This window comes from Streptomyces sp. KM273126, from assembly GCF_004337435.2.
GTDB lineage: Bacteria > Actinomycetota > Actinomycetes > Streptomycetales > Streptomycetaceae > Streptomyces > Streptomyces acidicola.
In genome coordinates this window covers 629,879-687,150 of the sequence record NZ_SJXB02000002.1, presented here as the reverse complement: position 1 = coordinate 687,150, position 57,272 = coordinate 629,879, and the positions used below count along the sequence as shown (strand labels likewise).

Annotated in this window: 51 protein-coding genes and 2 pseudogenes (2 of these 53 running past the window's edge); 14 read left to right on the top strand and 39 right to left on the bottom strand. The window is 70.3% G+C overall.

Translation table 11 applies throughout. The annotated features are described in order from the left end of the window. Positions 1–794, top strand: partial view of an IS200/IS605 family accessory protein TnpB-related protein gene (locus E0500_RS33655; RefSeq protein WP_181587319.1) — the 3' portion only. The gene continues 835 nt to the left of window position 1, outside the view; the window shows 794 of its 1,629 coding nt (coding positions 836–1,629); its start codon lies beyond the left edge, outside the window; its stop codon occupies positions 792–794. A 366-nt stretch (positions 795–1,160) separates the two neighbouring features. Here E0500_RS33655 and E0500_RS33650 read toward each other — a convergent pair whose 3' ends face one another. Together E0500_RS33650 and E0500_RS33645 are read right to left on the bottom strand one after the other, a co-directional pair. Further along, entirely contained in the window at positions 1,161–2,618 is a 1,458-nt protein-coding gene (locus tag E0500_RS33650; protein ID WP_131568529.1) for an alkaline phosphatase PhoX, read from the bottom strand. A 205-nt stretch (positions 2,619–2,823) separates the two neighbouring features. After that, positions 2,824–4,272, bottom strand: coding sequence for a hypothetical protein (locus tag E0500_RS33645; RefSeq protein WP_131568531.1), 1,449 nt, complete (start codon positions 4,270–4,272; stop codon positions 2,824–2,826). A gap of 451 nt (positions 4,273–4,723) precedes the next feature. On the opposite strand from E0500_RS33645, the gene E0500_RS33640 reads away from it, so the two are divergent. Beyond that, positions 4,724–6,550 (top strand): endonuclease/exonuclease/phosphatase family protein, encoded by a 1,827-nt coding sequence (locus E0500_RS33640; RefSeq protein WP_131568533.1) that lies wholly within the window; start codon positions 4,724–4,726, stop codon positions 6,548–6,550. Positions 6,551–6,619: 69 nt separating this feature from the next. On the opposite strand, the gene E0500_RS33635 is transcribed toward E0500_RS33640, so the two are convergent. The 3 genes from E0500_RS33635 to E0500_RS33625 form a co-directional block, all read right to left on the bottom strand. Continuing rightward, on the bottom strand, positions 6,620–7,357 hold the full coding sequence (locus tag E0500_RS33635) for an SRPBCC domain-containing protein (protein WP_131568535.1): 738 nt from the start codon (positions 7,355–7,357) through the stop codon (positions 6,620–6,622). 16 nt (positions 7,358–7,373) lie between these two features. Beyond that, positions 7,374–8,069, bottom strand: a complete 696-nt coding sequence (locus E0500_RS33630) for a winged helix-turn-helix domain-containing protein (protein ID WP_131568537.1) — start codon at positions 8,067–8,069, stop codon at positions 7,374–7,376. 141 nt (positions 8,070–8,210) lie between these two features. Then, complete coding sequence (locus tag E0500_RS33625; protein ID WP_131568539.1) at positions 8,211–9,095, bottom strand: DMT family transporter; 885 nt, start codon at positions 9,093–9,095, stop codon at positions 8,211–8,213. A gap of 326 nt (positions 9,096–9,421) precedes the next feature. On the opposite strand from E0500_RS33625, the gene E0500_RS33620 reads away from it, so the two are divergent. Further along, entirely contained in the window at positions 9,422–10,501 is a 1,080-nt protein-coding gene (locus tag E0500_RS33620; protein ID WP_309505269.1) for an MGDG synthase family glycosyltransferase, read from the top strand. Between the two features lie 153 nt (positions 10,502–10,654). On the opposite strand, the gene E0500_RS33615 is transcribed toward E0500_RS33620, so the two are convergent. Next, complete coding sequence (locus E0500_RS33615) at positions 10,655–11,446, bottom strand: polysaccharide deacetylase family protein (RefSeq protein WP_399120482.1); 792 nt, start codon at positions 11,444–11,446, stop codon at positions 10,655–10,657. A 93-nt stretch (positions 11,447–11,539) separates the two neighbouring features. Next, positions 11,540–12,274, bottom strand: a complete 735-nt coding sequence (locus E0500_RS33610; protein ID WP_181587318.1) for an SDR family NAD(P)-dependent oxidoreductase — start codon at positions 12,272–12,274, stop codon at positions 11,540–11,542. Positions 12,275–12,713: 439 nt separating this feature from the next. Here E0500_RS33610 and E0500_RS33605 point away from each other — a divergent pair. Next, positions 12,714–13,364 (top strand): annotated as a pseudogene (locus E0500_RS33605) (DMT family transporter); the annotation flags it as partial. Positions 13,365–13,439: 75 nt separating this feature from the next. Here the strand turns inward: E0500_RS33605 and E0500_RS33600 are convergent. The 5 genes and pseudogenes from E0500_RS33600 to E0500_RS33580 all read right to left on the bottom strand — a co-directional run. After that, positions 13,440–14,087 (bottom strand): annotated as a pseudogene (locus tag E0500_RS33600) (antibiotic biosynthesis monooxygenase); the annotation flags it as partial. A gap of 483 nt (positions 14,088–14,570) precedes the next feature. Further along, positions 14,571–14,906 (bottom strand): DUF3618 domain-containing protein, encoded by a 336-nt coding sequence (locus E0500_RS33595; RefSeq protein WP_399121031.1) that lies wholly within the window; start codon positions 14,904–14,906, stop codon positions 14,571–14,573. A gap of 98 nt (positions 14,907–15,004) precedes the next feature. Next, positions 15,005–15,433, bottom strand: a complete 429-nt coding sequence (locus tag E0500_RS33590) for a phage holin family protein (RefSeq protein WP_131568545.1) — start codon at positions 15,431–15,433, stop codon at positions 15,005–15,007. Positions 15,434–15,486: 53 nt separating this feature from the next. Further along, positions 15,487–16,239: a hypothetical protein gene (locus tag E0500_RS33585; protein ID WP_131568547.1), complete on the bottom strand. Its 753-nt coding sequence runs from the start codon at positions 16,237–16,239 to the stop codon at positions 15,487–15,489. Continuing rightward, the gene (locus E0500_RS33580) at positions 16,236–16,379 is read right to left on the bottom strand and encodes a hypothetical protein (protein ID WP_165935145.1); all 144 of its coding nucleotides are present in this window, start codon (positions 16,377–16,379) and stop codon (positions 16,236–16,238) included. The genes E0500_RS33585 and E0500_RS33580 overlap by 4 nt, the downstream gene beginning before the upstream one ends. 188 nt (positions 16,380–16,567) lie before the next feature. Between E0500_RS33580 and dapA the strand changes: the two genes are divergently transcribed. Next, on the top strand, positions 16,568–17,464 hold the full coding sequence (gene dapA, locus E0500_RS33575) for a 4-hydroxy-tetrahydrodipicolinate synthase (protein ID WP_131568549.1): 897 nt from the start codon (positions 16,568–16,570) through the stop codon (positions 17,462–17,464). 112 nt (positions 17,465–17,576) lie between these two features. Here dapA and dapD read toward each other — a convergent pair whose 3' ends face one another. The 3 genes from dapD to E0500_RS33560 form a co-directional block, all read right to left on the bottom strand. Then, positions 17,577–18,578: a 2,3,4,5-tetrahydropyridine-2,6-dicarboxylate N-succinyltransferase gene (gene dapD / locus E0500_RS33570; RefSeq protein ID WP_131568551.1), complete on the bottom strand. Its 1,002-nt coding sequence runs from the start codon at positions 18,576–18,578 to the stop codon at positions 17,577–17,579. Positions 18,579–19,328: 750 nt separating this feature from the next. After that, positions 19,329–19,865, bottom strand: a complete 537-nt coding sequence (locus E0500_RS33565; RefSeq protein WP_131569134.1) for a TetR/AcrR family transcriptional regulator — start codon at positions 19,863–19,865, stop codon at positions 19,329–19,331. After that, the gene (locus tag E0500_RS33560; protein WP_131569136.1) at positions 19,865–20,185 is read right to left on the bottom strand and encodes a multidrug efflux SMR transporter; all 321 of its coding nucleotides are present in this window, start codon (positions 20,183–20,185) and stop codon (positions 19,865–19,867) included. The genes E0500_RS33565 and E0500_RS33560 overlap by 1 nt, the downstream gene beginning before the upstream one ends. A gap of 614 nt (positions 20,186–20,799) precedes the next feature. On the opposite strand from E0500_RS33560, the gene E0500_RS33555 reads away from it, so the two are divergent. Then, the gene (locus tag E0500_RS33555) at positions 20,800–21,507 is read left to right on the top strand and encodes an AbfB domain-containing protein (RefSeq protein WP_309505268.1); all 708 of its coding nucleotides are present in this window, start codon (positions 20,800–20,802) and stop codon (positions 21,505–21,507) included. Between the two features lie 104 nt (positions 21,508–21,611). On the opposite strand, the gene E0500_RS33550 is transcribed toward E0500_RS33555, so the two are convergent. From E0500_RS33550 to E0500_RS33515, 8 genes are all read right to left on the bottom strand, one after another. Then, a complete protein-coding gene (locus E0500_RS33550; RefSeq protein ID WP_131569140.1) occupies positions 21,612–21,944 on the bottom strand; it encodes a metal-sulfur cluster assembly factor in 333 nt (110 codons plus the stop codon). Beyond that, positions 21,941–22,408 (bottom strand): Fe-S cluster assembly sulfur transfer protein SufU, encoded by a 468-nt coding sequence (gene sufU / locus E0500_RS33545; RefSeq protein WP_131569142.1) that lies wholly within the window; start codon positions 22,406–22,408, stop codon positions 21,941–21,943. Before sufU ends, E0500_RS33550 begins: the two co-directional genes overlap by 4 nt. Positions 22,409–22,424: 16 nt before the next feature. Further along, positions 22,425–23,681, bottom strand: a complete 1,257-nt coding sequence (locus E0500_RS33540) for a cysteine desulfurase (RefSeq protein WP_131569144.1) — start codon at positions 23,679–23,681, stop codon at positions 22,425–22,427. Beyond that, positions 23,678–24,442, bottom strand: a complete 765-nt coding sequence (gene sufC, locus E0500_RS33535; RefSeq protein ID WP_131569146.1) for a Fe-S cluster assembly ATPase SufC — start codon at positions 24,440–24,442, stop codon at positions 23,678–23,680. Before sufC ends, E0500_RS33540 begins: the two co-directional genes overlap by 4 nt. 7 nt (positions 24,443–24,449) lie before the next feature. Next, positions 24,450–24,779 (bottom strand): non-heme iron oxygenase ferredoxin subunit, encoded by a 330-nt coding sequence (locus tag E0500_RS33530; protein ID WP_131569148.1) that lies wholly within the window; start codon positions 24,777–24,779, stop codon positions 24,450–24,452. Further along, positions 24,776–25,960, bottom strand: coding sequence for a Fe-S cluster assembly protein SufD (gene sufD / locus E0500_RS33525; protein WP_131569150.1), 1,185 nt, complete (start codon positions 25,958–25,960; stop codon positions 24,776–24,778). The genes E0500_RS33530 and sufD overlap by 4 nt, the downstream gene beginning before the upstream one ends. 78 nt (positions 25,961–26,038) lie before the next feature. After that, positions 26,039–27,460: a Fe-S cluster assembly protein SufB gene (gene sufB / locus E0500_RS33520; protein ID WP_131569152.1), complete on the bottom strand. Its 1,422-nt coding sequence runs from the start codon at positions 27,458–27,460 to the stop codon at positions 26,039–26,041. Further along, positions 27,457–28,245, bottom strand: a complete 789-nt coding sequence (locus tag E0500_RS33515) for a winged helix-turn-helix transcriptional regulator (protein ID WP_131569154.1) — start codon at positions 28,243–28,245, stop codon at positions 27,457–27,459. Before E0500_RS33515 ends, sufB begins: the two co-directional genes overlap by 4 nt. A gap of 275 nt (positions 28,246–28,520) precedes the next feature. On the opposite strand from E0500_RS33515, the gene E0500_RS33510 reads away from it, so the two are divergent. Genes E0500_RS33510 through E0500_RS33500 form a run of 3 tightly spaced genes read left to right on the top strand, consistent with a single transcriptional unit; the run spans position 28,521 to position 31,300 of the window. After that, a complete protein-coding gene (locus tag E0500_RS33510) occupies positions 28,521–29,444 on the top strand; it encodes an ABC transporter ATP-binding protein (protein WP_131569156.1) in 924 nt (307 codons plus the stop codon). Beyond that, entirely contained in the window at positions 29,441–30,235 is a 795-nt protein-coding gene (locus tag E0500_RS33505) for an ABC transporter permease (RefSeq protein WP_131569157.1), read from the top strand. The genes E0500_RS33510 and E0500_RS33505 overlap by 4 nt, the downstream gene beginning before the upstream one ends. A gap of 57 nt (positions 30,236–30,292) precedes the next feature. Continuing rightward, complete coding sequence (locus E0500_RS33500; protein WP_131569159.1) at positions 30,293–31,300, top strand: heme A synthase; 1,008 nt, start codon at positions 30,293–30,295, stop codon at positions 31,298–31,300. Positions 31,301–31,349: 49 nt separating this feature from the next. On the opposite strand, the gene E0500_RS33495 is transcribed toward E0500_RS33500, so the two are convergent. From E0500_RS33495 to E0500_RS33480, 4 genes are all read right to left on the bottom strand, one after another. Next, positions 31,350–32,102, bottom strand: coding sequence for a nucleotidyltransferase domain-containing protein (locus E0500_RS33495; protein ID WP_131569161.1), 753 nt, complete (start codon positions 32,100–32,102; stop codon positions 31,350–31,352). 75 nt (positions 32,103–32,177) lie between these two features. Further along, positions 32,178–33,287: an amidohydrolase family protein gene (locus tag E0500_RS33490; RefSeq protein WP_131569163.1), complete on the bottom strand. Its 1,110-nt coding sequence runs from the start codon at positions 33,285–33,287 to the stop codon at positions 32,178–32,180. Positions 33,288–33,700: 413 nt separating this feature from the next. Further along, positions 33,701–34,057 (bottom strand): hypothetical protein, encoded by a 357-nt coding sequence (locus E0500_RS33485; RefSeq protein ID WP_131569165.1) that lies wholly within the window; start codon positions 34,055–34,057, stop codon positions 33,701–33,703. A gap of 92 nt (positions 34,058–34,149) precedes the next feature. Further along, positions 34,150–35,115 carry a heme o synthase gene (locus E0500_RS33480; protein ID WP_165935161.1) on the bottom strand — a complete coding sequence of 322 codons (966 nt, stop codon included), beginning with the start codon at positions 35,113–35,115 and terminating at the stop codon, positions 34,150–34,152. Positions 35,116–35,551: 436 nt separating this feature from the next. Between E0500_RS33480 and tkt the strand changes: the two genes are divergently transcribed. From tkt to pgl, 5 genes are read left to right on the top strand one after another with little or no spacing between them, the layout of a single operon-like run. Beyond that, positions 35,552–37,654, top strand: a complete 2,103-nt coding sequence (gene tkt / locus E0500_RS33475; RefSeq protein WP_181587317.1) for a transketolase — start codon at positions 35,552–35,554, stop codon at positions 37,652–37,654. Positions 37,655–37,688: 34 nt separating this feature from the next. Then, complete coding sequence (gene tal, locus E0500_RS33470; protein WP_131562322.1) at positions 37,689–38,807, top strand: transaldolase; 1,119 nt, start codon at positions 37,689–37,691, stop codon at positions 38,805–38,807. Between the two features lie 4 nt (positions 38,808–38,811). After that, on the top strand, positions 38,812–40,350 hold the full coding sequence (gene zwf / locus E0500_RS33465; RefSeq protein WP_131562320.1) for a glucose-6-phosphate dehydrogenase: 1,539 nt from the start codon (positions 38,812–38,814) through the stop codon (positions 40,348–40,350). Continuing rightward, complete coding sequence (opcA, locus tag E0500_RS33460) at positions 40,347–41,543, top strand: glucose-6-phosphate dehydrogenase assembly protein OpcA (RefSeq protein WP_131562317.1); 1,197 nt, start codon at positions 40,347–40,349, stop codon at positions 41,541–41,543. The genes zwf and opcA overlap by 4 nt, the downstream gene beginning before the upstream one ends. After that, on the top strand, positions 41,540–42,322 hold the full coding sequence (gene pgl / locus E0500_RS33455; protein ID WP_131562315.1) for a 6-phosphogluconolactonase: 783 nt from the start codon (positions 41,540–41,542) through the stop codon (positions 42,320–42,322). The genes opcA and pgl overlap by 4 nt, the downstream gene beginning before the upstream one ends. Before the next feature lie 222 nt (positions 42,323–42,544). Here the strand turns inward: pgl and pgi are convergent, their stop codons facing one another. The 12 genes from pgi to uvrC form a co-directional block, all read right to left on the bottom strand. Continuing rightward, positions 42,545–44,197, bottom strand: coding sequence for a glucose-6-phosphate isomerase (gene pgi, locus E0500_RS33450; protein ID WP_131562312.1), 1,653 nt, complete (start codon positions 44,195–44,197; stop codon positions 42,545–42,547). 53 nt (positions 44,198–44,250) lie between these two features. Beyond that, the gene (locus E0500_RS33445) at positions 44,251–45,513 is read right to left on the bottom strand and encodes an MFS transporter (RefSeq protein ID WP_131562310.1); all 1,263 of its coding nucleotides are present in this window, start codon (positions 45,511–45,513) and stop codon (positions 44,251–44,253) included. A gap of 163 nt (positions 45,514–45,676) precedes the next feature. After that, positions 45,677–46,012 carry an RNA polymerase-binding protein RbpA gene (locus tag E0500_RS33440; RefSeq protein ID WP_003957010.1) on the bottom strand — a complete coding sequence of 112 codons (336 nt, stop codon included), beginning with the start codon at positions 46,010–46,012 and terminating at the stop codon, positions 45,677–45,679. A gap of 227 nt (positions 46,013–46,239) precedes the next feature. Then, positions 46,240–46,470 (bottom strand): preprotein translocase subunit SecG, encoded by a 231-nt coding sequence (gene secG / locus E0500_RS33435; RefSeq protein ID WP_009300451.1) that lies wholly within the window; start codon positions 46,468–46,470, stop codon positions 46,240–46,242. Positions 46,471–46,584: 114 nt separating this feature from the next. Then, positions 46,585–47,340, bottom strand: coding sequence for a triose-phosphate isomerase (gene tpiA / locus E0500_RS33430; RefSeq protein WP_220141613.1), 756 nt, complete (start codon positions 47,338–47,340; stop codon positions 46,585–46,587). A gap of 38 nt (positions 47,341–47,378) precedes the next feature. After that, on the bottom strand, positions 47,379–48,590 hold the full coding sequence (locus tag E0500_RS33425; protein ID WP_131562306.1) for a phosphoglycerate kinase: 1,212 nt from the start codon (positions 48,588–48,590) through the stop codon (positions 47,379–47,381). A gap of 126 nt (positions 48,591–48,716) precedes the next feature. Next, positions 48,717–49,721 carry a type I glyceraldehyde-3-phosphate dehydrogenase gene (gene gap, locus E0500_RS33420; protein ID WP_131562304.1) on the bottom strand — a complete coding sequence of 335 codons (1,005 nt, stop codon included), beginning with the start codon at positions 49,719–49,721 and terminating at the stop codon, positions 48,717–48,719. 224 nt (positions 49,722–49,945) lie between these two features. Next, a complete protein-coding gene (locus E0500_RS33415) occupies positions 49,946–52,897 on the bottom strand; it encodes a M14 family metallopeptidase (RefSeq protein ID WP_131562302.1) in 2,952 nt (983 codons plus the stop codon). A 211-nt stretch (positions 52,898–53,108) separates the two neighbouring features. Beyond that, positions 53,109–54,098, bottom strand: a complete 990-nt coding sequence (gene whiA / locus E0500_RS33410) for a DNA-binding protein WhiA (protein WP_131562301.1) — start codon at positions 54,096–54,098, stop codon at positions 53,109–53,111. After that, positions 54,089–55,159: a uridine diphosphate-N-acetylglucosamine-binding protein YvcK gene (gene yvcK, locus E0500_RS33405; RefSeq protein ID WP_131562299.1), complete on the bottom strand. Its 1,071-nt coding sequence runs from the start codon at positions 55,157–55,159 to the stop codon at positions 54,089–54,091. The genes whiA and yvcK overlap by 10 nt, the downstream gene beginning before the upstream one ends. Continuing rightward, positions 55,156–56,178 (bottom strand): RNase adapter RapZ, encoded by a 1,023-nt coding sequence (gene rapZ, locus E0500_RS33400; RefSeq protein ID WP_131562297.1) that lies wholly within the window; start codon positions 56,176–56,178, stop codon positions 55,156–55,158. The genes yvcK and rapZ overlap by 4 nt, the downstream gene beginning before the upstream one ends. Continuing rightward, a protein-coding gene (gene uvrC, locus E0500_RS33395) for an excinuclease ABC subunit UvrC (protein WP_131562295.1) crosses the window boundary here: on the bottom strand, positions 56,175–57,272 show its 3' portion. The gene runs 972 nt beyond the window's last position; the window shows 1,098 of its 2,070 coding nt (coding positions 973–2,070); its start codon lies beyond the right edge, outside the window; it ends in the stop codon at positions 56,175–56,177. The genes rapZ and uvrC overlap by 4 nt, the downstream gene beginning before the upstream one ends.

The following is a 57,272-nucleotide window of genomic DNA, read 5'->3' as shown; positions in this document are numbered from 1 at the left end:
TGCGCGGGCGCTGGTACCTCACCGCGTCGTGGACGATCCCCCCGGTGAAGACCGTGCCCCTGGCGGCGGCCCGCACGGGCGGCCTGGTCGGTGTCGACACCAACGCCGACCACCTCGCCGCCTGGCGCCTCGACAAACATGGCAACCCGGTCGGCCAGCCCTTACGGTTCGGCTACGACCTCACGGGCACCGCCGCCCACCGCGACGCCCAGGTCCGCCACGCCTTGATCCGCCTGCTGCACTGGGCCAAACGCCACCACCTCGCGATCGCGATCGAAGACCTCGACTTCCAGGAGGAGAAGACCCGCGAGAAGCACGGCCGCCGCAAGCGGTTCCGCAAGCTGATCTCCGGCATGCCCGTCAGCAGGCTGCGGGCCCGGCTCGTCAGCATGGCGGCCGAACTCGGCATCACCATCGTCGCCGTCGATCCGGCCTACACCAGCAAATGGGGCGCCCAGCACTGGCAGAAACCCCTCACCAGCAAGAACCGCAAGACCACTCGCCACGATGCTGCCGCCGTGGCAATCGGCAGGCGTGCCCTGGGGCACCCGATCCGGCGACGGACGGCACCGCCCCCTGCTCACCGGAGTGATGAGCAGGGGCATCGGACCGTCCAGGCCCGACCGGACACCCCAGGGCGCGAGGGACCCCGCCCCCGCATCCCCGGACCACGGACACGATCCGTGCGCGCCGGACGCGGAGCGAACGCGGGGAACCAGGACGCCCAACACCGTTCGGGGCGCCCGGCTGAGCACGAGTCCTGGCAACAGGACTCACTCCCGCTCAGTCTCTAGGAACGGTCGGTGACCATGCCCTCGGTACGGGCCGCGAGGCGCATCGCGTCCGGTCTTCCAATTCCGCCGCATCGGCCCTGGGCCGATGATGGGATTCGAACCCGTACCATTTCTGATTCGGTCCTGAAGTATGCGCTGCCTGCGCACCGGGAGGTGCATGAAGTTGTGGTGCCCAGAGGCCGGCGGAACCGACGTTAATGCTCTCTAACCCTTGAGCCATACCGGCACGTTGTACCGGCGGCGGGACTAGAACCCGCGACCACCCCAGTATCAGTGGAAGCAGGTCCTGCCTTCGCACTTGGACGTGCACCACTACAGAAGGACGGTCGCGGGCACAGCGAACGAATTAATTGCCGCCCGGCAGCATTACCGCTTCTGCCGCTTCCACGGCCCCGTGATGGCGAGCATGATGCCGGGGGTCTGGATGTTGGCGTACAGGGTCTTTCCGTCGGGCGAGAAGGTGACGCCGGTGAACTCGCTGTATTCCGGCTCCTCTTCGGTGCCGATGTTCAGGTCGTTGCGGGCGATGGGGTACGTCCGGCCGCTGTCGGTGGCGCCGAAGAGGTGCTGGACGCCCTCGCCGTCCTCGGCGATGACCAGGCCGCCGTAGGGGGAGACGGTGATGTTGTCGGGGCCGTCGAAGGCGCCATCCGCCGACGGATCAGCGGGGTCGGGGTTGACGCCCAGCAGGACCTTCAGCGTGAGGGTGCGGCGCTTGGGGTCGTAGAACCAGACCTGGCCGTCGTGCTGGACGGGGCTCTCCTCACGGGCGTACGAGGACACGATGTACGCGCCGCCGTCGCCCCACCACATGCCCTCCAGCTTCCGGGCGCGGGTGACCTCACCGTCACCGAACTGCTTGCGCACATCGACGGTCTTCGCGTCGCGGTCGGGGACGTCGACCCAGTCGACGCCGTACACCGTGCCGATCTTCGTGGCGCGGGAGAGGTCGTCGACGTAACGGCCGCCGGAGTCGTAGCACGTGGGTGCCTGGAGGACGCCCGCGTCGTCGGCGAGCGTACGGAACCTGCCGGGGCCGTGGTCGAAGCCCTTCGGCGGGGTCCAGCGGTAGAGGAGGCCGTTGGGGCCGGAGGCGTCCTCGGTGAGGTAGGCGTGGCCGCGCTTGGGGTCGATGACGACGGCCTCGTGGTCGTAACGGCCGAAGAACTTCAGGGGCTTGGGGTCGCGGTTGGCGCGCCGGTCGCCGGGGTCGACCTCGAAGACGTAGCCGTGGTCCTTGGTCATGCCGTTGACGCCGGCCTTGTCGGAGTTCTCCTCGCAGGTGAGCCAGGTACCCCAGGGGGTGCTGCCGCCGGCGCAGTTGGTGGAGGTGCCGGCGATGCCGACCCACTCGGCGACCCGGCTGTCGGGGCGGACCTCGACGACCGTGCAGCCGCCGGACGCGGCCGGGTCGTACACGAGTCCCTCGGTGAGCGGCACGGGGTACGTCCACTTGCTGCGGGGACCCTTGAGCTCGTGGTTGTTGACGAGGAGGGTGGTGCCGCGGGGGCCGGGGAAGGTGGCGGTGCCGTCGTGGTTGGAGGGGGTGAACTCACCGGACTCCAGCTTGGTCTTACCGCTGTAGGTGATGATCTCGTACGTGAACCCGGCGGGGAGCGCGAGGATGCCCTTGGGGTCGGCGACCAGCGGCCCGTACCCGACTCCGCCGCCGTGCCGGTCCGCCGTGCTCTCCCTCGCGCTCTCGGTGTCGGTGGACGCGAGGGCGTTCGGAGCGGAGGCGAGGGAGCCGACGCTGCCGACGAGCGCGACGCCGGCGCCGGTGATCGCGGAGCGTGTGGCGAAGTCCCTGCGGGTGAGCGACATGGTGTCTCCTGTGACGGGGAGGATGCCGTGGAGGGTGGCGGACCCGGTTGTGGGCACACCGTCCCGCTTGCGCCTGAACGGCGGTTGAACGGTGGACGGCGCCGAGGCGTTGCCCTGACATATCTCACCCCCCGACGCCCCCGAGGGTGGGACGGGTAGAGGGGCGTGACGGCGGGGGCGGAAAACCCCTGCCCCCGGGCCCGGCTCACTCTCCGCGCTGCGACCTCGCCTTGAACGCCGCCTTACGGGCCTCCTTGGCGACCTTCTTGTCGGGGTGGAGGCGGCCCATGGCCTCCAGGACGTCCGCCGTCGCGGGGTGGTCGACGCGCCAGGCCGTGCTGAAGAAGCCGCTGTGCTGCCGGGCGAGGCCCTCGACGAGGGCCTGGAGTTCCGCCGAGTTCCCCTCGGCAGCCAGCTGCGCGGCCACCGTGTCGACGGTCAGCCAGAAGACCATGGACTCGGGCGGCGCGGGCACGTCCGCGGCACCGTGCTCGGTGAGCCAGACCCGGGCGAGCCCGCCCAGTTCCGCGTCGTCAAGGACCTCACGGAACGCGGCCTCGACCGAGGGACCCACGAGGGTCAGGGCCTGCTGACAGCGCAGGCGGCGGAGCGGGGCACCCGGGTCGGAGCCCCGCGCGGCCGCCAGCAACTCACGGGCCGCGGCGAGGGGTTCGCGGCGGGCGAGCCACTGCTCCGTCTCCGCCTGGGCGGCCGCCTGCGGGAAGGTGGCCGTACCGTCCAGCAGCGCGTCGGCGCCCTTGTCCGCCAGATCCCCGACCGCGGGCGCCGGAACACCGGCCTCCAGCAGCCTGGCCCGCAGTCCGTACAGCCCGAGCGGGGTGAGCCGCACCATCCCGTAGCGCGTGACGTCGGTGTCGTCGAGCGACGGGGAGGCCTCCCCCGCGGCACCTTGGGCGACGTCCTCCGCATCCGTCATGAGCGCCTCGTCGACGGGCTGGTACGCGACGAGTCCGACCGGCTCCAGCAGCCGGAACTGGTCGTCGAGCCGCATCATCGCGTCCGACACCTGCTCCAGCACGTCGTTGGTGGGCTCCCCCATGTCGTCGGGGACGATCACCGAGGCGGCCAGGGCGGGGAGCGGCACCGGACTGTCGCCGGGACCGTCCTCGCTCACGGTCAGCAGGTAGAGGTTGCCGAGCACCCCGTCGAGGAACTCCGCCTCCGCCTCGGGGTCCCAGTCCAGCTCGGAGAGGTTGACCGGGACGCCCTCGGCCATGGCGTCGACGAGGTCGTCGAGCTCGGGCACGGCCGCGTCGGCCAGTACGGTCTCCAGCGCCCCGAGCCAGATGCCCAGCACGTCCTGGGGCCCTCCGGAGGTGAGCATCCGCAGCTCCGCGCCCGCGGTGACGGTGCCCTCCTCCTCGTCGACGATCTCCACGAGGCCGGTGTCGACGGCCACCCGCCAGGCCTCGCTCGCGAAGGCGGCCGCGTCCTCGCCCGTGAGGCGCAGCTCGGCGGCCGCCTGTGGCAGTTGTTCGTCGATCAACTCGCCTCCGGCGCCCACACGCGTCTCGGGTCCGGCCCAGCGGGCCAGCCGTGCTGCGCGTGAGAGGAGTGGGGTGGCGAGCGCCTCCCGCGCCAGCTCCGCTTCGGAGTGCAGCCGCACCGGGGGCAGGGGGGAGCTGTCTGACATCGGCTGGTTTCTCCTCCGGACGAACATGACGGGCACCTCGACGCCTGGGCACCACGACACCGTGAACCAGGGCTCCACGGCACTACGAGCAGTCAAGCACGAACAAAAAGGGCTGGCAGTACGCGTACCGGGCACCGCGGCCGCCTCCGGACACACGAGAACCGGTGATCGCTCCGTGACACCCGGCAACAGCTCAGCCTAGACGGATTTCCACCCATGCCACCCGGTTCACGGTCCCGTCATGAGCCGTACATGGCTGAAACCTTGACACCCGGCCTGACCAGGCAGGAGATTGACGCGCGTAGAAAATCGTGGGCAGTAATTTCGTGGGCAGCTCCCACGCACCGCTGCCGACCCCGCTTCTACGCGCGTCGCCACCGCCCCACCGGTTGCGTTCGTCCTTCGATTCACCCTTGTTCCACACCCACGCCCGTCCCCGGAGGGATCTCCCTTGCCGAGCAGGAAAACCGTACGCATCACCGCGCTCACCGTCGTCGCTGCCTGTTCCGCGGCGTCCGCCCTGGTGGTCACCAGCACCGCCCAGGCGGAGACCGTGCGCATCCACGACATCCAGGGCACCACCCGAATATCTCCGCTGGCCGGCCAGCAGGTCACGGACGTGGCGGGCATCGTCACGGGCGTGCGGACCTACGGCTCGTCGCGGGGTTTCTGGATGCAGGACACCGAGCCGGACGACAACCCGGCCACGAGTGAGGGCATCTTCGTCTTCACCAGCTCCACGCCGAACGTCGCCGTCGGCGACTCGGTCACCGTCTCCGGCACGGTGGCCGAATACGTGCCGGGCGGCACGTCGTCCGGAAACCAGTCCCTGACGCAGATCTCCCGCCCGACGGTCACGGTGGTCTCCAGCGGCAACGCCGTTCCGGCCGCCACGGTCATCGACGCGAAGTCGGTGCCGGACGCGTACACGCCGACCGGTGACACGGCCGCGAGCGGCTCGATCAACGGGCTCACCCTGGAGCCCACGAAGTACGCCCTGGACTACTACGAGTCCCTGGAGGGCATGAACGTCCAGGTCGCCGACACCCGTGTGGTGACGGCCACCGACCCGTACGCCGAGCTGTGGGTGACGGTGAAGCCGGGCGAGAACGCCGCGCAGCGCGGTGGCTCCGTCTACGGCTCGTACACCTCGCAGAACACCGGCCGGCTGCAGATCCAGTCGCTGGGCGCGTCCGCCGACTTCCCGAAGGCGAACGTCGGCGACACCCTGAAGGGCACCACGGCCGGCCCGCTGGACTACAGCCAGTTCGGCGGCTACACGCTCGTCGCCGACAGGCTCGGCACCCTTGAGCAGGGCGGCCTGAAGCGCGAGACGACGCGCAAGCAGGGCCAGGGCGAGCTGGCGGTGGCGACGTACAACGTCGAGAACCTGGACCCGTCCGACGACACCTTCGCGGCGCACGCGCAGGCGATCGTGAGCAACCTCCAGTCGCCCGACATCGTGGCCCTGGAGGAGATCCAGGACAACAACGGCGCGACGAACGACGGTACGGTCGCCGCCGACCAGACGGTGAAGAAGCTGATCGAGGCGATCGCGGCGGCCGGCGGCCCGACGTACGACTGGCGGTCGGTCGACCCGGTCGACCTCGCGGACGGCGGCGAGCCGGGCGGCAACATCCGCCAGGTGTTCCTGTTCAACCCCAAGCGGGTCTCCTTCACCGACCGCGCGGGCGGCGACGCGACCACCGGGGTCGGCGTGACGAAGGCGCACGGCAAGGCGCAGCTGACGGCCTCCCCGGGGCGGATCGACCCCGCCAACGACGCCTGGAAGAACAGCCGCAAGCCGCTCGTCGGCGAGTTCACCTTCCGTGGCAGGACGGTGTTCCTGATCGCGAACCACTTCGCGTCGAAGGGCGGCGACCAGGCGCTGCACTCGCAGTACCAGCCGCCGAAGCGGAGCTCGGAGACCCAGCGCCACCTTCAGGCGACCGCGGTGAACACGTTCGTCAAGAAGATCCTGGCGGCCCAGAAGGACGCGGACGTGATCGCCCTCGGCGACATCAACGACTTCGAGTTCTCCGGCACCGTGCAGCTGCTGGAGAACGACGGCGCCCTGTGGTCGGCGATCAAGTCCCTGCCCAAGAGCGAGCGTTACACGTACGACTACCAGGGCAACAGCCAGGTTCTCGACCAGGTCCTGATCAGCCCGTCGATCCGGCGCTCCGAAGAGTTCACGTACGACAGCGTGCACATCAACTCGGAGTTCAACGACCAGATCAGCGACCACGACCCGCAGGTGCTGCGGTTCCGGCCGTAGGTCCTTCGGTACGCGACGGAGCCCGGCCCTCGTCAGGGGGCCGGGCTCCGTCGCGTACCGGCACGGGCGTCAGGCGCCGAACACCCCGTTCAGCCAGCTCTGCCAGGCGAGTTCGTTGCGCTTGGCGTCGGCGTCCGGGGCGAAGTCGTGGACGCTGATACCGACCGGGGCGCCCCAGTGGTTGCGGCCGAAGAAGCGGATGAGCGCGGTGTCGGTGCGCAGCCCGATGAAGTACGGGTTGTGGTAGTCGACCACGGCGTCGAGGGCCTGCCCCTCGGGTCCCCGCGCCTGGACACGCGTGCCCTCGGCGGTGTCGTCCGCGAGGCCGAGGGCGCGGCCGACGGCGACGAACGCGTCGGACGCCTTGGACGCCTCGGGCCCGTCGAAGGTGGCGAAGGCGAGCGTGCGGCCGTCGAAGTGCGTGAGGTACTGGCGCAGGGTGTGCAGGTAGAAGTCGGTGTGCTTGCCGGCGCCGTCGTACTGGTTGTCCCAGTCGTCGACGAAGATGCCGCTGTGCACGTACCGCACCCAGGCGCGCCGCCCCTCGTCGCGCGGCTCGATCGTGTAGTCGAGCTGGTTGAGGGTCTGCTCGGAGATGCCCTCCACGTCCTCGACGCGGTTGGTGTACCGGTGCGGCGGGTCCCAGGCGGTCACGGCGGATCCGAAGGGGCCCCGGCCGCCCTCGCGCGGCTCGGGCGCCTCCATCGGCCACAGCCAGCCGCCGGTACCGCTGGTGATGGCGCCCCACACCTGCTCGGGCGTGGCGTCGACCTCGAACTCGCGGGCGATCTCGAATTCCTTGGACATGGCTGGCTCCTGTGCGTCAACTGTTCGTGTCATCGGGGAAGTTCCGGTCATCAGGGGAGTTCCGGTCGCCTTGGGCGTTCCGGGTGAGTTCCGGGGACGCGGGCTCCGCGGCCGGGGGCTCACCGGTCCCCGGTTTGACCGTGGGGTGGACGGCGACGACGATCCGGTGGCCGCGACCACCCTCGGCATCGGGGGCGTCGTACTTGCGGATGAGGGCGCTCACGCCGACCGTCAGCTCCTCGATGAAGGCGGCCCGGTCGGCTGCCGAGGCGAAGGTCACCTCGCCGTCGAGTGCGTAGGTGGCGAGCCGCTTGCGGGCCGTCGCGGCGCCCCTGATCAGGGTGCCGACGTCCCGGACCAGCCGGGCGCCGAGCGCGAGCAGCCAGCGGGCGGAGAGCTGGTCCCGGAAGCGGTCCGGGTCGGGTTGCAGGGCGGCGAGCGCGAGGGGCGAGATGACGTACGACGCGGCGGTCGCGCGCATCAGCCGCTCGGTGACGTTGCCCTTGCGGCGCTCGCCGGCCAGCTCGACCAGGCCGTGCCGCTCCAGCGCCTTGAGGTGGTAGTTCACCTTCTGTCTGGGCAGCCCGACCTTGCCGGCCAGCATGGCGGCCGACGCGGGGCCGGCCGCCAGTTCGGCGAGCAGCCGGGCCCTTACGGGGTCCAGCGAGACGGCCGCCGCCGCCGGGTCCTCGATCACGGTCACGTCCAACATGGCTCCACCCTCACACCGAAAACTTTTTTTGTCCAGACGAGGTGAGTTTTCGGTGGGCTGTTGGGTGCGGCGGCCCAGAGGGACGGTTGCGTGCGCTCGCAGCACGTTGTGGACCGCGGACGCGTGGCTGACTCCCGTCCACTACGGTTCCGCCTCGTCCCAGCTCCGGCCGCCGGCCACCGCGGGCGACCGGGTCAGGCCGACGATGCCCAGCGCCATCAGGCCGACGCCCGCGCACTCGGGCAGCACGCGCCAGCCCAGCGCGATGCTCTCCCCGAACAGCAGACCGCCGAGGGTGACGCTGATCAGGGCGTCTCCCAGAGTCAGGGCCGGCTGGGAGGCGGCCAGGGTGCCGGCCCGCAGCGTCCACTGGAGCAGCAGCAGGCTCAGCAGGCCGGTAGCGGCACCGGCGTAGGTGTGCCAGGTGGTGAGGACCGCCGTGGGTCCCTCCGGGAATCGCCCGGTCACCTCCTTGATGAGCGCGGCGGTGACCGCGAAACAGGCTGCGGTCGCGGTGCCGAGCAGCGCGGCCCGCAGGGGGCCGTGCACACGCCGGGCGGCGGCCACCAGGACGGTGACGCAGCACGCCAGCCCGCCCCCGACGGCGAGCCAGCGCCAGTCGGAGGCCCGCTCACCGCCGGGTGACGGGGAGGCGCTGAGCAGGAAGACCGCCAGCCCGCCGGCGAGCATCACGAAGGACAGCCACGTCCCGGCGCCGGGACGGGAACGGAAAACGGCGGCGCCGATGAGCAGGGTGAACAGCAGTTCGCTGGCCAGCAGGGGCTGCACCACCGACAGTTGCCCGGCGTCCAGGGCGATGACCTGGAAGACAGCCGAAAGCACCAGGGCCGACGCTCCGGCCCACCAGTAAGGACGGCTCAGGAGCTCCGCCAGACGGGCCGCCGCCACTCTGACACCGCGGCCGGAGACCTCGTCGGGCTCGACGGCGGCCCGGCGTTGCAGGACGGACGCCGCCGCGTTGGACAGCGCGGAGAGCAGGGCCATGACGACGGTGAGCGCGTTCATGCGAGTACCTGTCGTTCACGGGAACGGGAAGACCCGCCGGGCGGCCGCCGTACAGCCGGCGGGCGGACAGAGGTGACCAGAGTGAACAAAGACGCAGCCGCCGCACACGGTGATAAATCCTGCCATAACGGCTACGTACGACGGGAGGGTCCTGGTCGGCGTCTGTTGGGCTGCCGGGGCCGCGGACAACTGTTGCTCGCTGCTCGATACGAGGTGACCATGCCGCAGACGCGCTTGTGCCGGTGCCCGTACCTCCCGGCGCCCTGCCTGTCCCCGCACGTTCTCGTGTCCGGGCGGGGCGTCACCGTACCCGTGCGACGCCTGCCGTGAGCCGCCTTCTCGTGGTCAGCGCGAGCATGGGATCGGGACACGACGCGGTTGCCGCCGAGCTGGCCCGGCGCCTGGGCGTGGCCGGGCACGAGGCGGTGCACACAGACGTACTGGAGCTGCTCCCCGCCCGCATCGGGGCCGGGCTGCGCGGTTTCTACCACGCGACGATCCGGCACGCCCCCCTGCTGTACGCGGGCATCTACGCCGCCTTCTTCCGCGGCGGCGCCGGGCCTGAGCCGGGCAGTGCGCCGCTCGTGGCGCTCGCCGAGGACCGGTTGCGTCAGCAGGTGGCAGACAGTCACGCCGACGCGGTCGTTCCGGTCTTCCACCTGGCCGCCCAGGTGACCGGGCGGATGCGGGCCCGCGGACGGCTCGCGGTACCCAGCGCGGTGGTCATCACCGACTTCGCCGTCCACCGCCAATGGCTGCACCGGGGCAACGATCTCAACCTGTGCCTCACCGCGCAGATCGCCCGGGACGTGCGGCACCGCCTGGGACGACCCGCCCTCGCCTGCGGTCCGCTGCTGCCGGACCGCTTCCGCCCGCAGCCGCCCGGCGAGACCTACTGGCGGCAGCGGCTCACGGCCGACGACGGGCGTCGGCCCGTGCTGATGTCCGCGGGCGCGTGGGGGGTGGGAAGCCGGCTCGACGCGACGGCCCGGCTCCTGGTCGGCGCCGGCTACCTGCCGGTCGTCCTGTGCGGGCGGAACGAGCGCATGCGCCGCCTCCTGTCGAAGGTGCCGGGAACGCTTGCCATGGGCTGGGTGGACGACATACCGGGCCTGATGGCGGCCTGCGTGGCACTCGTCGACAACGCCGCAGGGCAGACGGCACTGGAAGCACTGGCCGTCGGTGTCCCGGTCGTCGGGTACCGCCCGATCCCGGGCCACGGAGCGGAGGGAGCGCGCCGCATGGCGGCGCTGGGCCTGACCGAGTACGCCGCGGACTCATGGCAGCTGGTGCAGTGCCTGGACGGCCTCGCCTCGGGCGGCCCGGTACCCGGTCGCCGGGCCGTCGCCGACCGCTGCCTCTTCCAGGGTGACGCCGTGGGCCCGCTGGAACGGCTCTGTGCCTGAGGACAGCTCTGGCCGTTCAGAGGACAGATCGGACCGTTCGGAGGACGACTTCGTCCGTTCAGCAGCGGCGCCAGGCGGTAGGACGACCTGGCCACTACCCACCACCCCGGACCCGACCCACAACACATACGGATGGATCGACATGTGGATGGATCATCGGGCTCGCGCGTCGTCGGCAGATGCCGGGCTCTCGACGCCGTGCTCGCCGAGCGGCCCGACCGTCAGGCCGGCCGCCCGGCACGCGCCCACCAGCCCGGGCAACGCGGCCAGCGCCGCCCGCCAGCAGCCCGGTGCCGCATGGCGGTCGGTGTCGTGCAGCACCACCGTGCCGCCTCCCCGCAGGTCCGCCAGGACGGTCGTCGCCACGGACTCGGCGGTGGCCCGGGCCTTCCAGTCGCGGCCCCAGGCGGTCCACAGGACCGGGCGCAGCCCGGTGCGGCGCGCGGCCAGCAGCCGGTCGCCGGTCAGGATGCCGTACGGGGGCCGGTACCAGGTGGGAGGTGCACCGGACACCTCCGCCACCACGTGCGCGGCTCGCGCCAGTTGCCGGGCCTCTCCGGCCGGCGCCGGCCGCCATGGGCGGTTGTGCGTCCAGCCGTGGACGGCGATTTCGTGACCGCGCCGGACGATGTCGTGGCTCAGCCGCCGGTGCCACAGCACCTGTTCACCCACCACGAAGAACGTGGCACGGACCGACAACTCGTCCAGCGCGGCCAGGAAAGCAGTCGTGGAGCGGGGATCGGGACCGTCGTCGAAGGTGAGCGCGACGTGGTCGCTGCGGCCGACGCCCGCCAGGGCAGGCAGCCATGCGCGCCGGGGGCCGGAGAGCCAGGTCGCGGCGGGCACGATGTGGGCCGCGGCGACGAGTGCCGGGACGACGCCGACGGCCGCGCGCCACGACCGGCCCCGATGCACGCCGTCCCGCATGTCCTTCTCCTTTGGCATCCAGACCGCTCCGCTTGGCCTCCAGACCGCTCCGCCGCCCGTATCTTCTGTGCAGCGCGCTCTTCTTCTGTGCAGCGCGCTCTGTCGTCGCGTTCAGCCGAACCGAGCCGCCAGGCGCCGGTACGAGGAGGGCGCGAGGCAGCGAACCGCGACCGGCACACGGAGCCAGCCAGGCACGAACACTTCGTGGCGTTCCCTGCGCACGGCCGCGACGACTGCCGCGGCCACCCGTTCGGGCGGGATCGGACGCGGGCGGCTACGGCAGTAGGGCACCCCTCGCCGGGCGAAGAAGGGAGTGTCCACCACACCCGGCACGACGTGGGTCAGCCCCACTCCAGTGCCCTTCAGCTCGTACCGCAGCGCGTCGGCGAAGGCGCCGAGCCCCGCTTTCGCCGCGGAGTACACCGCTTCCTCCCGCACTCCGACGCACCCCGCGACGGAGCCGATCAGCACCAGCCGGCCTCGGCGCCGCTCCACCATGTGGGGCAGGACCTGCCGGACCAGATGCACCACCGAAGCCAGGTCCACTGTGAGCAGCCGGTCCACCTCGCTGCAGGGCATCGAGGTGAACGGCCCGGCCCAGCCCACACCGGCCGCGGCGACGAGCAGATCGAGGACGGGAACCTGCTGAAGGGCCCGGTCGGCCAACTGCCGGGCGCCGTCGGCGCTGGACAGGTCGCAGGGAATCGCGACACCGGACGTCTCGTGCGCCACCCTGTCCAGCCGGGCCCGGTCACGTCCGGAGACCAGCAGCGCCCACCGCTCTTTCGCCAGGGCCCGCGCGACAGCCGCCCCGATCCCGGAGGAGGCACCCGTCACGAGCGCCACGCCCGTCGTGGGCACGGTGCCGGGCAGGAGGGCGGACCTGGCCGGGTACGGATCCGCCGTGGAGCGTCCCAAGGTGACCTCCTTGACCGATGGGCTCCAGTACGGCGTCGGAGTCCGCCGACCGCCCGCGAGCGCACCTCTCCGCCCCGACCATTCCGCGCATCCGGCGATGACAACGACCATCGAGGGGTAGCCGGAGCTCACGGCTTTCAAACGTGCGGCGACACACGGACCAGCGGTGCGCGAGCCGAACCGGCGCGGCCGGCCCCGGCCCGCGCCGACCACCGAGGTGAGCGCCCGCTGAGCGATGTGCCGTCCCCGGGACCGGCACGCGACGGCCCGGCGATAAGCCGCGTGGGTGACTTTGCGGAACGGTCCTGGCCGGACTCCGGCCGTCCAGAACCTTCGCACGGCGGCCCCGGCAGGAGGATGACTGGCCGTGGTGTACCTCTACAGCCTTCCCGCCGCGTGTCTGCTGGGCTTCGGCTTCGTGCTCCAGCAGCACGCGGCCGAACGCGAACCGCTGTCCCTGATGCTGTCCTACCGACTGCTGCTGGACCTGATGCGGGTGCCACTGTGGCTGGCGGGCATCGGCTGCATGGTCATGGGCCAGATCCTCGGGGCACTCGCGCTGACCCACGGCAGCCTCGCCCAGGTCGAGCCGTTGCTCACCACGAACCTGCTCTTCGCGATGGCTCTCGCCCGGTGGATGGGCGACCAACCGCTGGGCTGGTCGGGCTGGCTGGGAGTACTGGCCCTCAGCGGCGGAGTGGCGGCCTTCATCCTGGCGGGGCACCCGCACAGCGGCCAAGGCCAGGTCAGCGTGGTGCGGCAGTGGCTGGTGATCGCGTGTGTCCTGGGGGTGGCCGGAATCCTCGTGGGCATCGCCCTGCACCTGCGACTGCTGTACCGCCCACCCCTCCTGGCCGCCGCGGCCGGCACCCTCTACGGCCTCCAGGACGCGCTCACCCGCGTCTCCGGCGGCATCGTTCGCGACAGGGGAGTCACCGGACTGCTCGTCTCGTGGCAGCCCTGGGGTGTCCTGGCGCTGGCGGTGGTGGGTCTGCTCCTGGTGCAGAGTGCCTTCGAGGCCGGGCCGTTGCGGCTGTCCCTGCCCGCGCTGACCGCTGCCGAACCGCTGAGCGGCATCGGCTGCGGCATCGGGTCCGGGCCACGTCTGCACCCGCTCCCACTGCTCGCGGGCCGCCGGCGTACCGATCCCGTCGCCGGGTGCGGCGAGGGCGTCGATGTGGGCCTGGGCGGTCTCCCACTCGGCGTAGTTGAGGACCCTGGTGCCGTCGGTGCCGAGGTGGAAGTGGGCGGAGATGCCGCCGGGGTGCGGGTTGGGCTCACTGTCGAGCGCCCCGAGGACGGCGTCGACCCAGGCGCGCTGCCGGTCGGGGTCGGGGCCCTCGAACTCCACGTCGACGATCACGATGCAGCCCGGCACCGGAGCCTCGTCCCGCGTCAGGCCGCGGTAGCGCCGGTACCGCCCGAGCCACTGGCGTTCGATACCTGGCACGGCGGTGTCGATCTCGTCGTTGCGCTCCTGCCGCCGAGTCTTGACGAAGGCCTCGTACGCCTGCTCGTCGGCCCACTGCGAGTAGTGGAGCAGGGTAGAGCCGTCCAGCCCGGTGTAGACGTAGTAGCCGAGCAGCCCCTCGGCGGGCCAGGGCCGCCGCTCCCAGGTGGCGGCGATGGCCTCCACGGTCTGCCGCTGCCGCAGAGGTGTCCCCACCTTCCAGGTACTGAAGAAGGGCGCCCCCGCCCGGGGATTGTCGAGTTCGGGGTGTACGTGGGTACGACGGGTCATGCCGGCCTCCGGCGATCGGTACGGGTGCGTGTACCGATCACCCTCCGACCTCAACCAAGATTCAGGTCAAGCCCGAATGCCTTCTGGGTGACCGGGGCGTCTCGTCTGCCGGGTTCTTGCCGATGGTCGGGCGCGGGTTCGTTGCGGCTTGTCGCGCCCACGCGGCGGAACCGCATATTCAACACAGCCCCGCACTCCTTGGAAGCATGGGCACACCGAAGGCTGACTGTGGCATGTGCGGACGCGTTCACCGGCCCGCGGTCGCCCGCGTACGCGAGGGGGTGTGCCGGGAGGTGTCCGCCCGCAGCGGCCGGCGTCCGCCGCCGAGTGCATACTCCCCCACAGACCCGCCGGACCGAGGACGGAGACCTCCCGGCGCGCACCCGACCCACGAAAACACGTACAGGCGACGCGAACCCCCACGACGGAAAGCCACCCCGCACCTCAGGCACCCACCCCGACCCAGCCGCCGGAGACACTCGCCTACATACGCCGCATCCGCTGGACGCGCCGCGCGACGTCACGACGGAGCGCCGAAACAGAACGGCGCCGCCCACACATCACAGCCCGCGACGCCTCGCGCTGCCGCCAGACCACCCCGCCGACGGCCGCCGCGGCGACGCCCGCACCCACACCGCCGATCACCACAACCCGCCGCACACGCGGCACCCGTTCCCGCACGGAGTGCGCCGCATGGGAGGCAGAGCCCCTCAGCTCCGCCACCTGGGCCCGAGCCCGCGCCTTCACATCGGTCTTGGCAACCAACTCCTCAACGGTGTCGCCGAGCTGATGACGCGTCATCGCGATCTGCTGCCGCAGCTCGTCGGGCCCTTTGGCCCCGGTCGAACGAGGAGGCTGTGGCGCGCCCCTCGAACCAGCCGAGCCCGTCGAACCAGCCGAACCGCCGGAGGTACTCGTCATCGGTGCGCCCTTCCCTTGATCTCCTCGACATCCGCCCTGAGGCTGCCGATGGCCTGCGCGGGCGTGGCCGGCTTGGCGCGGCGCAGCTGAGTGCGCCCGGTCGCCGCCAGCACGGCCGCGATCACGAAGAGCGCCCCCGCGACGATGAGCGCGGCGGCCCACACGGGCAGCACCAGCGCCAGCGCGGCCGCGGCGGCACCCGACAGAGCCATGAGGCCCACGTAGCCGATGGCGCCGGACGCACCCAGCAGTCCGCCACCACGCCCCGCGCGGCGTCCCTTCGCGGCCAGCTCCTCCTTGGCGAGAGCGAGTTCCTGCCGTACAAGCGTGGAGAGCTGTTCGGTGGCCTGCCCGACCAGTTCGCCGACGGAATGGTGCTCGGCCGCCGTGGGTCGTGCGGGCCTGGTGTCCAGGGTCCCTGTCACTGTGTCCCGCCTCCTCTCGTCCGGGGCGCTCCGAGTACCCGGCCCGGGCGGCGTTACCCCTGCGGAGGCGATCCCTGCGGCGGCGCCCCGGGTCCACGTTCGCCGAGCCTGGCCAGCTGGCCCTGGAACCAGTCGAGCCGCGCCTGGAGCAACGCCGCCTCTGCGACGAGTTCGGGGACGCCCAGATTGCCGGACAACCGGGCGGGACCAGACGAACCGCACGATTCATCCGCCACCGCGCCCGCAGCCGCAGCAGCAGCCGCAGCCGCACCCTCAGCAGCCCGAACCCGCAGCCCCTCCCCCGCCAGCCGGGCGAAGGAGGCAAGCGACACCGACGTACGCCCGCGGACGCAGCCCGCGCACGCGGCGGTCAGCGCGCGCCAGCCCGGCCGCCCCCAACCGGCGTCAGCCAGGGCCACGGCCGCCGCGCCGCACGCGCACGGCCCGACCGTCGCACACCTCACCCGCTGGCGCGCGTACCGGAAGCCGAGTTCGAAGCGGATGTACGAGCCGAGCACGGAGACCTCCAGCAGCACGGCCGAGCGGTGCTCGCCGGTGCACTGCAACGCCTCGGCAGCCGCGCGGTCGTGCACACAGTGGAAGCCGCAGTCGCACAGGCGCGCGGGGGCACGGTGCCTGAGTCCGTAGACACACCGGGCCTCGTCGAGGACCCCGTACGGCAGCGCACCACCCAGCGACACCCCGGTGAAACCGGCCCGTGTGCCGTCCTGGGACAGCATCGGGTGGGCGATCTTGTATCCGGTCGGCGGCTCCGCCGGACGTTCCTCGGGGAGCCGCAGCCTCATCGCGCGACCGGTACCTCTTCAGCCGCGGTCGCCTCCGACTCCTTGGCCCCCGCGGTCTCTTCGGGGAGTCGCAGTTCCTCCTCGTACGACTGGTCCTGCTCCTCCGCGACCCCGGTGGCGAGTGCCTTGCCGAGCCTCATGACGCCTCCCATGACCGTGACGTGACGTTGCTGACCGTCATGGCCATGGTGACCCAAAAGGGGCGGCTCCGCAGCAGGGCCTCTCACCTCGGGTCAACGACGCACGGCACGTCTCCGTAGCAGGTCTGACCGACATCTCGTAGAAGAATTAAGTAGATCTTCACCGTGACCGTGCCGACACTACCCCCATGACGACTCCACGCCCCGCCCCCTTCGGCCGTGCGCTCTGCGCGATGATCACACCCTTCACCGCGGAGGGCGCACTGGACCTCGACGGCGCGCAGCGGTTGGCCGACCGGCTGGTGGCCGGGGGCTGCGACGGTCTGGTCCTGTCCGGTACGACGGGTGAGTCGCCCACCACGTCGGACACGGAGAAGGCGGAGCTCGTGCGTGTGGTCCGGGAGGCGGTCGGGGACCGGGCCCATATCGTCGCGGGCGTCGGGACGGCCGACACGCGGCACACCGTGGAGTTGGCCCTGGCGGCCGAAAAGGCGGGGGCGGACGGCCTGTTGGCGGTCACGCCGTACTACAGCAGGCCCCCGCAGGACGCCGTCGAGGCCCACTTCCGCGAGCTCGCCGACGCCTGCGGGCTGCCGCTCGCCCTGTACGACATCCCCGGCCGCACCGGCACCCGCATCGAGCCGGAGACCATGATCCGGCTGGCCGAGCACCCGCGGATCGTGGCGGTGAAGGACTGCGCGTACGACCTGCTGGGCACCCAGAAGGTGCTGGCCCGGACAGGAATGGCGTACTACACGGGCTGCGACGAGTACGTACTGGCGCTGTACGCGATCGGCGGGACCGGGTACATCAGCACCGTTGCGAATGTGACACCCCGTCACTTCCGGGCGGTCATTGACGCGTTCGACGCGGGAGACACCGCCGAGGCCGCCCGTCGCCAGCGGCTCACCATCCCGCTGACCGAGCTGATGATGGGTTCCGGCCTGCCCGGCACCGTGACCGCGAAGGCGCTGCTCGGCCGGCTGAGGCTGCCCGCCGGCCCGGTCCGAGCGCCGCTGCGGCCCGCCGGCCGGGAGCCGTCGGACGGGCTCCTGGCGGCATACGAGGTGTTGGTCGCCGCCTGACCACAGCATCTCGAAGAAAGCCGGGCGCCCTCCCGCAAGCCGCAGGAGGGCGCCCATCGTCCACGGCCCCATGGACCGTGCGGACCATACGGTCCGCACGGTCCATGCGTTCTCAGTTGTGACTGTGGAGGATCTCGTTCAGACCGCCCCAGACCGCGTTGTTCGGGCGGGCTTCGACCTTGCCGGTGATGGAGTTGCGGCGGAACAGGATGTTCGAGGCACCGGACAGCTCACGGGCCTTGACGATCTGCCCGTCGGGCATGGTGACGCGGGTGCCGGCGGTGACGTACAGGCCGGCCTCGACGACGCACTCGTCGCCGAGCGCGATGCCGACGCCCGCCTCGGCACCGACGAGGCAACGCTCGCCGATGGCGATGATCACGTTGCCGCCACCGGACAACGTACCCATCGTGGAGGCGCCACCGCCGATGTCGGAACCGTCGCCGACGATGACACCGGCGGAGATGCGGCCCTCGACCATCGAGGTGCCCAGGGTGCCCGCGTTGAAGTTCACGAAGCCCTCGTGCATCACGGTGGTGCCCTCGGCGAGGTGCGCACCGAGTCGCACGCGGTCCGCGTCGGCGATACGGACGCCCTTCGGGACGACGTAGTCCGTCATGCGCGGGAACTTGTCGACGGACGTCACCTGGAGGTGCAGCCCCTCGGCGCGCGCGTTGAGCCGGACCTTCTCGATGTCGTCGACGGCGACCGGACCGAGCGAGGTCCAGGCGACGTTGGCGAGGAAGCCGAACATGCCGTCGAGGCTCAGGCCGTGCGGCTTGACGAGCCGGTGCGACAGCAGGTGGAGGCGCAGGTAGACGTCGTGCGCGTCGATCGGCTTCTCGTCGAGGGAGGCGATGACCGTACGGACCGCGACCACCTCGACGCCCCGGCGGGCGTCCGGGCCGATCGCCTTCGCGGCGCCCTCACCGAGCAGTTCCGCGGCCTTCTCGGCGGACAGCCGCTCACTGCCGGCCGGGCCGGGGCCCTCGGCGGTCGCAGTGGTCAGCTCGGGCGCGGGGAACCAGGTGTCGAGAACGGTGCCGTCGGCGGCGATCGTGGCGAGACCGGCGGCCACGGCGCCGGTGGTGCGAGGAGCAGTCGTGTCGGTCATGAGGGCAACCTAACCGGCCGGGGGTCGTGGAGGCGAACCGGTGGGAGGGGCGTCTCATGTGCCGGTCGCAGGTGCGGGTGGGGCGTGGCGCGCGCCCGGGTTTTCTCGCCCCCGCCGCCCCTACCCATTCCCGTCCCTTCTCTGGGGGCTGCCGCCCCCAGACCCCCGCTTGTCGGCCTGAACGGCCTCGTCCTCAAACGCCGGACGGGCTGGGTGGTGCCTGGCCTCGGCTGGAAATCCCCAGCCGGAGGGCCCCAGCCATCAGCCGGAGGGTCCCAGTCCCCGGCCGGAGGGTCCGGAGCCTCGGCCGGAGGGCCCCAGCCCCCGGCCGGAAGGTCCTGGCCCTGGCTGGCAAACCCCCGGCCCCGACCGGCAAAAACCCAGCCCCACCCTGTGCATTCCAGCCCGCCCGCATATTCCAGTCCCGCCCTGCGCATTCGAGCCCGCCCGCACATTCCAGCCGCCCGCACAATCCAGGGCCGCCCGCACACTCCAGCCCCTCCGGCGTTTGAGGAGCGGGGGTCCGGGGGCCGGCCCCCGAACGGGGTCCGGGGCAGAGCCCCGAAGAGGGGGCCGGGGGCGGAGCCCTGAGGCACTGGTCCGGGGCGCAGCCCCGAAACCGGGGGTCCAGGGGCGCAGCCCCCTCGGCCTGGGTCGAAGGGGCGGAGCCCCTGGGGATGGGACGGGTAGGGGCGGCGGGGGCGAGAAAACCCCCAGCGCCCCGCACGCACACCCGTACCGGCCACCACATCACCGCATCACACGCCCCAACATCTCCCGCGCGTACTCCTCGTCATACGGCACCCCCGTCAGCAACACCTGCAGACAGATCCCATCGATCAGGGCAACCAGGGCCCGGGCCGTGACCGGGTCCGTACGGCGGGCGATGAGCTCGGCGAAGCCCTGGGCCCACTCGGCCGCGACGGGCCGCAGAGCGGGACGGCGCAGGGCCGCGAGATAGAGCTCGTACTCCAGCTCCACGCCCGTACGGTCCCCCGCGAGCCACTCCCCGGTCAGCGCCGCGAGCTCACCGGCAAGATCGGTCCGAGGGTCCTCCAGCGCGCCGCGCGCGGCGACGACCTTGGCGAAATCCTCGTTGGCCTGACGCAACGCGGCGACCATCAGTTCGTCGAGGGTCTTGAAGTGATACGTCGTCGAGCCGAGCGGCACGTCCGCCTCCACGGCCACCGTACGGTGACTCAGTCCGGCGAGGCCGCGCGCACCCACGACCCGGATCGCGGCGTCGATGATCCGCTGGCGTCGCTCAGGGTCGTAGCGGCGGGGCATCAGTGCGCGCCTCCCAGGTTCAGCACGACCACTCCCCCGATGATCAGCGCGAGCCCGGCGACCTTGGCGATTCCCAGGCCTTCCCCGAAGAGCGCCAACCCGATCAGGGCGATGGTCGCGGTGCCGACTCCGGACCAGATCGCGTACGCCGTGCCGATGGACATGGTCTTCAGGGTCTGCGCGAGCAGCACGAAGGACACGGCGTACCCGAGGAGGGTGAGCAGCGAGGGCCACAGCCTGCTGAAACCGTCGCTGTACTTCATGGCGGTCGTGGCGGCCACCTCGGCAGCGATGGCTCCGGCGAGCAGTACGTATCCCATGAGGGCGAGTGTACGGATCGATGCGTACGACCGTACATATCGCGGGTGTACGCCGACCGAACATCTCGCGCCCACCACCGACATCGGCCCCGCGAGCGCAACACGCACACGTTCGTGGAACCGCGTCTCAAGTTGGTCACGTTGCCCGCTGACGTCATCACGTCAGGCGGTGAGCCGGAGCCAGGAGCGCCCCGGGAAAGGGATGTGAATGTGACGCAAAGCCTCAACTCGCATCAGGGAGCCCGGGATTCGCCGAGAAACCGCTCTCTGAAAGGGCTGCCTGCTACCCACGAGTTCCACTACTGTTTCACCGGTCACGCACCCGGTAGTCGCGGCCACAGCCGTTCCGCGTGTCGGTGACCCCCTTTCCTCCTGTGCCGATACCGGACGTCTGACGACTCCGGACGACGATTTCGCGTACGCCTGTGGCGACGCTGAGGGAACCGCGCATGCCAGATGAAAAACCCGGATTCACTCCGGAAAACCTCCCCGTGCTCTGGAACTCGCCCCCGAAGGTGTGGGAAACCGGTGAATCACCGGATCAGACCCGGGTTCCGGGCACACGTCGGCTCTGGGCGGCCGGCGCACTCGCCGTGGCGGTCCTGTTAGGCAGCGTGACCGCGTTGGCCCTGCAGGAACCGCCTACCGAGAACTCCGCTCGGGAGCGCACGGCCCGCACGACGGGGGCCGAGGAGGCGATCGTGCCCACCGTCGCCCCCGCCGCTCCGGTCGGCAAGAGTGGTCTGTCCTCCCCGCAGCCCACCGCGTCGAAGAGCGAGGCCTCGTCCGATTCCCAACAGGGCGGCGCGAAGCCCGAACCCGAGCCGGAGCCGGAGCCGTCGAAGTCGACGAGCCCCAGCAAGAAGCCGCCGTCCTCCTCCCAGCCCTCGACCTCGTCGTGGAAGTCCATACGGGCCGTCAACTACCCGGACCGCTACTGGCACCTGAGGAGCGGAGTGATCCAGCTGGACCGGGTGAGCTCCCGCAGCGGCGGCGAGGCCAGGGAGGACTCCACCTTCCAGGTCGTCTCCGGCCTCTCGGACTCCTCCTGCTACTCGTTCCGCATGGAGGACGGCCGCTACGCGCGCCACCAGAACTTCCGCCTCCGCGTCGACCGCAACGACGGCTCGAAGCTCTTCAAGCAGGACGCCACGTTCTGCCCCCGCCGCTCCTTCAACTCGGACGCGATCATGCTGGAGTCCGTCAACTACCCCGGCCGCTTCCTCCGCCACAGGGACTTCGTCCTCCGTCTCGACCCGATGGAGAACAGCCGGCTGTACTGGTCGGACACGGCGTTCCGACTGGTGGACGGGCTGGCCTGAGCCCCTCCCCCGTGAACAGCTGACGCCCCGTAGATGACGGTGACGACTGTGGCCCCCGGCAATACGCCGGGGGCCACAGTCACACATGTGATGAGCGGGTGCTCTCAGACGTTGAACCCGAGCGCGCGGAGCTGCTCCCGGCCGTCGTCCGTGATCTTGTCGGGGCCCCACGGGGGCATCCAGACCCAGTTGATGCGCAGTTCGCTGACGAGGCCGTCCGTGGCGGACTTGGCCTGGTCCTCGATGACGTCCGTCAGCGGGCAGGCCGCGGAGGTCAGGGTCATGTCGACGGTCGCGATGTTGGCGTCGTCGACGTGGATGCCGTAGATGAGGCCGAGGTTGACGACGTCGATGCCCAGTTCGGGGTCGACCACGTCCATCAGGGCCTCACGGAGCTCCTCCTCCGAGGCCGGCTTCATCTCCACGGTGTCACTCATGCCGTCTTCCTTTCGGCGTCGGCTCCGCCCAGGGCCTGGGCCGTCGCGTCCTTCCACGCCATCCAGCTGAGGAGGGCGCACTTGACTCGGGCCGGGTACTTGGAGACTCCGGCGAACGCGACCGCGTCCTCCAGGGTCTCCTCCATCTCGTCGTCGGGCTCGATACGGCCCTTGGACTGCATCAGCTCCAGGAAGGTCTCCTGGATCTTCTGTGCCTCGGCCAGCTCCTTGCCCACGAGAAGGTCGTTCAGCACGGAGGCCGAGGCCTGGCTGATGGAGCAGCCCTGGCCCTCGTACGAGACGTCCTTGATCGTCGTGCCGTCGTACCTCACACGAAGGGTGATCTCGTCGCCGCACGTCGGGTTCACGTGGTGCACCTCGGCGTCGCCATCCCGAAGACCACGCCCGTGAGGGTGCTTGTAGTGGTCCAGGATGACGTCCTGGTACATGGAGTCCAGCTTCACGGTTTCAGCACGCCCTTCAGCCGAAGAAGTTCCGTACGTGCTCCAGTCCGTCGACCAGAGCGTCGATCTCGGCCGGCGTGGAGTACAGATAGAACGACGCTCGCGTGGTCGCAGGAATTCCGTACCGCAGGCAGACGGGGCGGGCGCAGTGGTGGCCGACCCGGACCGCGATGCCCTGCTCGTCGAGGACCTGGCCCACGTCGTGCGGGTGGATGTCACCGAGCGTGAAGGAGATCGCCGCGCCCCGGTCCTCGGCCGTGGCCGGGCCGATGATGCGCAGGCCGGGGACCTCGCCCAGCTTCTTCACCGCGTACTCGGTGAGCGCGTGCTCGTGGGCGAGGATCTTGTCCATGCCGATCGACGACAGATAGTCGATCGCCGCGCCCAGGCCGACCGCCTGCGCGATCGGCGGGGTGCCCGCCTCGAACTTGTGCGGAGCCGGTGCGTACGTCGACGAGTGCATCGACACCGTCTCGATCATCTCGCCGCCGCCGAGGAACGGAGGGAGGTCCTCCAGCAGTTCCTGGCGGCCCCAGAGCACGCCGATGCCGGTCGGGCCGCACATCTTGTGGCCGGTGAAGGCCACGAAGTCGGCTTGGAGGGCCTGTACGTCCAGCGGCATGTGCGGTGCGGCCTGCGAGGCGTCGATCAGGACCAGGGCCCCGACCTCCTGCGCCCGGCGGACTATCGCCTCGACCGGGTTGACCGTCCCCAGGATGTTCGACACCAGCACGAAGGAGACGATCTTCGTCTTCTCCGTGATGATCTCGTCGATGTTCGACAGGTCGAGACGGCCCTCGTCCGTGAGGCCGAACCACTTCAGCTTCGCTCCCGTGCGCTGCGACAGCAGCTGCCACGGCACGATGTTGGAGTGGTGCTCCATCTCCGTGATGACGATCTCGGTCTCGGCGTCCACGCGGTAGGGCTCGTCGGCCCAGCCCAGCATGTTCGCCACGAGGTTCAGCGACTCGGAGGCGTTCTTGGTGAAGATCACCTCGTCGCGGCTGGGCGCGTTGATGAACGCGGCGACCTTGTCCCGCGCGCCTTCGTACAGCGCCGTGGCCTCCTCGGCGAGCACATGCACACCGCGGTGGACGTTGGCGTTGTAGCGCTCGTAGTACTCGCTCAGGGCGTCCAGTACCTGGCGCGGCTTCTGCGAGGTCGCCGCGTTGTCCAGGTACACGAGCTTCCTGCCGTCGTGGACCTGCCGGTCCAGGATGGGGAAGTCCTTGCGGATCGCCTCGGTGTCGAGGAGGCCCGGCAACTGTGTCACGCGGATGCGCCACCCTTCACGTATGCCTCGTAGCCCTCGTTCTCCAGCTTGTCCGCGAGCTCGGGGCCACCGGACTCGGCGATCCGGCCGGCGGCGAACACGTGGACCTGGTCGGGCTTGATGTAGCGCAGGATGCGCGTGTAGTGGGTGATCAGCAGGGTGCCGACCTCGCCGCTCTCGCGGACGCGGTTCACGCCCTCCGACACCACGCGCAGCGCGTCGACGTCCAGACCGGAGTCCGTCTCGTCGAGGATCGCGACCTTCGGCTTGAGCAGCTCCAGCTGGAGGATCTCGTGGCGCTTCTTCTCACCGCCGGAGAAGCCCTCGTTCACATTGCGCTCGGCGAAGGACGGGTCGATGCTGAGGCGCTCCATGGCCTCCTTGACCTCCTTCACCCAGGTGCGCAGCTTGGGGGCCTCGCCGCGGATGGCGGTGGCGGAGGTGCGCAGGAAGTTGGAGACCGAGACGCCGGGAACCTCGACCGGGTACTGCATCGCCAGGAACAGGCCCGCGCGGGCGCGCTCGTCGACGGACATCTCCAGGACGTCCTCGCCGTCGAGCAGCACGGTGCCGCTGGTGATCGTGTACTTGGGGTGACCCGCCAGCGAGTAGGCGAGGGTCGACTTGCCCGAGCCGTTGGGGCCCATGATGGCGTGCGTCTCGCCCTGCTTCACGGTGAGGTCGACGCCCTTGAGGATCTCCTTCGTGGCGTTGTCGGCCTCGACGGTGACGTGCAGGTCTCGGATTTCAAGCGTTGCCATGGGTGCCTCAGGACTCCTGGGTGAGGGAGACGAGCACGTCGTCCCCTTCGATCTTTACGGGGTATACGGGGACGGGGCGCGTCGCGGGAAGGCCGGACGGCTTGCCGGTGCGCAGGTCGAAGCTGGAGCCGTGCAGCCAGCACTCGATCTGGCAGTCCTCCACCTCGCCCTCGGAGAGCGAGACGTTGGCGTGCGAGCAGATGTCGTAGATCGCGAAGACCTCGCCCTCGGTCTGGACGACCGAGATGGGCGTGCCGTCGAGTTCCACCCGCTTCGGGGTGTCCTCCTCCAGCTCGCTCAGCCCGCAGGCGCGCAGGAACGTGGACGAGGCAGTCATGCGACCGACGCCTCCAGCTCCTCTTCGATCTTGGCGATGAGGCGCTCCTCGATGTCCTCGACGCCGATCTGCTGGACCAGCTCGGCGAAGAAGCCGCGGACGACGAGGCGGCGGGCCTCGTGCTCCGGGATACCGCGGGCCATCAGGTAGAAGAGCTGCTCGTCGTCGAAGCGGCCGGTCGCCGAGGCGTGGCCGGCGCCGACGATCTCGCCGGTCTCGATCTCCAGGTTCGGCACGGAGTCGACACGGGCGCCGTCGGTCAGCACCAGGTTGCGGTTCATCTCGTAGGTGTCCGTGCCCTCGGCCCTGGCCTCGATCAGCACGTCACCGATCCACACCGCGTGCGCGTTGTCGCCCTGGAGCGCGCCCTTGTAGGCGACGTTGGACTTGCAGTGCGGGGTGTTGTGGTCGACCAGGAGGCGGTGCTCCTGGTGCTGGCCGGCGTCGGTGAAGTACAGGCCGTAGAGCTCGGCCTCGCCTCCGGGGCCCGCGTACGACACGCGCGGGTGGAGGCGTACGACGTCGCCGCCGAAGGTGACGACCACGGACTTGAAGGACGCGTCCCGGCCGACGAGGGCGTTGTGCTGGCCGACGTGCACGGCCTTGTCGTCCCAGTCCTGGACCGAGACGACGGTCAGCTTGGCGCCGTCGCCCAGGAGGTAGTCGACGTTGGCGGCGAGCACGGCGTCGCCGCTGTGGTCGATGACGACGACGGCCTCGGCGAAGGCGCCCAGCTCGATGACCTGGTGGCCGTAGGCGACCCCGCCCTCGCCGTGCACGGCAATACGGATCGGCTCGGTGAGCACCGTCTCCTTGGGGACCGTGACCACGCCGGCCTTCTCGAACGCCGAGTACGCCTGGGCGGCGACGCGGTCCACCGGGGTGCCCGCCTTGCCGATCCGCGCGTCGTCGCGGCCGACGGTCTCGACGATGACGCCCTCGGGGGCCTGGACGTCCACCTTCACACCGGTACCGTCCACCACCGCGGTGCCGTCGTGCAGGCCGCGCAGGCGCTCCAGCGGGGTGAACCGCCACTCCTCCTCGCGGCCGTGCGGGACCGGGAAGTCCGCCACGTTGTAGGAGGGGGGCGCGCTCATGCGCGTGGCTACGGTCGACTCGGCCGCAACAGCGATCGAGCCGGCGGTGGTGGAGCCCACCGGGATGTTCTGGGCCTCAGCCATGGCTGTCGTTGTGCTCTCTTTCCTACGTATGGGGCTTGATGGGAAGGGCGGCCGGCGCTCGCCGACCGTGGCCGGTGACTAACCGACCGAGCCCTCCATCTGCAGCTCGATCAGCCGGTTGAGCTCCAGTGCGTACTCCATCGGCAGTTCCTTGGCGATCGGCTCGACGAAGCCGCGCACGATCATCGCCATCGCCTCGAACTCGCTGAGGCCTCGGCTCATCAGGTAGAAGAGCTGGTCCTCGGAGACCTTGGAGACGGTCGCCTCGTGGCCCATGGACACGTCGTCCTCGCGGACGTCCACGTACGGGTAGGTGTCCGAGCGGGAGATGGTGTCGACGAGCAGGGCGTCACAGAGCACGTTGGACTTCGCGCCCGGGGCGCCCTCGCCGATCTCGATCAGACCGCGGTACGACGTACGGCCACCGCCGCGCGCCACCGACTTCGAGACGATGTTGGACGACGTGTTCGGCGCCATGTGGACCATCTTGGCGCCCGCGTCCTGGTGCTGGCCCTCGCCCGCGAAGGCGATGGAGAGGGTCTCGCCCTTGGCGTGCTCGCCCATCAGGTAGACGGCAGGGTACTTCATCGTCACCTTGGAGCCGATGTTGCCGTCGATCCACTCCATGGTGGCGCCCTCGTAGGCGACGGCGCGCTTGGTGACCAGGTTGTAGACGTTGTTCGACCAGTTCTGGATGGTCGTGTAGCGGCAGCGGGCGTTCTTCTTGACGATGATCTCGACGACCGCGCTGTGCAGGGAGTCGCTCTTGTAGATCGGGGCGGTGCAGCCCTCGACGTAGTGCACGTAGGCACCCTCGTCGACGATGATCAGGGTCCGCTCGAACTGGCCCATGTTCTCCGTGTTGATGCGGAAGTAGGCCTGGAGCGGGATCTCCACGTGCACGCCCTTCGGCACGTAGATGAAGGAGCCGCCGGACCACACCGCGGTGTTCAGCGAGGCGAACTTGTTGTCGCCGACCGGGATGACGGTCCCGAAGTACTCCTTGAAGAGCTCCGGGTGCTCCTTCAGCGCGGTGTCGGTGTCGAGGAAGATGACGCCCTGCTCCTCCAGGTCCTCGCGGATCTGGTGGTAGACGACCTCCGACTCGTACTGGGCGGCGACACCGGCCACGAGGCGCTGCTTCTCCGCCTCGGGGATGCCGAGCTTGTCGTACGTGTTCTTGATGTCCTCGGGCAGGTCCTCCCAGGACTCCGCCTGCTTCTCCGTGGAGCGCACGAAGTACTTGATGTTGTCGAAGTCGATGCCCGACAGGTCCGAGCCCCAGTTCGGCATGGGCTTCTTCTCGAAGAGCTTCAGGCCCTTGAGGCGCAGCTTGGTCATCCACTCCGGCTCCGACTTCTTGCCGGAGATGTCACGGACGACCGCTTCGTTCAGGCCGCGCTTCGCTGCGGCACCGGCTTCGTCGGAGTCGGCCCAGCCGTATTCGTACTTGCCCAGGCCCTCGAGCTCAGGGTGGGCAGTCTCCGTGGGGAGAGTCATGCGGGGTTCCTCCCGGCCGTGCTTGCAGATGCGGTGTGGTCTTGCTGGTCGTTCTGGGAAATCTGCGACGCCTGTGCGGCGTGTGCAGCTTTGGGGATGAACGTCGTGCAGACGCCGTCGCCGTGCGCGATGGTCGCCAGCCGCTGGACATGTGTGCCGAGCAGCTGGGAGAAGACCTCGGTCTCCGCCTCGCAGAGCTGCGGGAACTGTTCGGCGACGTGGGCGACCGGGCAGTGGTGCTGGCAGAGCTGCTCTCCGACCGGTGCGCTGCGCGCAGTGGCAGCGTACCCGTCCACGCTCAAGGCCTTGGCCAGGGCTTCGGTGCGCTCCTCGGGGGCGACGGCCTCGATCGCCTCGCGGTACGCCCCGGCCTGTGCGGCGAGGCGGGCGCGGGCGAAGGCGGCGACCGCTTCCTGGCCGCCCTCGCGCTCGGCGATCCACCGGAGGGCGTCCGCGGCGAGCTTGTCGTAGGACTGGTCGAAGGCGTCCCGGCCGCAGTCGGTCAGGGCGAACACCTTGGCGGGCCGGCCGCGTGTCCGTGCGCCGTAGACCCGCTGCTCACGGGCTTCCACAACGTCGTCGGAGACCAGCGCGTCAAGGTGGCGCCGCACGGCCGCCTGCGTGAGTCCCAGCCTTTCGGCGAGCGCGGCGACGGTCGACGGGCCGTGGTCCAGGATGGACCGCGCGACCCGGTTGCGCGTGGAGCGGTCCGAGCGCAACCCAGCCGCGAGCTCTTCCTGAGGGGCACCCTTTGCGGTCCCCCGAGCCTCGCCGACGTTTTTCACAACGCCATTGTTGCGTAATTCCCGAGAGCGGGGCAAGCCACGTCCGGACCGCTCGACGGTGCCGTACATCACTTAGGCATACCTAAGCCACCACCCGAGCCGGCACCAGAGCTGACCTGCGCGAACGATCTCTGATCGATCAAGTCGGTGATGCAACCAGGGTTCTTGCGGGGGCCTGCCGGACCATGCAGGCACCGTCTCCCACCTCCCCGTGAGGGCGGCGTCTTCGCCCCCGCCCGCCAGGCGCCCCGATCGCGTCCCTAGACTTGGCGCCCATGCAGAGTGAGCCCGTGGTCCAGGTCCGTTCCCTGGTGAAGCGGTACGGCGGGAAGACCGCGGTGGACGGCCTCGACCTGGTGGCCAGAGCGGGCGTCACCGCCGTGCTCGGCCCCAACGGGGCAGGCAAGACGACCACGGTCGAGACCTGCGAGGGATACCGGAAACCGGACGCGGGGACGGTCCACGTGCTGGGCCTCGACCCCGTACGACAGGCCGGTGACCTGCGCCCGCGCATCGGTGTCATGCTCCAGTCCGGCGGCGTCTACTCGGGCGCGCGGGCCGACGAGATGCTGCGCCACGTGGCGAAGCTCCACGCCCACCCCCTGGACGTGGACGCGCTGATCGAACGGCTGGGCCTCGGCTCCTGTGGCCGCACCACGTACCGCCGTCTCTCCGGCGGCCAGCAGCAGCGTCTCGCCCTCGCCATGGCCGTGGTGGGCCGCCCCGAACTGGTCTTCCTCGACGAGCCGACCGCCGGTCTCGACCCGCAGGCCCGCCGGGCGACCTGGGACCTGGTGCGCGACCTGCGCGCGGACGGCGTCTCGGTCATCCTGACCACCCACTACATGGACGAGGCCGAGCAGCTCGCCGACGACGTCGCGATCATCGACGCCGGCCGCGTCATAGCCCAGGGCTCCCCCGAGGAGCTGTGCCGGGGCGGTGCCGAGAACACCCTGCGTTTCACGGGACGGCCCGGCCTCGACGTGGGCTCCCTGCTGAAGGCGCTCCCGGCGGACTGCACCGCGGCGGAGCTGACCCCGGGCGCGTACCGCGTCGTCGGCAAGGTCGATCCGCAACTGCTGGCGACGGTCACCTCGTGGTGCGCGCAGCACGGGGTGATGCCGGAAAAGATCTCGGTGGAGCGGCACACCCTCGAAGACGTCTTTTTGGAGCTCACTGGCAAGGAGTTGCGCGTATGAGCGTGAGTGAGAGCGCGCGTACGAGTACCGCGAAGACGTACGCGCCGAAGCCGGGCGCGGCCCCGCTGTCGCGGATGATCGGGGCGCAGGCGGCGCTGGAGACGAGGATGCTGCTCCGCAACGGAGAGCAGCTGCTCCTGACGGTCGTGATCCCGACGCTGCTGCTCGCTCTGTTCAGCACCGTGGACATCGTCGACACGGGCTCCGGTGAGGCCGTCGACTTCCTCGCGCCCGGAGTACTGGCGCTCGCCGTGATGTCGACGGCGTTTACCGGCCAGGCCATCGCCACCGGTTTCGAGCGCCGTTACGGCGTGCTGAAGCGGCTCGCCTCGTCACCGCTCCCCCGCTGGGGGCTGATGACCGCCAAGACGCTCTCGGTACTGGTCACGGAGATCCTCCAGGTCGTCCTCCTCACGGTGATCGCCTTCGCCCTGGGCTGGTCACCGCACGGCAACCCCCTCGCCGTTCTCCTGCTCCTGGTCCTCGGCACGGCCGCCTTCTCCGGGCTCGGACTGCTGATGGCGGGCACGCTCAAGGCGGAGGCCACGCTGGCGGCGGCGAACCTGGTCTTCCTGCTGCTGCTCGTGGGCGGCGGCGTGATCGTGCCGCTGGACAGGTTCCCGGAGGCGGCCGGGACCGTCCTCGGGCTGCTCCCCATCTCGGCGCTGTCGGACGGCCTGCGGAGCGTCCTCCAGCACGGCGCCGGCATGCCGTGGGGCGATCTCGGCATCCTGGCTGTGTGGGCGGTGCTCGGACTGGGCGCGGCGGCGCGCTTCTTCCGCTGGGAGTGAGCCCCCGGGCGGAAGAGGGCCACCCCTCGTGAAACCGTGCACAAGCGGCGGCCTACCATGGGGCGCGTGCCAAAAGTGACCCGCGCCGACGCCACAGCCTTCGTGCGCAACCCCCTCGCCTTCATCGCCGAACGCTGGACACCGGCCCCCGGTACGGTTCAGCGAGCGGCCCTCGCCGCGCTCGTCATGTCGGTGGTCATCGTGGTCACCGGCGGTGCCGTCCGCCTGACGGGCTCCGGTCTCGGCTGCCCGACCTGGCCCAAGTGCACCGAGGACTCGATCACCGCGACCAGCGCGATGGGCATGCACGGCGCCATCGAGTTCGGCAACCGCATGCTGACATACGTGCTGTGCGCCGCGGTCGGCTGGGCGATCATCGCCGCCCGCTCGCAGAAGCCGTGGCGGCGGAGCCTGACGCGCCTGGGCTGGGCCCAGTTCTGGGTCGTCATGGGCAACGCGGTCCTCGGCGGCATCGTCGTCCTGGTCGGCCTCAACCCGTACACGGTCGCCGCGCACTTCCTGCTCTCCACGGCCCTCATGACGGTCGCGACCGTCATGTGGCAGCGCACGCGCGAGAGCGACACGGCACCGCGCCCGCTGGTCGGCAAGGCCGTGCAGCAGCTCGTGTGGGTCATGGTCGTCGCGACGGTCCTGCTGATCGCCGTCGGCACCGTCGTGACCGGGGCGGGCCCGCACGCGGGCGACTCCAGCGATGTGGAGCGCATGCCGCTGGACTGGGAGAACGTCAGCAGGCTGCACGCCGTCCTGGCGTGGATCGTGGTCACCCTGACGTTCGCCCTGTGGTTCGTCCTCAAGGCGGTCGCCGCCCCCAAGGACCCGCTCGACCGCACCCGCGACCTGTTCCTGGTCCTGCTCGCGCAGGGCGTCATCGGCTACGTCCAGTACTTCACCGACCTGCCCGAGGTCCTGGTGGGCGCGCACATGCTGGGCTCCTGCCTGGTGTGGATCGCCACACTGCGGGTGCTGCTGTCGCTGCGGGAGCGGCCGGAGGTCATGGCGGACATGCCGGGGGCGTCGGCGGAAGCGGTCCCCACGCGCGCATGAGTGCGGAAGCGGTCCCCACGCGCGCGTGGGGACCGCGTAGTCCCGTGAGTCACGCGTAGTCCCGTACGAGAGCGTCGATCGCCGGGCCGAGGTACTCCCTGGTCAGCCTGGACCTGCGGGCCGTCCACTCCTCGCCCGGCGCGGCCACCCGGCTCTCGTACCGCCGTCGTCTGACGTCCTCGACCACCTCGACGGGAGCGCCCAGGCCGGGCAGCAGGTCGAGGGCCTCCTTCTTGGTGATCAGCCGCCCGTCCTTCAGGGTCACCGCGGCTCGGGCGTACGTGACGAGCCCGAGGTCGACCCAGACGTCCTGAGCCCAGGCGTCGGTCTTGTCCACAGCCTTGCGCCAGAACTCCCTCTGGTCCTGTACGACAAAGGCGGTCAGCTCACTGTCCGGCACGGCCGGGAGCAGGCCCTCGGGCGACTCGCCGTGCAAGACCAGCCCGAAGGTGTGCAGCTCGCGCCGGGTCACCGGGGTGACGGTCCGCTTGAACAGCTCCTCGTGCGCCCAGGTGAGGTGCCGGCGCTCCGCACCGGCCGCCCTCGCGGGGGTCAGATAGGTGCAGTGCAGCTTGTCGACGAGCGGCTCGTTGCGCAGGCGGGCGTGCAGTCGCGCCACCCGCCACACGGTTCTCGCCGTGATCGGGTCGTCCAGGACCGCGATCAGGTCCAGGTCGCTGCGGCCTTCCTGGTAGTCGCCCCCGCCGAGCGAACCGTGGGCCCATACGGCTACGGGGGCCAGGGCGCGCAGTTCGGTGAGGAAGCGGTCGAGGAGGCGGTCGGTCGCGTCTCTTCGGGTCATGAGAGCAGTGTGCAGTCCGGACGGCCACTCCCGCCCGTAACACCCCTTACCGTTCCGGTCACTTCACCGTTCCGGTCACTTCTCCAGTTCGTACACCCGCCGGGCGTTCCCCGCCGCGATCAGTCCCGCCACCCGCTGCGCGTCCGCTGACGACCACGAGCCCTCGGCCACCCATGTCCCCAGCACCCGCGCCAGCGACTCCCGGAACAGCAGGGCGCCCACCACATGGAGTTCGGGCAGGCCGCGGGCGCCGCTGGAGAAGAGGAGCTTGCCGAAGGGGGCCAGTTCCAGGACCTCGGCGAGGACGGCTGCCGCGCGCGCCCCCGTGCGGACGAGCTCGGCGCCCAGGTCGGCGTACACGTGGGGGAAGACCCCGGCGAGGTGGGCCGCGTGGCGGTGATAGGGGTAGCCGTGCAGCAGGACCAGATCGGTGCCCAGTCCGGCGGTGGCGCGGGCGAAGTCGGTGAGGAGGACGGGGTTCGCGCCGTCGATGCGCGGGCCCGCATCTCCGAGGCCGGCGTGGAGCTGGAGGGGCAGGCCGGAGGCGACCGCGACCCACAGCAGGTGACGGAGCAGAACCGGGTCGGTGAGCGCACCGCCGACCCGCCGGTCCGCGAGCCAGCGCCCGGCCGCGCCCCGCACCTCCCCGGGCCCCGGCGGCTCCGGCGCGAGCGCCAGACCGTGCCGTGCGCCTGCCAGGGAGGTGAAGGCGACCGCGTTCGCGGCGGCTCCGTGCACCGACTCCGCGAGATTGGTGAGAAAGGACTCGACCGTGCCGGAGGTGTCGGCGACCTGCTCGGCGAGGAGTTCGAGGCGGACGATCTCATGGGCCTCGGCCCCGCCCGCGGAGGCCATCTCGCCGGGCCCCGTGAGATCGCCGGGCAGGCCCGTGTCGACGAGGTACGTGGTGACGCCGCTGCCCCGCAGCAGCCGCCGCCCGGCCTCCAGCACGCCCAGTTCACGGCGTCGGGCGAGGTAGCGGGCGGGCGGGCAGTGCGGCTCCAGGCCGAGCAGGGGCGGGCACCAGCGGCGTACCGCGAAGCCGGTCTGCGTGTCGAAGAACGTCGTGCCGGGCGCGGGCAGGGCCTCACCGCGTGCGAGCTGCGCCTCGAACGTGCCGAGACCCAGCTCCGTCCGCAGGGTGCCGTGGCAGTACTGGTCCACCAGGCATGGCGTTTCGATCATCCGGACTCCCCGCGAGTGGACCGTGTCTCCCACAGGTCCTAACGGGTCACCGTCTCGGCCGTGAACAGCTGAGCTCGCCGACTCGGCCATTCACACCTCGTCGCGCTCCCGACTGCCCCCTACGACAGGGCGGTCACGGGTCGCATCCACCCTCCGATGGAAAGAGGGTGCGGGTGCGGTGACAGACACCCACATCGGACAGCGTCCGATGACGACAGCCGGTCGACGCCACGTACAACCGTGTCCCCGGCATTCGCCGGTTCGTGCCTTCAAAGGACTCACGGACTGACACGGTGACGCTACCCCCCGTCACGGCACTCCCGCAGCCCTTGTCGCCATGATCAGCGACTAACGGGACGCATGTTCGCATCCGCTGCATGGGGAGCAAGCGGGCACTCCAACCCACAAGCGTTTCACCCGTTGCTGGGGCCGCCCAGCTGGATGCCCGCCATCCGCGTCCACTCGTACGGGCCGGTCTTCACCTTGGCCGCGAAGTCGCCGTCGAAGTTCTCGTGCACGGTGACCCCGGCCCTCTTCACGGCCTGCTCGGCGATGGCGTACGTGGGGGCCACGAGGTCGCCCCAGCCTCCGTCCTCGCCGACCAGCACGATGCGGGCGCCGCGCCGGCCGATGTACGCGACCTGCGCCTCGGCCCCGCCGTGCGCCTTGGAGAAGGAGCCGATCTGCTTGGCGAGCCGGGCCGCCGTGCGCTCGGCCTTCGTGGACTTCCTGGCGCCCGCGCCCTCGTCGGCCTGCTGTGTGTCTGCCATGGCCAGGATGCTACCCACGAGTAGAACAAACGGCGACGGGCGGGCTGCGTGGCCTTGACCACGCAGCCCGCCCGTCGGCGGCAAACCGGGTGTCACCGGAGGAAGGGATCCACCGCCACCGCCACGAACAGGATCGACACGTAGGTGATCGACCAGTGGAACAGCCGCATCTCCTTGAGCTTGCCCCCCGTCACCTCGTCCTTCGCGCGGTTCATCAGACCGTGCGCCTCCCACAGCCACACGCCGCCTGCCACCAGCGCGACCGCCGTGTAGAACCAGCCCGTGTAACCGAGCGGGGTGAGCAGCAGCGAGACCGCGACCATCACCCAGCTGTAGATCACGATCTGCCGGGCGACCACCTTGTTGGAGGCGATGACCGGAAGCATCGGCACACCCACGCGCGCGTAGTCGTCCTTCACCTTCATGGACAGCGGCCAGTAGTGCGGCGGCGTCCAGAAGAACATCACCAGGAAGAGGATGACCGGCGCCCACGACATGGAGTTGGTGACGGACGACCAGCCGATCAGCACCGGGAGGCAGCCGGCGATGCCGCCCCACACGATGTTCTGCGAGGTACGGCGCTTCAGGATCATCGTGTACACGACGACGTAGAAGAGGAGCGCGCCCAGCGCGAGCCAGGCCGACAGCCAGTTGACGGTCAGGCCGAAGAGCAGGGTGGAGATGACCGCGAGGGAGATACCGAAGGCGAGGCACTCGCGCGGGCTCACCATGCCGGTGACCAGCGGCCGCTGCGAGGTGCGGTCCATCAGCGCGTCGATGTCCCGGTCGATGTACATGTTCAGGGCGTTCGCGCCACCCGCGGACAGGTACCCGCCGACGCAGGTGAGCAGCACCAGCTTCAGGTCCGGCACGCCCTGTTCCGCCAGGAACATCACCGGCACCGTGGTGATCAGCAGAAGCTCGATGATCCGCGGCTTGGTCAGCGCCACGAACGCTTTGACGCGGGCCCCGAACGGCCGCTGACCCCGGCTGCTGCCCGTGCTGCTCGCCCCGGATAGCACTCCCGGTGGACGGGATTCGACGGCCGTCACGTACACCCCTGACAGAGACATCCCAGCGAGCACCGGTGTGAACAGCCGGTAAAGGCTCGCGCGTACTCACGGAACTGTATCCGCTGCCCGAACCGCGCCCTTCGTGGGGGTGGGGTCGTGTTGGGGAGGCCGCGGGCGGGGAGGGTACCGGCACCCTCCGCGACGGGTGTGCCGCCATTCGCGCAAAGAGCCGAATGCCACTCGATTGAGCGCTCAGACGTCGTGCTCCGTATTCACGTGTCGACTGCGGAACCCATGGGTCTCAACATGCGGAATCCGCCGGTCGGGAGGCGAATCCCGGACGGTCCCGGCAGTCTGGAATGACTGTGGAATGACTCTGGAATGACTCGAAAAAATGCGCGTTCTTCCGGGGGTAGGCTCGACAGCGGCCGGTGCCGCCGAGACACCGGCATGAACATGTGGAGAGGAGCCCTGACTCAGGGTGAGCACCAAGCCGACCACTACAAATCTCGCGTGGACCGAGTTGGACACGCGGGCCGTCGATACTGCCCGCGTTTTGGCCGCCGATGCCGTCCAGAGGGCCGGTAACGGCCATCCGGGTACGGCGATGAGCCTTGCGCCCGCCGCGTACACCTTGTTCCAGAAGGTGATGCGGCATGATCCCGCTGATCCGCAGTGGGCGGGCCGTGACCGGTTCGTGCTGTCCGCGGGGCACTCGTCGCTGACGCTGTACACCCAGTTGTTCCTGGGCGGTTTCGGGCTGGAGCTGGATGATCTGAAGGCCTTCCGTACGTGGGGTTCGAAGACGCCGGGGCATCCGGAGTACGGGCACACGGCGGGTGTGGAGACCACGACCGGCCCGTTGGGGCAGGGGGTGGCGAACGCGGTGGGTATGGCGATGGCCGCCCGGTACGAGCGGGGCCTGTTCGATCCGGACGCCGCGCCGGGCGCGTCGCCGTTCGATCACCACGTTTTTGTGGTGGCGGGGGACGGGTGTCTGCAGGAGGGGATCTCCGCGGAGGCGTCCTCGCTGGCCGGGCATCAGAGGCTGGGCAATCTGGTCCTGCTGTGGGACGACAACCACATCTCGATCGAGGGCGACACCGAGACGGCCGTGTCCGAGGACGTCGTGGGCCGGTATGAGGCGTATGGCTGGCATGTGCAGCGGGTGGAGCCGAAGCCGGACGGTGACCTCGATGTGGCCGCGCTGTTCGCGGCGGTCGAGGAGGCGAAGGCGGTCACGGACCGGCCGTCGTTCATCGCGATGCGGTCGATCATCGCCTGGCCCGCTCCGAACGCGCAGAACACCGAGGCCGCGCACGGCTCCGCTCTGGGTGAGGAGGAGGTCGCGGCCACCAAGCGCGTCCTGGGCTTCGATCCCGAACGGCACTTCGAGGTCGCGGACGAGGTCCTCGCCCACACCCGCGAGCTGGGCGAACGCGGCCGTGAGGTGCGTGCCCAGTGGGAGAAGCAGCTCCAGGAATGGCGCACCAACCACCCCGGCCGTGCGGCGGAGTTCGACCGGATCAGCTCCGGTGAACTGCCCGAGGGGTGGGAGGAGCGGCTGCCGGTGTTCGAGCCGGGCAAGGGGGTTGCCACGCGTGCCGCGTCGGGCAAGGTCCTGCAGGCGCTCGGCGCGGTGATCCCGGAGCTGTGGGGCGGCTCCGCCGACCTCGCCGGCTCCAACAACACCACCATCGACAAGACGTCCTCGTTCCTCCCGGCCGGCAACCCGCTGCCGGAGGCGGACCCCTACGGGCGCACGATCCACTTCGGTATCCGTGAGCACGCGATGGCCGCTCAGATGAACGGGATCGCCCTGCACGGCCACACCCGCATCTACGGCGGCACGTTCCTGGTGTTCTCCGACTACATGCGCAACGCGGTGCGCCTGTCGGCGCTGATGCATCTGCCGGTGACGTATGTGTGGACGCACGACTCCATCGGCCTGGGCGAGGACGGCCCCACCCACCAGCCCGTCGAGCACCTCGCCTCGCTGCGCGCCATCCCGGGCCTGAACGTGGTGCGTCCGGCGGATGCGAACGAGACGGTCATCGCCTGGCGGGAGATTCTCCGCCGGTACACCAAGGAGTTCGGCAAGGGCGCCCCGCACGGCCTGGCGCTGACCCGTCAGGGCGTGCCGGTGTACGAGCCCAACGAGGGCACGGCGAAGGGCGGTTACGTCCTCTTCGACGCCGAAACCGCCGCCGGGCAGAGCACCGGACCTCAGGTCATCCTGATCGCGACCGGCTCCGAGGTCCACCTGGCCGTCTCTGCGCGTGAGCAGCTCCAGGCGGCGGGGGTGCCGACGCGGGTGGTGTCCATGCCGTCGGTGGAGTGGTTCGAGGAGCAGGACCAGGGGTACCGGGACAGCGTCCTGCCGCCGGCCGTCACCGCGCGGGTGGCGGTCGAGGCCGGGATCGGACTGACCTGGCACCGTTACGTCGGGGACGCGGGCCGCATCGTTTCGCTGGAGCACTTCGGCGCTTCGGCCGACGGCAAGGTCCTCTTCCACGAGTTCGGCTTCACTGCCGACAACATCACGGCGGCCGCCCAGGAATCTCTCGCCGCCGCTCAGCGCTGACGCCCGTATACGACACGTAGGAGATGCATTTTCCATGACAGACGCACTGAAGCGCCTCTCCGAGGAAGGCGTCGCGATCTGGCTGGACGACCTGTCGCGCAAGCGGATCACGTCCGGCAACCTCGCCGAGCTGATCGACCAGCAGCACGTCGTGGGCGTCACCACCAACCCCTCGATCTTCCAGAAGGCGATCGCCGGCGGTGACGGCTACGAGCAGCAGCTCCAGGACCTCGCCACCCGCAAGGTCACCGTCGACGAGGCCATCCGCATGATCACCACGGCGGACGTCCGGGACGCCGCGGACATCCTGCGCCCGGTGTTCGACGCGACCGGCGGCCAGGACGGCCGGGTCTCCATCGAGGTCGACCCGCGCCTGGCGCACAACACCCGGGCGACGGTCGCCGAGGCCAAGCAGCTCGCCTGGCTGGTGGACCGCCCGAACACGCTCATCAAGATCCCGGCGACGAAGGCGGGTCTGCCGGCGATCACCGAGGTCATCGGCCTCGGCATCAGCGTCAACGTGACGCTGATCTTCTCGCTGGAGCGCTACCGCGAGGTCATGGACGCGTACCTCGCGGGCCTGGAGAAGGCCAAGGAGCGCGGCCTGGACCTCTCGAAGATCCACTCGGTGGCGTCGTTCTTCGTGTCCCGCGTGGACACCGAGATCGACAAGCGGATCGACGCGCTCGGCACGCCCGAGGCGAAGGCCGCCCGCGGCAAGGCCGCCGTCGCCAACGCGCGGCTCGCCTACCAGGCGTACGAGGAGGTCTTCGCCTCCGGCCGCTGGAGCGCCCTGGAGAGCGGGGGCGCCAACAAGCAGCGTCCGCTGTGGGCGTCGACCGGTGTGAAGGACAAGGCGTACAAGGACACCCTGTACGTCGACGACCTGGTCGCTCCGAACACGGTGAACACCATGCCGGAGGCCACCCTCGTCGCCACCGAGGACCACGGCGAGATCACCGGCAACACCATCGCCGGCACGTACGAGCAGGCCCGCGCCGACCTCGACGCGGTCGAGAAGCTCGGGATCAGCTACGACGACGTGGTCCAGCTTCTGGAGGACGAGGGCGTCGAGAAGTTCGAGGCGTCCTGGAACGACCTGCTGAAGTCGACCGAGGCGGAGCTTGAGCGCCTCACCCCCTCGGAGGGCTGAGACCTTGGCCCCGCTTTCCGGTACCGGAGCGAATCCGCTCCGTGACCCCGCAGACCGACGGCTCCCGCGTATCGCGGGGCCGTCGGGTCTGGTCATCTTCGGCGTCACCGGCGATTTGTCACGCAAAAAGCTGATGCCCGCCGTGTACGACCTCGCCAACCGCGGATTGCTGCCGCCGGGCTTCTCGCTCGTCGGCTTCGCCCGCCGCGAGTGGGCCAACGAGGACTTCGCGCAGGAGGTCCACGACGCGGTCAAGGAGCACGCCCGCACCCCCTTCCGCGAGGAGGTCTGGCAGCAGCTCATCCAGGGCATGCGCTTCGTCCAGGGCACCTTCGACGACGACGACGCGTTCGAGCGGCTGCGCGAGACGATCGACGAGCTGGACAAGGCCCAGGGCACGGGCGGCAACTTCGCGTTCTACCTCTCCGTGCCGCCGTCCGCGTTCCCCGTGGTCATCCAGCAGCTGAAGAAGCACGGGCTGGCCGACCAGACGAGGGACTCCTGGCGGCGTGCGGTCATCGAGAAGCCCTTCGGTCACGACCTGGAGTCGGCGAAGGAGCTCAATGCGATCGTCCACGAGGTCTTCGCCCCGGACCAGGTCTTCCGCATCGACCACTACCTGGGCAAGGAGACCGTCCAGAACATTCTGGCGCTCCGCTTCGCCAACCAGATGTTCGAGCCGATCTGGAACCGGTCGTTCGTCGACCACGTCCAGATCACGATGGCCGAGGACATCGGTATCGGCGGCCGCGCCGGCTACTACGACGGTATCGGCGCCGCCCGTGATGTCATCCAGAACCACCTGCTCCAGCTGATGGCGCTGACCGCCATGGAGGAGCCCGCGTCCTTCGACGCGGACGCGCTCGCCGCCGAGAAGACCAAGGTGCTCGGCGGGGTGCGGCTGCCCAAGGACCTGGGCCGGGACACCGTGCGTGGTCAGTACGCGGCCGGCTGGCAGGGCGGCGAGAAGGTCATCGGCTACCTCGAAGAGGACGGCATCGACCGCAACTCGAAGACCGACACCTACGCGGCGATCAAGCTGGAGGTCGACAACCGCCGCTGGGCGGGCGTCCCCTTCTACCTGCGGACGGGCAAGCGCCTGGGCCGCCGGGTGACGGAGATCGCGGTCGTGTTCCAGCGCGCCCCGCACTCCCCCTTCGACACCACCGCCACCGAGGAGCTCGGCCAGAACGCGGTCGTCATCCGGGTCCAGCCCGACGAGGGTGTCACGGTCCGCTTCGGTTCGAAGGTGCCCGGCACCTCGATGGAGATCCGGGACGTGTCGATGGACTTCGCGTACGGCGAGTCCTTCACCGAGTCCAGCCCGGAGGCGTACGAGCGCCTCATCCTCGACGTCCTGCTCGGGGACTCGAACCTCTTCCCGCGCACCGAGGAGGTCGAGCTGTCCTGGGAGATCCTCGACCCGATCGAGGACTACTGGGAGAAGAACGGCAGGCCCGCGCAGTACCCGGCGGGCACCTGGGGTCCGGTCGAGGCGGACCAGATGCTTCAGCGAGACGGACGGAGCTGGCGCCGGCCATGAAGATAGACCTCACCGACACCACGGCCAGCAAGATCAACAAAGCGTTGGTGCAGGGCCGCCGCGCCATCGGCACACCCGCCGTCGGCATGGTGCTCACCCTGGTCATCGTCACCGACGAGGAGGACGCCTACGACGCCCTGAAGGCCGCCAACGACGCCTCGCGCGAGCACCCCTCGCGCACCCTCGTGGTCATCCGGCGCGTCTCGCGCTCGCCCCGCGACCGTACGTCGTCGCGGCTCGACGCCGAGGTGCGGGTGGGCGCGGACGCCGGCACCGGCGAGACGGTCGTGCTGCGGCTGTACGGCGAGGTGTCGGACCACGCCCAGTCCGTCGTGCTCCCGCTGCTGCTGCCGGACGCCCCGGTCGTGGTCTGGTGGCCCGTGGGCGCACCGCGCGACCCGGCCAAGGACCCGCTGGGCGCCCTGGGCCAGCGCCGGGTCACCGACAGCTACTCGACGGAGAAGCCCATCGACGAGCTGCGGGCCCGGGCCGAGAGCTACGAGCCGGGCGACACCGACCTCGCGTGGGCCCGGATCACGCCGTGGCGTTCCATGCTGGCCGCCGCCCTCGACCAGGTCTCCTGCGAGGTCATCTCCGCGGAGGTGACGGGCGAGGAGTTCAACCCGAGCGTCGAGCTGCTGGCCATGTGGCTCGCCGACCGGCTCCACGTGCACGTCCGGCGCGGGGTCTCCTCCGGCCCCGGTCTGACGGGGGTGCAGCTGGAGACGACCTGCGGTCCGATCTCGCTGCACCGGCCGGACGGGGCGATGGCCACGCTGGCCGTGCAGGGCCAGCCGGACCGCGCGGTGGCGCTCAAGCGGCGCGAGACGTCCGAGCTGATCGCGGAGGAGCTGCGGCGGCTCGACCCGGACGACACGTACGCGTCGGCGCTGCGGTTCGGTGTGGACCGGCTGGGCGGGAGCCCGTCAAGCGTGCCGAGGATCCCGGCTCCCGCGTCGCCCGCGGTGTCGACGGTGTCCGCCCCGCGTCTGTCGGCGTCGGAATCGGCCTCCTCGTCCGGTCCGCTGTCGGAGCGTGCGGACCCGATCGCGCCCGCGTCGGAGACGGCGTCCTCCGCCCGGACGTCCGCGCCGGCCCTGCCGCCCGCCTCTCCGTCGTCCTCGGGGGACGACGACGGCGACCGGCCGTCGCCCTCGCAGATGCCCCCGGTCAAGAAGGCGGCCTCGAAATGAGCACTCCCCAGCTGGTCGTGCACCACGACAAGGAACTGATGGCGCAGGCCGCCGCGGCCCGGCTGATCACTAAGGTCGTGGACGCCCAGGCCTCGCGCGGTTACGCATCGGTGGTCCTCACGGGCGGCCGTAACGGCAACGGCCTGCTGGCCGCCCTCGCGGCCGCCCCCGCCCGGGACGCGATCGACTGGGGCCGCCTGGACCTGTGGTGGGGCGACGAGCGGTTCCTGCCCGAGGGCGACCCGGACCGCAACGTCACCCAGGCCCGCGAGGCGCTTCTGGACTCGGTGCCGCTGGACCCGAAGCGTGTGCATGCCATGCCCGCGTCGGACGGCCTGTACGGCGCCGACGTGGACGCGGCGGCCGCCGGTTACGCGGAGGAGCTGGCGCGGGACGCGGGGCCCGAGAACCACGGGGCCGTCCCCACCTTCGACGTGCTGATGCTGGGTGTCGGCCCGGACACCCATGTGGCGTCCCTCTTCCCGGAGCTGCCCGCGGTACGGGAGACCGAGCGGACAGTGGTCGGTGTGCACGGGGCCCCCAAGCCACCGCCCACCCGGACCACCCTCACGCTCCCCGCGATCCGCGCGGCACGTGAGGTGTGGCTGCTGGCCGCCGGCGAGGACAAGGCCGAGGCCGCGGCGATCGCCCTCTCGGGCGCGGGCGAGATCCAGGCCCCGGCGGCGGGGGCGTACGGCCGCTCCCGCACGCTGTGGCTGCTGGACGCGGCGGCGGCATCGCAGCTGCCGCGGTCGCTGTATCCGCCGGCGTCGCCCTGAGCACCACTGCCCCGTGCCCCAGTGTTCGGGGTGGCTGCACACGAAGAGCCCCAGGCCGAGTTCCTGGGGCTCTTCGTGTGCCTCGGGCTCCCCGTGGCCGAAACCTCTCACGGGCCACGTCGTCGTCCCCGCGCGACGGAGTGCGGCGCGGGCATCCCGCGCGACGGAGTGCGGCGCCGCCGGGACGACGCCGCCACCCGCTTCACACGGTCACCGATCCGTCTACCGGCCGCGCAGCTGCCGGTACTTGGCGACCAGGGACGTCGTCGACGCGTCCAGGCCCGGCACCTGCGCGCCCTCGGTGAGGGCGGGTTCGACGCGCTTGGCGAGGACCTTGCCGAGTTCGACGCCCCACTGGTCGAAGGAGTCGATGTTCCAGATCGCGCCCTGGACGAACACCTTGTGCTCGTACAGCGCGATGAGCTGCCCGAGGACCGACGGGGTGAGCTCCTTCGCGAGGATCGTGGTCGTCGGGTGGTTGCCCTTGAACGTCTTGTGCGGCACCAGCTCCTCCGGGACCCCTTCGGCCCGTACCTCTTCCGGCGTCTTGCCGAAGGCCAGCGCCTGGGTCTGGGCGAAGAAGTTGGCCATCAGCAGATCGTGCTGGGCGACCAGCCCCGGCAGCAGATCGGCCACCGGCTCGGCGAAACCGATGAAGTCCGCCGGGATCAGCTTGGTGCCCTGGTGGATGAGCTGGTAGTACGCGTGCTGCCCGTTCGTCCCCGGCGTCCCCCACACCACCGGTCCGGTCTGCCACTCCACGGGCTGCCCGTCCCGGCCGACGTACTTGCCGTTGGACTCCATGTCCAGCTGCTGCAGGTACGCCGTGAACTTGGACAGGTAGTGGCTGTAGGGCAGCACCGCGTGCGACTGCGCGTCGTGGAAGTTGCCGTACCAGACACCCAGCAGGCCGAGCAGCAGCGGCACGTTGGACTCGGCGGGAGCCGTGCGGAAGTGCTCGTCGACCAGCCGGAATCCGTCGAGCATCTCCCGGAAGCGGTCCGGCCCGATGGCGATCATCAGGGACAGGCCGATCGCCGAGTCGTACGAGTACCGCCCGCCGACCCAGTCCCAGAACTCGAACATGTTGGCCGTGTCGATGCCGAAGTCCGACACCTTCTCGGCGTTCGTCGACAGCGCCACGAAGTGCCTGGCCACCGCCTCCTGGCCGGCCTTCAGCCCGGTCAGCAGCCAGTCGCGTGCCGAGGTCGCGTTCGTGATCGTCTCGATCGTCGTGAACGTCTTCGAGGCGATGACGAACAGCGTCTCGGCCGGGTCGAGGTCGCGCACCGCCTCGTGCAGGTCAGCGCCGTCCACGTTCGACACGAAGCGGACGGTGAGGTCGCGGTCGGTGTAGGAACGCAGCACCTCGTACGCCATCGCCGGACCCAGGTCGGAGCCGCCGATGCCGATGTTGACGATGTTCTTGATGCGCTTGCCGGTGTGCCCGGTCCACTCTCCGGAGCGGACCTTCTCCGAGAAGGCCGCCATCTTGTCGAGCACGGCGTGCACCCCGGGCACGACGTTCTCCCCGTCGACCTCGATCACCGCGTCGCGTGGGGCGCGCAGAGCGGTGTGCAACACGGCCCGGTTCTCGGTGGTGTTGATCTTCTCGCCACGGAACATGGCGTCGCGCAGACCGAACACGTCGGTCGCGGCGGCCAGCTCCCTCAGCAGCCGCAGGGTGTCATCGGTGACCAGGTGCTTGGAGTAGTCGACGTGCAGATCGCCGACCGCGAGCGTGTACCCGGCGCCGCGGCCGGGGGAGGCGGCGAACAGCTCGCGCAGCTGGACGTCGCCCAGCTCCTCCCGGTGCCTGGCCAGTGCCTGCCACTCGGGCGTCTGATTGAGCCTGGTACGGCTGTCTGCGTTCATCTCGGACTTCAGCCTTCTTTCGTGTCCTGCCGGCGTACCTCGAACCTAATTGATCACAGCGGAACACGAGCCGCCGTCCCGCCGTCATTCGGCTCAACAACAAGTACGTTCGCCTTGAGCGTGGGTATCAGCGCGATGACGGCGAGGACGAAGAATGCGGCCGTGAGCAGGGGCGGGGTGTTCAGCCCCCACGCGGTGGCGACGGCTCCGCCCAGCAGGGCGCCGAGGGGCACTCCGGCGAAGGACAGGGTCCGGAAGGCGGAGCTGACCCGGCCCAGGAGCTCGGCGGGGCTGCGCTCCTGCATCAGCGTCGTCGTGTTGACGTTCCACACCATGCCCATGAGCCCGAAGACGGCGAGCGCGCCCACCAGCACGATCATGCTGCGCACGGTGCCCATGACGACGAGGGCGGCGATCTGCACGGAGCCGGCGAGCAGCACGGCCCTCATCCGGCCGAGGCGCGCCACCAGCCGCCCGTTCACCACTCCCCCGGCCAGGCTGCCCACGGTGACAGCGGTGCCCGCCGCCGCGTAGCCCGCGGGGCCCGCCCCCAGCCAGCCGGTGACGAGGACGACCAGAGTGGCGAGCTGTGCGCCCATACCGACATTGCAGAGGGCCGTGGCGGCGCACAGACCGCGCAGGGCGTGGTCGCGCCACAGGGTGCGGAGCCCGTCCGCGATCTCGCGGCGCAGGGTGCTGCCCGCCCGTCTCGGCTTCCGGTCGGATGCGGCGGCCGGCAGCGAGGCCACCAGCGCGGCTGCCACGAGGAAGGTGGCGGCGTTGGCCGCGAAGGGGACGGCGGCCCCCGCCGCCATCAGTAACGGCACGACCGGTCCGCCCAGCAGGCCGCCCGCGATCCGCTGGCCGGTCATGAGCCGGGCGTTCGCGCTGCCCAGGGCATCGCGGTCCACCACGGCGGGCAGGAGGGCCGTGGAGGCGTTGTCGAAGAGCGTCTGGAGAGCGGTCAGCGTGAAGGCCAGCGCGATGAGCAGGGCGATCGAGGCGTGCCCGAGCGCGACGGCCACTGCGAAGGCCCCGACCAGCAGCGCGCGCACCGCGTCCACCGTCCACATCGCGCGCCGCTGGTCCACACGGTCGGCGACGGCGCCCCCGAGCAGCCCGAAGATGATCCAGGGCAGATAGCCGCAGGCCACGACGGACGCGATGAGCAGCGGCTCGTCGGTCAGCGTCACGGCGAGCAGCGGCAGCGCGGCCGCGCGCAGCGCGTCACCGAAACTGGAGAGCACAGCACCGCTCCACAGCCGCGCGAACGCTCCACTCCAGGGCGCCGTGGCCCCTTGCCCACCCTTCGTCACGTGTCCCCCCTCACGTCATCGATGCACAAACCCTAGAGGGTGCCACTGACAACGGGGCTGAGCTGGAGAAACGAGAGTTCGGGGGTGCGTGTGGCCGCTACGCCCGGCCTCGCGCCGAACGCCTCCGGCCAGGCACCTGGGGTGCCCGGCCGGTTCTCAACTCCTAGATCTCGCCTCGCAGTTTGGCGAGCGCCTCGGCGAGGATGGCCTCGCCGTCGGCGTCGCTGCGCCGCTCCCGTACGTACGCGAGGTGCGTCTTGTACGGCTCGGTGCGCGGCGGGTCCGGCGGGTTGTCCCGGTCCTGTCCTGCGGGGAAGCCGCAGCGGGGGCAGTCCCAGGTGTCGGGAACCTGCGCGTCGCTGGCGAAGCTCGGCTGGGTCTCGTGCCCGTTGGAGCACCAGAAGGAGATGCGCAGCCGGGGGGCGGACTCGCCGCGCTCGGCCTCGCCCATCGGCCCCGCCCCGACCCGGCTTCCTCGGATCGCGTTGCCACTTGCCACGGTCGTAACTCCCTGCGTGATGGTGCCGCGAAGCGAGTCGGCGTGACGCTTCGCCGCGAGCGCCTCAGTCTACGTAAGGCCCAACGCGCGTCCAGTGATTGGAGTTACACCCCGCACCCAAGACGCAAGCCCCATGATAGGCCGCGCGGTTGGGCGCGTACCGAGCATGGGGCTTTACGTGCGGATTGGTGCGTCTGTGACGCGGTGCCGTACCGGGGGCCTGTCGGTCAGTTGTTGACCTTCATCAGGATGCCGAGTACGACAATGCACGCGAACCACAGCAGACCGACCACCACGGTGATCCGGTCGAGGTTGCGCTCGGCGACCGAGGAGCCGCCGACGGACGACTGCATGCCGCCACCGAACATGTCGGAGAGGCCGCCGCCCTTCCCCTTGTGCATCAGCACCAGCAGCATCAGCAGCAGGCTGAAGACGATCAGGGCGATCGAGAACCCCATAACCACGGCTGGACCAACTTCCTCGGACTGATATCGACGACGGGGGCCGGGCGGCATGGTCCTTCATACCTGTCGGCCCCCGCAAGGGTACGACGGATCGCCCCCACCGCACACTTACTGGTCGCGGAACCGCACGATCTTGACGAACTCGTCGGCGTCCAGGGAGGCGCCCCCGACCAGGGCACCGTCGATGTCGGCCTGCGCCATGATCTCCGCGACGTTGCCGGCCTTGACGGAGCCGCCGTACTGGATGCGGACCTGGTCGGCCACCTCCTGCGAGTACAGCTCGGCGACCTTGCTGCGGACGGCCGCGCAGACCTCCTGGGCGTCCGAGGCGCCGCAGACCTTGCCCGTGCCGATGGCCCAGACCGGCTCGTACGCGATCACGATCGACTCGACCTGCTCGGCGGTGACGCCCTTCAGGCCGCCCTCGACCTGGGCGAGCGTGTGCGTGACGTGGTTGCCCGCCTCGCGGACCTCCAGCTCCTCGCCGACGCACAGGATCGGGGTGATGCCGTGCTTGAAGGCGGCCTTGACCTTGGCGTTGCAGAGCTCGTCGGTCTCGTTGTGGTACTGGCGGCGCTCGGAGTGGCCGACGGCCACGAAGGTGCACTTGAGCTTGGCCAGCATCGAGCCGGAGATCTCGCCGGTGTAGGCACCACCGTCGTGGGCCGAGATGTCCTGGGCACCGTACTTGATCTTGAGCTTGTCGCCGTCGACCAGGGTCTGCACGGAGCGCAGGTCGGTGAAGGGCGGCAGGACGGCGACCTCGACGGCCTCGTAGTCCTTGTCGGCCAGGGCGAAGGCGAGCTTCTGGACGTGGGCGATGGCCTCAAGGTGGTTGAGGTTCATCTTCCAGTTGCCCGCCATCAGCGGCGTTCGCCCTTGGGCAGTGGCAGTCATGTGGTTCAGTCCTCCAGTGCGGCGAGGCCGGGGAGCGTCTTGCCCTCGAGGTATTCGAGGGAGGCGCCGCCCCCGGTCGAGATGTGGCCGAATGCGGCCTCGTCGAAGCCCAGGATGCGCACGGCCGCGGCGGAGTCACCGCCGCCGACGACCGTGAAGGCCTTGGAGTCGACGAGTGCCTGGGCGACCGCCTTGGTGCCCTCGGCGAAATCGGGGTGTTCGAAGACGCCCATCGGGCCGTTCCAGAAGACGGTGGCCGCGTCGGTGATCTTCGAGGCGTAGAGCTTGCGGGTCTCCGGACCGATGTCGAGACCCAGCTGGTCGGCCGGGATGGCGTCCGCGGCGACGGCGGTGGGGCGGGCGGGAGCCTTGGTCTTCAGGTCCGGGAACGCGGGCGCGACCAGCGTGTCGACCGGCAGGACCAGCTCGACGCCGGTCTTCTCCGCGCGCTCGATGTACTCGATGACCGCCGGGATCTGGTCCTCCTGGACGAGCGACGTGCCGATCTCGTACCCCTTGGCCTTGAGGAAGGTGTACGCCATGCCGCCGCCGATGAGGATGCGGTCGGCCTTTCCGAGCAGTTGGTCGATGACGGCGAGCTTGTCGGAGACCTTGGCACCGCCGAGCACGACGACGTAGGGGCGCTGGACGTCCTCGGTGAGCTTCTTGAGGACGGTGACCTCGTTCGCGATCAGGTAGCCGGCGGCGTGCGGCAGCCGGGCCGGGAGGTCGTACACGGAGGCGTGCCTGCGGTGCACGGCGCCGAAGCCGTCGCCCACGTAGACGTCGGCGAGGGCGGCCAGCTGGTCCGCGAAGGCGCCGCGCTCGGCGTCGTCCTTGGAGGTCTCGCCGGGGTTGAAGCGGAGGTTCTCGATGACCGCGACCTGGCCGTCGGTCAGGGCCGCCATCGTGGTCCTGGCGGACTCGCCGACCGTGTCGGTCGCGAACTCCACATCGGTGCCGAGGAGTTCACCGAGCCGGGCGGCGGCCGGGGCGAGCGAGAAGGCCGGGTCCGGGGCGCCCTTGGGACGGCCGAGGTGCGAGGCGACGACCACCCGGGCACCCGCCTCGGCGAGGGCCTTGACGGTGGGCACGACGGCGCGGATACGGCCGTCGTCGGTGATGACGGTGCCGTCGAGCGGCACGTTGAGGTCGGCGCGGACGAAGACCCGCTTGCCGCCGACGCCTTCGGCGAGGAGTTCGTCGATTGTCTTCATGGGGGACTCCTGAGGGAGGGCTCTTGTGGCCGGAGGGCTGATCGATCCGTACGTACAGCAGGGCTCGGTCAGCGCGGCGGTGCGCTGACCGAGCCCTGCCTCACATCGAAGTGCCTGCTCCGGGCCTCAGAGCCGGCCGCCGACGAAGACCGTGAGGTCGACGAGGCGGTTGGAGTAGCCCCACTCGTTGTCGTACCAGCCGACGATCTTGACCTGCTTGCCCTGGACCATGGTCAGGGAGGAGTCGAAGGTGCAGGAGGCCGGCCAGTTGACGATGTCCGAGGAGACGATCTGGTCCTCGGTGTACTCGAGGATGCCCTTCAGCTGACCCTCGGCGGCCTTCTGGAAGGCGGTGTTGATCTCGTCCTTGGTGACCTCACGGTCGAGCTCGATGACGAGGTCGGTGACCGAGCCGGTCGGGACCGGGACGCGCATCGCGATGCCGTCCAGCTTGCCCTTGAGCTGCGGCAGGACCAGGGCGGTGGCCTTGGCGGCACCGGTGGTGGTCGGGATGATGTTCTCGGCGGCGGCACGGGCGCGGCGCAGGTCCTTGTGCGGGAAGTCCAGGATGCGCTGGTCGTTCGTGTACGCGTGCACCGTCGTCATCAGACCCTTGACGATGCCGAAGTTCTCGTCGAGGACCTTCGCCATCGGCGCCACGCAGTTGGTGGTGCAGGAGGCGTTGGAGATGACGTGGTGGTTCGCCGGGTCGTACTTGTCCTGGTTGACGCCCATCACGATGGTGATGTCCTCGTCCTTGGCCGGAGCCGAGATGAGGACCTTCTTGGCGCCGCCGGCGATGTGCTTCTCGGCGTCGGCCTTCTTCGTGAAGATGCCGGTCGACTCGATGACGATGTCGACGCCGAGCTCGCCCCAGGGGATGTCGGAGGGGTTGCGCTCGGACAGGACCTTGATCGTCTTGCCGTCGACGGTGATGGTGTCCTCGGTGTGGGACACCTCGGCCTTCAGACGGCCCAGGATGGTGTCGTACTTCAGAAGGTGCGCGGTGGTCGCGGTGTCACCCAGGTCGTTGACAGCCACGATCTCGATGTCTGCACCCTGCTCCAGCAGCGCGCGGAAGTAGTTACGACCGATGCGGCCAAAGCCGTTGATGCCTACGCGGATCGTCACGAACCGATCTCCTCGTTGGTACGCCGGTTACGAGACCGGCGAGCTGTAATGGGATGTCCCCGACCGCATACGACCCTACCTCCCTGAGGCGGCGGGAGTGGCATCAAGCACGCCCTATACACGACAGGGCGGCCCGTACCTGTCAGTAGAGGTACGGACCGCCCTGTTTTTGCAGGCTGATTACCAGATATCGGACACCGGCCTCTGGTCGGTGACCGCCGGTGTCAGCCCTTCAGTGCGTCCAGCGCCCTGCGCAGCAGAGCCGTGCGGTCGGCGGACGCGGTGACGTGCTCCAGGCCGAAGCCCAGCAGCACGGTGTCCCCGGTGGTGACCGCTCCGTATGTCCTGAACAACTCGCCGGACAGGCCCCAGTCCTTGACGACCGCCGGGCTGCCCGGGGGCGGTCCGGGTGTGCTCCACGCGCCCAGGGACGTCTCGAAGCCCTCGGTCTGACCGGCCGTGCCGCCGGTGACTACGGACGCGTTGTCGGCGAGGACGCCGCGGCCGCCGGAACCGGGATCCGTGATGTAGCCGATCGAGACCTCGACCGTCTTCCCGGCGTACGCGGACAGGTCGAACTGGACCTGTTGCCAGCCGTCGGAGGCTCCGGTGAAGCTGTTCCAGGACCCGCTGGTGCCGGTCGGCGTGCAGCCGCTGTCGCCGAGGGTCAGATAGCGCTTCAGAGCCGGGTGGGTCTGGATGAAGAACCCGGCCCCGCACTCGGCGGGCACGGCCGTGGAGGTGGCGCCGCCCGCCTCCGGGAGCGTGGTCCAGTCGTCCGCCCCCGCCGTGCGCGCCTCCAGCACCGCGTGGTCGTAGCCGTCCTCGGTGTCCCACAGGAGCTGGGTGCGCAGGGCGGGCTTGTCGGCGGCACTCACGGAGGTGAGGTCGATGGTGCGGGTGAGGCGGTTCCAGGCGTAGTCGCTGTGCGTGACGGCCGCCATGGACGCGCCTTCGTACGGGCCGAACGGGTTGACGGTCCCGGGGTACTGGCCCGCGCCGGCGCTCTCGAACTGCGGGAACGTCTCCAGGGGCAGGGCGTCCGAGGTGACACTGAACGATCCGGCCGAGTTCAGCGGATTGCCGGGCGCGTCGCCGAGCGTTGCCGTGGCGCCCCCGAGCTTGCCGCTGCCCGCGAAGGCGGTGGCGTTCGGCAGGGACGTTCGGGTGTAGGCGCCCAGGTAGTACTGGCTGAAGTCGTTCGACAGGGTGCCCCCGCCGAGGTCGACGGAACCGCCGGCGCTCTCGCCCGCCTCGATCAGCTTGCCGCCCTCGTTGAGGAAGGCGCGCAGTTCGAGCTGGGTGGCGTTGCCCGGGCGGGCGGCGCCCGTGGAGTGGACGACCGTCGTGAAGTGGCCGAGGACACCGAGGGCGTCGGGGGCGCCCTGGGTGGCGACGTCCCAGACGACCGCCTTCTTGCCGTTGGCCTTGAGCGCGTCCACGTAGATCTGTGCCTGGGTCGCGGCCGCGCCCTCCTCGGCGACCACGAGGGTGTCCGCCCTGGGCCGCTCGGCGACCGTGTACGTGAAGTGCTCGCTGGAGGTGGGCCTGCCGCTCTTCGTCTCGCCGGTGAACCAGACCTCGACCTTGTCGCCGGGGTCGCCGTCCGCGACCTTGGCCCGGTACTCGTCGAAGTACAGGTTGTCCTCACCGCCGTAGGTCTCGCCGCCCTTCCAGGGCGTGAGCGCCATGTCGTGCGTTCGGCCGCCGTTGACGCGGTACTTGAGCTCCTTGTCGCGCACGGACTTCCGTACGACGACGGAGACCTCCTGGTCGGCGCCGCGCGAGTACGACGTGGTGAAGGGCGCCGGGGTGAAGTCGGGGGCGTCGACACCCACCGAGGACTTCGGCTGGTCGGGCTTCGCGGCGGACTCGGCGACGGAGAGCGCGAACGGGACGTTCTTCTCGAACTCCTGCTGGATCAGCTTCTCGTCGTCCGGGAAGGTGAAGATCGACCCGCAGTCCCTGGCCTCCCAGGCGTCGTCCGGGTCGGCGTTGGACGCCGTCTCACAGGTCGACATCTCCGGGGTGAACATCGCCGTGCCGTTGACGTTGGCCGCGTGGCCGTCCGCCTCGCCGTTGGTCGTGTAGAGCTCGGAGGAGAGCTGCGGGTGGTAGCCCGGGATCGCCGAGTTCTCGGGTGTGCCGGCGAGGGACTTGTAGAGCACGTCGTCCGGGGTGGGGGTGGCCACCTGCCAGCCGACTCCGTAGAGGAGCAGTTCGGCGGCCGAGTGGTAGTTGATGCCGTACTTGAAGCCGATGCGCTTCTCGAAGGCGTCGAGGGCCTTGGTCTCGGGCTCGGAGTTCGGGCCGGCGCCGCGGTAGGTCTGGCTGGTGGGGAAGGGGGACGAACCCTCGTCGTCGTAGCCCCACTTGTAGGCGAAGTTGCGGTTGAGGTCGACGCCGTCGCCGATGGTGATCTGCCCGTCGCCGTTGTTGTCGCGCATGTTCTTGCGCCACTGGCGGTCGCCGTCGGCCTGGTGGGTGAAGTCGTAGCCGTCCGGATTGGCGGAGAGCACGAACCACAGTTCGGTCGAGTCGACGATCTTCTTGATGCGCTTGTCGGTCCCGTAGTTGTCCAGGTAGTGGTGCATCAGGCGCCGGGTCATCTCCGGCGTGATCCACTCGCGCGCGTGCTGGTTGGACATGTACAGGACGGAGGGCTTGGCGCCGTCCTTGGTGTTCTTGGCGTTCTTGGTGAGCTTGAGGGCCAGGATGTCCTGTCCCTGGAGGGTCTTGCCGATGGAGACCACCTTGGTGAGGGACGGGTGCTCCTGGCCCGTCCGGATGATCTCCTCCTTGAGGTTGCCCGCCCCGCTGTAGGGCCGGTAGACCCCCTCCCCGGCGGCGGCCACGCGCGCGCGTGCCTTCGCCGTGAGCGTGTGCTCCTTGAGGTCGACGCCCTTTTGTGCCAGCCCCTCGGCCTGCTTGTCGGTCAGGTAGACCTCGACGGTGGCACTGCCCTTGTCGGGTGCCTGTTCGCCGAGTTCGTGACTGTCCTGGCCGGCGGCGAGCAGCAGGGGTATCTGCTGCCTGGTGACCTCGGCTCGGTAGACCTTGACCTCGTCCCCGTCGGGAGAACCGCTCGTCTCCGCGGCGTGGGCGAGGGGTGCGAGTCCCGCGCCGCCGAGCAGGAGTGCGGCAACAGCGAGGATCGGTCTCGCTTTTCGTCTCATAAGCCCCCCTTGCAGTGGTTCGCCACGCGGCGAACCATGCCAGGCTCATGACACTTCATGATCGAGTCAAGGGTGCGTCAGGAAGGCGCAACGGAGTTCCCAAGAACGGCGAACGCCGGTGCCGAGCGCCCCAAGCGGGCGACGGCACCGGCGTGTCGGTGAACCCGACATCTCGCCTGACGGGCAGTCATCCCATCAGGCCGACGGGTGGTCATCCCACCAGGTTGTCGGCCATCTCCTCGGTGAGGTTGGACTCGGTGCCGGGGATGCCCAGATCGGCGGCACGCTTGTCGGCCATGGCCAGCAGCCGGCGGATACGGCCCGCGACGGCGTCCTTGGTCAGCGGCGGGTCGGCGAGCGCGCCCAGCTCCTCCAGGGAGGCCTGCTTGTGCTCCATGCGGAGGCGGCCGGCGGCCGCGAGGTGCTCGGGCACCTCGTCGGCGAGGATCTCCAGGGCGCGCTGGACCCGGGCTCCGGCGGCCACCGCCGCGCGGGCCGAACGGCGCAGGTTGGCGTCGTCGAAGTTGGCGAGGCGGTTCGCCGTGGCGCGGACCTCGCGGCGCATCCGCCGCTCCTCCCAGGCCAGCACGGACTCGTGGGCGCCGAGCCGGGTGAGGAGCGCGCCGATCGCGTCGCCGTCCCGGACGACGACGCGGTCCACGCCCCGTACCTCGCGGGCCTTCGCGGCGATCGACAGCCGGCGGGCCGCGCCGACCAGGGCGAGCGCGGCTTCCGGGCCCGGGCAGGTCACCTCCAGGGAGGACGAGCGGCCGGGCTCGGTCAGCGAGCCGTGCGCCAGGAACGCCCCGCGCCAGGCCGCCTCCGCGTCACAGGTCGCCCCGGAGACGACCTGTGGGGGCAGGCCCCGGATCGGGCGGCCCCGGCCGTCGACGAGTCCGGTCTGGCGGGCCAGCTGGTCGCCGCCCGCGACCACGCGCACCACGTAGCGGGAGCCGCGGCGCAGTCCGCCGGGTGCCATCACGATCAGCTCAGAGCTGTGGCCGAAGATCTCCAGGATGTCCCGCTTGAGCCGGCGCGCCGCCATCGCGGTGTCCAGCTCCGCCTCGATCACGATGCGGCCGCTCACCAGGTGCAGCCCGCCCGCGAACCGCAGGATCGCCGAGACCTCCGCCTTTCTGCAGCAGGTCCGGGTGACGGGTAGCCGGGAGATCTCGTCCTTCACCGCTGCCGTCATCGCCATGGGCCGATCCTTCCATGCATCCGAAAAATACGGTCGTACGCGGCGGCCAGCAGCTCCGGGTCGTGCCGCGGCGAGCCGTCGGTCCGGGCCACCGGGGCCAGCTCGACCGCGGCACCGAACCGCTTGGCCGCGTCGGTGAGCGACGCGCGGTCGGGCACGGCGGCCGTGTCGGCCAGCACCACGTCCAGGGCGAGTTTAGGGGCGTGTCGTGCCAAAACCTCCAAATGACGCTGCGGGGAGAAGCCCTCGGTTTCTCCGGGCTGCGGTGCGAGGTTCAAGGACAGCACCCGGCGCGCCTTCGTCTGGGTGAGGGCGCCGAGCAGTTCGGGCACGAGGAGGTGCGGGATGACCGACGAGAACCAGGAGCCCGGTCCGAGCACCACCCAGTCCGCGTCCATGACCGCCTCGACGGCCTCGGGGACCGCGGGAGGGTCGTGCGGCACGAGGTGCACGGACTGCACCTCGCCGGGCGTGAGCGCGACGGTCGCCTGTCCCCGTACGGTGTCGACGTCGTCCGGGCGCTGCGGGTCGTGGCCTTTGACCAGCGCCTGGAGTTCCAGGGGTACGGCGGACATGGGCAGCACCCGGCCGTGGGCGCCCAGGAGCCGGCCGACCAGGTCTAGGGCCTGGACGTGGTCGCCGAGCTGCTCCCACAGGGCGACGATCAGCAGGTTGCCGACCGCGTGCTCGTGCAGGTCGCCCTTGCTCTGGAAGCGGTGCTGGATGACACGGGCCCAGGTCTGCCCCCAGTCGTCGTCGCCGCACAGCGCGGCCAGCGCCTTGCGCAGGTCGCCGGGCGGGAGCACTCCCAGCTCGTCGCGCAGGCGCCCGCTGGAGCCGCCGTCGTCGGCCACGGTGACGACGGCTGTGAGGTCTCCGGTGATCCGGCGCAGTGCGGCGAGCGAGGCGGACAGGCCCATGCCGCCGCCGAGCGCGACCACCTTGGGCTGGGCGCCGCGGCGGCGTACCCGCCCGCCGCGGGCAGCGGCGGGTCTGCCCCCTCTCTCGTCCTGGCTGACCCTCCGCAGTCTGCTCAGCCGCAGAGCGGCACGTCCCGTCATTCGCGGCCCATGTCGCGGTGCACGACCACGGTCTCCACGCCCTGGGAGGCGAGGCGGGCGGCGAGCTTCTCGGAGGTGGCGACCGAGCGGTGCTTGCCGCCGGTGCAGCCGACCGCGACGGTCACGTACCGCTTGCCCTCACGGCGGTAACCGGCGGCGATGAGCTGCAGCAGCTCCGCGTAGCGGTCGAGGAACTCCTTGGCTCCGGGCTGGTTGAAGACGTAGTTGGACACCTCCTCGTTGAGCCCGGTGTAGGGGCGCAGCTCGGGGACCCAGTGCGGGTTCGGCAGGAAGCGCATGTCCACGACCAGGTCGGCGTCCACCGGGAGGCCGTACTTGAAGCCGAAGGACATGACGGTGGCCCGCAGCTCGGGCTCTTCCTCGCCGGCGAACTGGGCGTCCATCTTGGCGCGCAGCTCGTGCACGTTCAGGCTGGAGGTGTCGATCACCAGGTCGGCGTCCCCGCGCAGCTCGCGCAGCAGCTCGCGCTCGGCGGCGATGCCGTCGACGATGCGGCCGTCGCCCTGGAGGGGGTGCGGTCGGCGTACGGACTCGAAGCGGCGGACCAGTGCCTCGTCGGAGGACTCCAGGAACACGATCCGCCGGGTGACGTGCTTCGCTGCCAGGTCCGCGAGGGATTCGCGGAGGTTGTCGAAGAAGCGGCGGCCGCGGACGTCCACGACGACCGCGATCCGCGCCACATTGCCCTGGGAGCGGGCGCCGAGCTCCACCATGGTGGGGATCAGCGCGGGCGGCAGGTTGTCGACGACGAACCAGCCGAGGTCCTCCAGGCACTTGGCGGCCGTCGACCGTCCGGCGCCGGACATGCCGGAGATGATGACCAGCTCGGGGATGGCCGCCTCGGGGACCGCGGCCGATTCGATGCCCGTACTCACGTCTGCTCCGTCTTCCTGGGGCGCTGGGTGCTGGGAGGCGTACTCACCCGCTTCCGTGGGGGCTTCCTCGCGCCGTGCCGTGTGTTCCTGGTGCTCTTGTTCGCGTGTGTCGTGCTCGGTCATGTCTCCTGCCCCCGTCGTTCGTCCGGGGCGCCCGCGGTCACGGGCTCCCCCGAGGGGCCCGCCGTCGTCTCGGGCACCCCGTCTGCCTCGTCTGCCTCGTATTCCATGATCTCTCCGGTCGCCGTGTTCACGGCGGGTGCGGCCGGCGCGGCGGCGGCCAGGGCCGCGGCGATCGTCTCGGCCGTCTTGCGGCCTATGCCGGGGACCTCGCAGATCTGGTCGATCGTCGCGGACCGTAGCTTCCGCACCGAGCCGAAGTGCTTGACCAGTGCCTGTTTGCGGGTCTCGCCGAGGCCCGGCACCTCGTCCAGCGGACCGGCCCTGAAGCGCTTGGCCCGCTTGGTGCGCTGGTAGGTGATGGCGAAGCGGTGGGCCTCGTCGCGGACGCGCTGGAGCAGGTACAGGCCCTCGCTGGTACGGGGCAGGACGACCGGGTCCTCCTCGTCGGGTACCCAGACCTCCTCCAGGCGCTTGGCGAGACCGCACACGGCGATGTCGTCGATACCGAGCTCGTCGAGGGCCCTGCGGGCGGCGGCGACCTGCGGCTGCCCGCCGTCCACGACGACGAGCTGGGGCGGGTAGGCGAAGCGCTTGGGGCGGCCTTCTTCGTCCTTGAGCTGCTCGGTGGTGTCGGCGTCCTCACCGTCGGCCCACTCGCCGGTCTTCTCCTTCTCGGCGAGATACCGCTTGAAGCGCCGGGTGATCACCTCGTGCATGGAGCGGACGTCGTCCTGGCCCTCGAAGCCCTTGATCTGGAAGCGGCGGTACTCGCTCTTGCGCTGCAGGCCGTCCTCGAAGACGACCATGGAGGCCACGACGTCGTCGCCCTGGAGGTGCGAGATGTCGTAGCACTCGATCCTGAGGGGCGCGCTGTCCAGGTCCAGGGCCTCGGCGATCTCCTCCAGGGCTCGCGAGCGGGTGGTCAGGTCGGAGGCGCGCTTGGTCTTGTGCAGGGCGAGCGCCTGCTGGGCGTTGCGCTGCACGGTCTCCATGAGGGCTTTCTTGTCGCCGCGCTGCGGGATGCGCAACGACACGCCCGAGCTGCGGCGGTCGGTCAGCCACTGCTGGACGGGGTCCACCGGGTCGGGCAGCGC

Bases quoted from the DNA above. Each gene is read 5' to 3' on its own strand.
- E0500_RS33415 (WP_131562302.1), bottom strand. From the start codon at position 52,897: ATGAGACGAAAAGCGAGACCGATCCTCGCTGTTGCCGCACTCCTGCTC.
- E0500_RS33425 (WP_131562306.1), bottom strand. From the start codon at position 48,590: ATGAAGACAATCGACGAACTCCTCGCCGAAGGCGTCGGCGGCAAGCGG.
- opcA (WP_131562317.1), top strand. From the start codon at position 40,347: ATGAAGATAGACCTCACCGACACCACGGCCAGCAAGATCAACAAAGCG.
- E0500_RS33625 (WP_131568539.1), bottom strand. From the start codon at position 9,095: ATGAACGCGCTCACCGTCGTCATGGCCCTGCTCTCCGCGCTGTCCAAC.
- tal (WP_131562322.1), top strand. From the start codon at position 37,689: ATGACAGACGCACTGAAGCGCCTCTCCGAGGAAGGCGTCGCGATCTGG.
- E0500_RS33485 (WP_131569165.1), bottom strand. From the start codon at position 34,057: ATGGCAGACACACAGCAGGCCGACGAGGGCGCGGGCGCCAGGAAGTCC.
- E0500_RS33585 (WP_131568547.1), bottom strand. From the start codon at position 16,239: ATGAGGCTGCGGCTCCCCGAGGAACGTCCGGCGGAGCCGCCGACCGGA.
- pgl (WP_131562315.1), top strand. From the start codon at position 41,540: ATGAGCACTCCCCAGCTGGTCGTGCACCACGACAAGGAACTGATGGCG.
- E0500_RS33645 (WP_131568531.1), bottom strand. From the start codon at position 4,272: ATGTCAGACAGCTCCCCCCTGCCCCCGGTGCGGCTGCACTCCGAAGCG.
- E0500_RS33550 (WP_131569140.1), bottom strand. From the start codon at position 21,944: ATGAGTGACACCGTGGAGATGAAGCCGGCCTCGGAGGAGGAGCTCCGT.
- E0500_RS33510 (WP_131569156.1), top strand. From the start codon at position 28,521: ATGCAGAGTGAGCCCGTGGTCCAGGTCCGTTCCCTGGTGAAGCGGTAC.
- sufC (WP_131569146.1), bottom strand. From the start codon at position 24,442: ATGGCAACGCTTGAAATCCGAGACCTGCACGTCACCGTCGAGGCCGAC.
- E0500_RS33560 (WP_131569136.1), bottom strand. From the start codon at position 20,185: ATGGGATACGTACTGCTCGCCGGAGCCATCGCTGCCGAGGTGGCCGCC.
- sufD (WP_131569150.1), bottom strand. From the start codon at position 25,960: ATGGCTGAGGCCCAGAACATCCCGGTGGGCTCCACCACCGCCGGCTCG.
- sufB (WP_131569152.1), bottom strand. From the start codon at position 27,460: ATGACTCTCCCCACGGAGACTGCCCACCCTGAGCTCGAGGGCCTGGGC.
- E0500_RS33495 (WP_131569161.1), bottom strand. From the start codon at position 32,102: ATGACCCGAAGAGACGCGACCGACCGCCTCCTCGACCGCTTCCTCACC.
- E0500_RS33635 (WP_131568535.1), bottom strand. From the start codon at position 7,357: ATGTCCAAGGAATTCGAGATCGCCCGCGAGTTCGAGGTCGACGCCACG.
- E0500_RS33630 (WP_131568537.1), bottom strand. From the start codon at position 8,069: ATGTTGGACGTGACCGTGATCGAGGACCCGGCGGCGGCGGCCGTCTCG.
- E0500_RS33615 (WP_399120482.1), bottom strand. From the start codon at position 11,446: ATGCCAAAGGAGAAGGACATGCGGGACGGCGTGCATCGGGGCCGGTCG.
- whiA (WP_131562301.1), bottom strand. From the start codon at position 54,098: ATGGCGATGACGGCAGCGGTGAAGGACGAGATCTCCCGGCTACCCGTC.
- dapD (WP_131568551.1), bottom strand. From the start codon at position 18,578: ATGACCGACACGACTGCTCCTCGCACCACCGGCGCCGTGGCCGCCGGT.
- pgi (WP_131562312.1), bottom strand. From the start codon at position 44,197: ATGAACGCAGACAGCCGTACCAGGCTCAATCAGACGCCCGAGTGGCAG.
- yvcK (WP_131562299.1), bottom strand. From the start codon at position 55,159: ATGACGGGACGTGCCGCTCTGCGGCTGAGCAGACTGCGGAGGGTCAGC.
- dapA (WP_131568549.1), top strand. From the start codon at position 16,568: ATGACGACTCCACGCCCCGCCCCCTTCGGCCGTGCGCTCTGCGCGATG.
- secG (WP_009300451.1), bottom strand. From the start codon at position 46,470: ATGGGGTTCTCGATCGCCCTGATCGTCTTCAGCCTGCTGCTGATGCTG.
- E0500_RS33565 (WP_131569134.1), bottom strand. From the start codon at position 19,865: ATGCCCCGCCGCTACGACCCTGAGCGACGCCAGCGGATCATCGACGCC.
- rapZ (WP_131562297.1), bottom strand. From the start codon at position 56,178: ATGACCGAGCACGACACACGCGAACAAGAGCACCAGGAACACACGGCA.
- E0500_RS33530 (WP_131569148.1), bottom strand. From the start codon at position 24,779: ATGACTGCCTCGTCCACGTTCCTGCGCGCCTGCGGGCTGAGCGAGCTG.
- E0500_RS33650 (WP_131568529.1), bottom strand. From the start codon at position 2,618: ATGTCGCTCACCCGCAGGGACTTCGCCACACGCTCCGCGATCACCGGC.
- tpiA (WP_220141613.1), bottom strand. From the start codon at position 47,340: ATGGCGGGCAACTGGAAGATGAACCTCAACCACCTTGAGGCCATCGCC.
- E0500_RS33490 (WP_131569163.1), bottom strand. From the start codon at position 33,287: ATGATCGAAACGCCATGCCTGGTGGACCAGTACTGCCACGGCACCCTG.
- E0500_RS33580 (WP_165935145.1), bottom strand. From the start codon at position 16,379: ATGAGGCTCGGCAAGGCACTCGCCACCGGGGTCGCGGAGGAGCAGGAC.
- E0500_RS33505 (WP_131569157.1), top strand. From the start codon at position 29,441: ATGAGCGTGAGTGAGAGCGCGCGTACGAGTACCGCGAAGACGTACGCG.
- E0500_RS33500 (WP_131569159.1), top strand. From the start codon at position 30,293: ATGGGGCGCGTGCCAAAAGTGACCCGCGCCGACGCCACAGCCTTCGTG.